The organism is Nostoc sp., from assembly GCF_036919595.1.
GTDB lineage: Bacteria > Cyanobacteriota > Cyanobacteriia > Cyanobacteriales > Nostocaceae > Nostoc.
This window is the reverse complement of the sequence record NZ_JBALCO010000121.1, coordinates 1-57671: the sequence shown is the minus strand read 5'-3', so window position 1 is coordinate 57671 and position 57671 is coordinate 1. Positions and strand designations below refer to the sequence as shown.

The 57671-nt window shown below is 43.2% G+C and carries 45 protein-coding genes, 1 rRNA gene and 2 pseudogenes (1 of these 48 running past the window's edge); 28 read left to right on the top strand and 20 right to left on the bottom strand.

Translation table 11 applies throughout. The features are described from left to right. From V7K21_RS18460 to V7K21_RS18430, 7 genes are all read left to right on the top strand, one after another. Positions 1–2132: the 3' portion of a sucrose synthase gene (locus tag V7K21_RS18460; RefSeq protein ID WP_335176642.1), read on the top strand. Its footprint begins 286 nt before the window's first position; only the last 2132 of its 2418 coding nucleotides appear in the window; its start codon lies beyond the left edge, outside the window; its stop codon occupies positions 2130–2132. 17 nt (positions 2133–2149) lie between these two features. Beyond that, positions 2150–2362, top strand: coding sequence for a hypothetical protein (locus V7K21_RS18455; RefSeq protein WP_335176640.1), 213 nt, complete (start codon positions 2150–2152; stop codon positions 2360–2362). 70 nt (positions 2363–2432) lie between these two features. Continuing rightward, positions 2433–5489 (top strand): beta-phosphoglucomutase, encoded by a 3057-nt coding sequence (gene pgmB, locus V7K21_RS18450; RefSeq protein WP_335176637.1) that lies wholly within the window; start codon positions 2433–2435, stop codon positions 5487–5489. Positions 5490–6041: 552 nt separating this feature from the next. Beyond that, positions 6042–6479 (top strand): RrF2 family transcriptional regulator, encoded by a 438-nt coding sequence (locus V7K21_RS18445; RefSeq protein WP_334958130.1) that lies wholly within the window; start codon positions 6042–6044, stop codon positions 6477–6479. Positions 6480–6776: 297 nt separating this feature from the next. After that, positions 6777–7169 (top strand): pentapeptide repeat-containing protein, encoded by a 393-nt coding sequence (locus V7K21_RS18440; protein ID WP_335176635.1) that lies wholly within the window; start codon positions 6777–6779, stop codon positions 7167–7169. Positions 7170–7267: 98 nt separating this feature from the next. Continuing rightward, positions 7268–7756 (top strand): DUF2243 domain-containing protein, encoded by a 489-nt coding sequence (locus V7K21_RS18435; protein ID WP_273762221.1) that lies wholly within the window; start codon positions 7268–7270, stop codon positions 7754–7756. Between the two features lie 116 nt (positions 7757–7872). Continuing rightward, positions 7873–8481, top strand: coding sequence for a DUF4129 domain-containing protein (locus V7K21_RS18430; protein ID WP_335176633.1), 609 nt, complete (start codon positions 7873–7875; stop codon positions 8479–8481). A 145-nt stretch (positions 8482–8626) separates the two neighbouring features. Here V7K21_RS18430 and V7K21_RS18425 read toward each other — a convergent pair whose 3' ends face one another. Further along, positions 8627–9907 carry an aspartate aminotransferase family protein gene (locus tag V7K21_RS18425; protein ID WP_335176631.1) on the bottom strand — a complete coding sequence of 427 codons (1281 nt, stop codon included), beginning with the start codon at positions 9905–9907 and terminating at the stop codon, positions 8627–8629. A gap of 292 nt (positions 9908–10199) precedes the next feature. After that, on the bottom strand, positions 10200–10409 hold the full coding sequence (locus V7K21_RS18420) for a hypothetical protein (RefSeq protein ID WP_335176629.1): 210 nt from the start codon (positions 10407–10409) through the stop codon (positions 10200–10202). Between the two features lie 377 nt (positions 10410–10786). Here V7K21_RS18420 and V7K21_RS18415 point away from each other — a divergent pair, with 377 nt between their 5' ends. Continuing rightward, positions 10787–11806: a potassium channel family protein gene (locus V7K21_RS18415; RefSeq protein ID WP_335176627.1), complete on the top strand. Its 1020-nt coding sequence runs from the start codon at positions 10787–10789 to the stop codon at positions 11804–11806. A 21-nt stretch (positions 11807–11827) separates the two neighbouring features. Here V7K21_RS18415 and V7K21_RS18410 read toward each other — a convergent pair. The 5 genes and pseudogenes from V7K21_RS18410 to V7K21_RS18390 all read right to left on the bottom strand — a co-directional run bounded on the left by V7K21_RS18410 (position 11828) and on the right by V7K21_RS18390 (position 15896). Continuing rightward, a pseudogene (locus V7K21_RS18410) lies at positions 11828–12172 on the bottom strand (heme-dependent oxidative N-demethylase subunit alpha family protein). An 83-nt stretch (positions 12173–12255) separates the two neighbouring features. Continuing rightward, positions 12256–12813, bottom strand: a complete 558-nt coding sequence (locus tag V7K21_RS18405; protein ID WP_335176625.1) for a methylmalonic aciduria and homocystinuria type D protein — start codon at positions 12811–12813, stop codon at positions 12256–12258. 167 nt (positions 12814–12980) lie between these two features. Beyond that, positions 12981–13112, bottom strand: a complete 132-nt coding sequence (locus tag V7K21_RS18400; RefSeq protein WP_335176623.1) for a hypothetical protein — start codon at positions 13110–13112, stop codon at positions 12981–12983. A gap of 176 nt (positions 13113–13288) precedes the next feature. Beyond that, positions 13289–13495, bottom strand: a complete 207-nt coding sequence (locus tag V7K21_RS18395; protein ID WP_335176621.1) for a glycogen debranching protein — start codon at positions 13493–13495, stop codon at positions 13289–13291. 622 nt (positions 13496–14117) lie between these two features. After that, positions 14118–15896 carry an alpha/beta hydrolase gene (locus V7K21_RS18390; protein WP_335176619.1) on the bottom strand — a complete coding sequence of 593 codons (1779 nt, stop codon included), beginning with the start codon at positions 15894–15896 and terminating at the stop codon, positions 14118–14120. Positions 15897–16262: 366 nt separating this feature from the next. On the opposite strand from V7K21_RS18390, the gene V7K21_RS18385 reads away from it, so the two are divergent. Beyond that, positions 16263–16487: a DUF6887 family protein gene (locus V7K21_RS18385; protein WP_335176617.1), complete on the top strand. Its 225-nt coding sequence runs from the start codon at positions 16263–16265 to the stop codon at positions 16485–16487. Positions 16488–16500: 13 nt separating this feature from the next. Here the strand turns inward: V7K21_RS18385 and rsmH are convergent, their stop codons facing one another. Next, positions 16501–17388, bottom strand: coding sequence for a 16S rRNA (cytosine(1402)-N(4))-methyltransferase RsmH (gene rsmH / locus V7K21_RS18380; protein ID WP_335176615.1), 888 nt, complete (start codon positions 17386–17388; stop codon positions 16501–16503). A gap of 253 nt (positions 17389–17641) precedes the next feature. Between rsmH and V7K21_RS18375 the strand changes: the two genes are divergently transcribed. Beyond that, entirely contained in the window at positions 17642–18826 is a 1185-nt protein-coding gene (locus tag V7K21_RS18375) for an NAD(P)H-quinone oxidoreductase subunit H (protein WP_334813256.1), read from the top strand. A gap of 178 nt (positions 18827–19004) precedes the next feature. Here the strand turns inward: V7K21_RS18375 and V7K21_RS18370 are convergent, their stop codons facing one another. Continuing rightward, positions 19005–19328 carry a hypothetical protein gene (locus V7K21_RS18370; RefSeq protein ID WP_335176613.1) on the bottom strand — a complete coding sequence of 108 codons (324 nt, stop codon included), beginning with the start codon at positions 19326–19328 and terminating at the stop codon, positions 19005–19007. 101 nt (positions 19329–19429) lie between these two features. Between V7K21_RS18370 and V7K21_RS18365 the strand changes: the two genes are divergently transcribed. The 3 genes from V7K21_RS18365 (at position 19430) to V7K21_RS18355 (ending at position 22258) form a co-directional block, all read left to right on the top strand. Beyond that, the gene (locus V7K21_RS18365; RefSeq protein WP_335176656.1) at positions 19430–19693 is read left to right on the top strand and encodes a VOC family protein; all 264 of its coding nucleotides are present in this window, start codon (positions 19430–19432) and stop codon (positions 19691–19693) included. A 138-nt stretch (positions 19694–19831) separates the two neighbouring features. Beyond that, positions 19832–21019, top strand: coding sequence for a class I SAM-dependent methyltransferase (locus tag V7K21_RS18360; RefSeq protein ID WP_335176611.1), 1188 nt, complete (start codon positions 19832–19834; stop codon positions 21017–21019). A 360-nt stretch (positions 21020–21379) separates the two neighbouring features. Beyond that, on the top strand, positions 21380–22258 hold the full coding sequence (locus V7K21_RS18355) for an NAD(P)-dependent oxidoreductase (protein WP_335176609.1): 879 nt from the start codon (positions 21380–21382) through the stop codon (positions 22256–22258). A gap of 174 nt (positions 22259–22432) precedes the next feature. On the opposite strand, the gene V7K21_RS18350 is transcribed toward V7K21_RS18355, so the two are convergent. Together V7K21_RS18350 and hslO are read right to left on the bottom strand one after the other, a co-directional pair. After that, a complete protein-coding gene (locus V7K21_RS18350) occupies positions 22433–24463 on the bottom strand; it encodes a chromosome segregation ATPase (RefSeq protein WP_335176607.1) in 2031 nt (676 codons plus the stop codon). Positions 24464–24616: 153 nt separating this feature from the next. Continuing rightward, on the bottom strand, positions 24617–25522 hold the full coding sequence (hslO, locus tag V7K21_RS18345; RefSeq protein WP_334957569.1) for an Hsp33 family molecular chaperone HslO: 906 nt from the start codon (positions 25520–25522) through the stop codon (positions 24617–24619). Between the two features lie 139 nt (positions 25523–25661). Here hslO and V7K21_RS18340 point away from each other — a divergent pair, with 139 nt between their 5' ends. Next, on the top strand, positions 25662–26048 hold the full coding sequence (locus tag V7K21_RS18340) for a hypothetical protein (protein ID WP_335176605.1): 387 nt from the start codon (positions 25662–25664) through the stop codon (positions 26046–26048). A gap of 335 nt (positions 26049–26383) precedes the next feature. On the opposite strand, the gene V7K21_RS18335 is transcribed toward V7K21_RS18340, so the two are convergent. After that, positions 26384–27718, bottom strand: a complete 1335-nt coding sequence (locus V7K21_RS18335) for an HlyD family efflux transporter periplasmic adaptor subunit (RefSeq protein WP_335176604.1) — start codon at positions 27716–27718, stop codon at positions 26384–26386. Positions 27719–28632: 914 nt separating this feature from the next. On the opposite strand from V7K21_RS18335, the gene V7K21_RS18330 reads away from it, so the two are divergent. The 3 genes from V7K21_RS18330 (at position 28633) to V7K21_RS18320 (ending at position 31883) form a co-directional block, all read left to right on the top strand. Further along, on the top strand, positions 28633–28932 hold the full coding sequence (locus V7K21_RS18330; RefSeq protein WP_335176602.1) for a hypothetical protein: 300 nt from the start codon (positions 28633–28635) through the stop codon (positions 28930–28932). A 418-nt stretch (positions 28933–29350) separates the two neighbouring features. Next, complete coding sequence (locus tag V7K21_RS18325; RefSeq protein WP_335176600.1) at positions 29351–29626, top strand: hypothetical protein; 276 nt, start codon at positions 29351–29353, stop codon at positions 29624–29626. 112 nt (positions 29627–29738) lie between these two features. Further along, entirely contained in the window at positions 29739–31883 is a 2145-nt protein-coding gene (locus V7K21_RS18320) for a peptidase domain-containing ABC transporter (protein WP_335176598.1), read from the top strand. Between the two features lie 7 nt (positions 31884–31890). Here V7K21_RS18320 and V7K21_RS18315 read toward each other — a convergent pair. The 3 genes and pseudogenes from V7K21_RS18315 to hisD form a co-directional block, all read right to left on the bottom strand. Further along, a pseudogene (locus V7K21_RS18315) lies at positions 31891–32478 on the bottom strand (Uma2 family endonuclease). A 19-nt stretch (positions 32479–32497) separates the two neighbouring features. Then, entirely contained in the window at positions 32498–32923 is a 426-nt protein-coding gene (locus V7K21_RS18310) for a universal stress protein (protein ID WP_335176596.1), read from the bottom strand. A gap of 608 nt (positions 32924–33531) precedes the next feature. Further along, a complete protein-coding gene (gene hisD, locus V7K21_RS18305) occupies positions 33532–34830 on the bottom strand; it encodes a histidinol dehydrogenase (RefSeq protein ID WP_335176594.1) in 1299 nt (432 codons plus the stop codon). 738 nt (positions 34831–35568) lie between these two features. On the opposite strand from hisD, the gene rpsT reads away from it, so the two are divergent. The 7 genes from rpsT (at position 35569) to V7K21_RS18270 (ending at position 49868) form a co-directional block, all read left to right on the top strand. Beyond that, entirely contained in the window at positions 35569–35865 is a 297-nt protein-coding gene (rpsT, locus tag V7K21_RS18300) for a 30S ribosomal protein S20 (RefSeq protein WP_273762258.1), read from the top strand. Between the two features lie 192 nt (positions 35866–36057). After that, positions 36058–36843, top strand: coding sequence for a TatD family hydrolase (locus tag V7K21_RS18295; protein ID WP_335176592.1), 786 nt, complete (start codon positions 36058–36060; stop codon positions 36841–36843). A gap of 738 nt (positions 36844–37581) precedes the next feature. Next, a complete protein-coding gene (rpoB, locus tag V7K21_RS18290; RefSeq protein ID WP_334692254.1) occupies positions 37582–40881 on the top strand; it encodes a DNA-directed RNA polymerase subunit beta in 3300 nt (1099 codons plus the stop codon). 97 nt (positions 40882–40978) lie between these two features. Continuing rightward, complete coding sequence (locus V7K21_RS18285) at positions 40979–42856, top strand: DNA-directed RNA polymerase subunit gamma (protein WP_335176590.1); 1878 nt, start codon at positions 40979–40981, stop codon at positions 42854–42856. A 123-nt stretch (positions 42857–42979) separates the two neighbouring features. Next, positions 42980–47023: a DNA-directed RNA polymerase subunit beta'' gene (locus tag V7K21_RS18280; protein WP_335176588.1), complete on the top strand. Its 4044-nt coding sequence runs from the start codon at positions 42980–42982 to the stop codon at positions 47021–47023. A 407-nt stretch (positions 47024–47430) separates the two neighbouring features. After that, the gene (locus V7K21_RS18275) at positions 47431–48756 is read left to right on the top strand and encodes a hypothetical protein (RefSeq protein WP_335176586.1); all 1326 of its coding nucleotides are present in this window, start codon (positions 47431–47433) and stop codon (positions 48754–48756) included. A 158-nt stretch (positions 48757–48914) separates the two neighbouring features. Beyond that, the gene (locus V7K21_RS18270) at positions 48915–49868 is read left to right on the top strand and encodes a putative 2-dehydropantoate 2-reductase (RefSeq protein WP_335176584.1); all 954 of its coding nucleotides are present in this window, start codon (positions 48915–48917) and stop codon (positions 49866–49868) included. Between the two features lie 700 nt (positions 49869–50568). On the opposite strand, the gene V7K21_RS18265 is transcribed toward V7K21_RS18270, so the two are convergent. From V7K21_RS18265 to V7K21_RS30805, 3 genes are all read right to left on the bottom strand, one after another. Continuing rightward, the gene (locus V7K21_RS18265) at positions 50569–51006 is read right to left on the bottom strand and encodes a response regulator (RefSeq protein WP_335176582.1); all 438 of its coding nucleotides are present in this window, start codon (positions 51004–51006) and stop codon (positions 50569–50571) included. Positions 51007–51268: 262 nt separating this feature from the next. Next, positions 51269–52636: a DUF3370 domain-containing protein gene (locus V7K21_RS18260; RefSeq protein ID WP_335176580.1), complete on the bottom strand. Its 1368-nt coding sequence runs from the start codon at positions 52634–52636 to the stop codon at positions 51269–51271. A gap of 553 nt (positions 52637–53189) precedes the next feature. After that, entirely contained in the window at positions 53190–53357 is a 168-nt protein-coding gene (locus V7K21_RS30805) for a hypothetical protein (RefSeq protein ID WP_442948900.1), read from the bottom strand. Between the two features lie 111 nt (positions 53358–53468). On the opposite strand from V7K21_RS30805, the gene hisH reads away from it, so the two are divergent. Further along, the gene (gene hisH / locus V7K21_RS18250; RefSeq protein WP_335176578.1) at positions 53469–54104 is read left to right on the top strand and encodes an imidazole glycerol phosphate synthase subunit HisH; all 636 of its coding nucleotides are present in this window, start codon (positions 53469–53471) and stop codon (positions 54102–54104) included. Positions 54105–54198: 94 nt separating this feature from the next. Next, positions 54199–54744: a 16S rRNA (guanine(966)-N(2))-methyltransferase RsmD gene (rsmD, locus tag V7K21_RS18245; protein ID WP_335176576.1), complete on the top strand. Its 546-nt coding sequence runs from the start codon at positions 54199–54201 to the stop codon at positions 54742–54744. 104 nt (positions 54745–54848) lie between these two features. Here the strand turns inward: rsmD and petG are convergent, their stop codons facing one another. Continuing rightward, complete coding sequence (gene petG, locus V7K21_RS18240) at positions 54849–54962, bottom strand: cytochrome b6-f complex subunit V (protein WP_273762277.1); 114 nt, start codon at positions 54960–54962, stop codon at positions 54849–54851. Between the two features lie 210 nt (positions 54963–55172). On the opposite strand from petG, the gene V7K21_RS18235 reads away from it, so the two are divergent. Together V7K21_RS18235 and V7K21_RS18230 are read left to right on the top strand one after the other, a co-directional pair. Then, positions 55173–55547, top strand: a complete 375-nt coding sequence (locus tag V7K21_RS18235; RefSeq protein ID WP_273762279.1) for a c-type cytochrome — start codon at positions 55173–55175, stop codon at positions 55545–55547. A gap of 422 nt (positions 55548–55969) precedes the next feature. Further along, complete coding sequence (locus V7K21_RS18230; RefSeq protein WP_335176574.1) at positions 55970–56764, top strand: peptidylprolyl isomerase; 795 nt, start codon at positions 55970–55972, stop codon at positions 56762–56764. A gap of 811 nt (positions 56765–57575) precedes the next feature. Here the strand turns inward: V7K21_RS18230 and rrf are convergent. Continuing rightward, a 5S ribosomal RNA gene (gene rrf, locus V7K21_RS30800) occupies positions 57576–57671 on the bottom strand; the annotation flags it as partial.

Here is a 57671-nt window from a genome sequence, read left to right as displayed (position 1 = left end):
ATTTTAATAGTTTCGAGCAGATGACACCTCAAGCCCTGCTAGATGTAAGAGATCGCTTAGTTAACCGTTACCAACGCCACATTCTCGAAATTGACCTCCACCCCTTTTATGAGGGTTCCCCAAGAATCGACGACCCCAGAAATATTGGTCAAGGTTTAGCCTTCCTGAACCGTTACCTGTGCAGTCAATTGTTGACTGACCCCGAATATTGGTTAGAAATGTTATTTCAAGCTTTACATCGGCTGGAATACGACGGTATTCGCCTACTATTGAACGATCGCATTCCCTCCGGTATTCAGCTAGCTAAACAAATTAAGCAAGCGCTCAAATTCCTGAGTCAGCTTGAGCCTCATGAACCCTATGAAAAATTCCGCTTTGACCTCCAAGAACTCGGCTTTGAGCCTGGTTGGGGTAACACTGCGGTACGAGTCTCCCAAACCCTAGAACTTCTCGACCGACTCATTTTCTCTCCAGAACCTGGCATCTTAGAAACATTTGTCGCCCGTGTCCCCGCCGTCTTTCGCGTCGTCCTCATTTCCATCCACGGCTGGGTTGGACAGGAAGATGTTTTAGGAAGAGATGAAACACTCGGTCAAGTTATCTACGTCCTTGAACAAGCTCGCAGCTTAGAAAACAAACTGCGTGAAGAAATCAAACTCGCTGGACTGGACCTGCTGGGCATTAAGCCACATGTGATTATTCTTACGCGGCTAATCCCTAACTGTGAAGGGACATTTTGCAACCTGCGTTTAGAAAAAGTCCAAGATACTGAAAATGCTTGGATCTTGCGCGTTCCTTTTGGTGAATTCAATCCAGAAGTTACTAACAATTGGATTTCTAAATTTGAGATTTGGCCCTATTTAGAAACATTTGCTCTAGATGCAGAAAAAGAATTATTAACTCAATTCAAAGGCAAACCTAATCTGATTGTTGGCAACTACAGCGATGGGAACTTAGTCGCCTTTCTTTTATCTCGCCGGATGAAAGTTACCCAGTGCAACATTGCCCATTCTTTGGACAAACCTAAATATCTATTTAGTAATTTGTATTGGCAAGATTTAGAAGACCAATATCACTTCTCGGCTCAATTCACCGCCGATTTAATCAGCATGAATGCAGCTGACTTCATCATCACATCGTCCTACCAAGAAATTGTCGGCACACCCGACACCATAGGTCAATACGAGTCGTACAAGTGGTTTACGATGCCACAGTTGTATCATGTGGTTGATGGGATTGATTTGTTTAGTCCTAAATTCAACTTGGTGCCGCCGGGAGTAAATGAGAATATTTTCTTTCCCTATAGCCAAAAAGAAGACCGAGATATTAACCTTGGCACCCAAATTCACGACTTACTCTTTACCCGCGAAGATCCCCAAATATTAGGTCACTTAAAGAACTCTAATAAGCGACCAATTTTTGCTGCTGCTTCGGTCACTTCAATCAAAAATCTCACTGGGTTAGTTGAATGCTTTGGTCAAAGTCAGGCGTTGCAAAAGCATTGTAACCTGATCCTCTTAAGTGGTAAACTGCATCCGCATGAAGCTACCAACCCAGAAGAAGCAGAAGAAATCCAAAAACTTCACGACATCATTGATCAATATCATCTCTATGGTAATATTCGCTGGATAGGGATGCGTATCCCGACCCGCGACCTCGGCGAAGCTTACCGGGTAGTTGCAGACTCTCAGGGAATTTATGTCCATTTTGCTCTCTTTGAATCCTTCGGGCGGAGTATTTTGGAAGCGATGATTTCCGGCTTGCCAACTTTCGCCACTCAATTTGGTGGCTCTTTAGAAATAATCGAGAACCAAGAGAATGGATTTAATGTTAATCCTACAGACTTAGAAGGAACAGCAAAGAAAATTTTAGACTTCGTTGAGCAATGCGATACTCATCCTGAACATTGGCACGAAGTCTCAGAACGGATGAGTCAGCGAATTCATAATAGATATAATTGGCATTTACATAGTAATCAATTACTATTGTTAGCTAAAATGTTTAGTTTCTGGAACTTTGTTGCTCCAGAAAATAACGAAGCCAGAGATCGCTATATGGAAGCCTTATTTCATCTCATTTATAAACCTAGAGCCGAAAAGATTTTGGAAAAGCACATGGGGCATGGTGCTTAGGGAATGGGGAGTAGGGGATGAGAGGACAAGGGGATAAGGGGACAGGGGAACGAGGAGAATTAGAGACTGATTCATCCACCTTTGATACTCGTTCATTCACCTTTGATACTCGTTCATCCACCTTTGATACTCGTTCATCCACCTTTGATACTCGTTCATCCACCTTTGATACTCGTTCATCCACCTTTGATAGTCGTTCATCCGCCTTAGAACTCCGTTCATCTCTCTGAAAGACTCGTTCATCCACCTCGGAACTCCGTTCATCTCCCTGAAAGACTCAAAATCCCCACTCCCTACTTTATGCAAACAAAAGCTCGTTCTCGCCATTTTATCTACACAGACTGGATATTAATCGAAACCCAGTTTGACCCTGAGCAATTGCAATCCAAAGAAACCGTCTTTACAATCGGTAATGGATACTTGGGAACAAGGGGCAGTTTTGAGGAAGGGCATCCTCATGCATTGCCAGCTACTTTCATCAACGGTGTCTATGACGATGTGCCAGTGGTGTACACTGAACTGGTAAATTGCCCGGATTGGCTACCGTTGGTAGTGATTGTGAATGGCGATCGCTTCCGTCTCGATCAAGGTGAGATATTAAACTACGATCGCCAACTTGACCTGCGTCAAGGACTAGTAATCCGTGCCTTGCGTTGGCGTTCTCCGAGTGGGAACACCATAGATATCCATTTTGAACGCTTTGCTAGTCTTGCAGATCCGCACGTGTTGGCGCTACGCTGCAAAATAACGCCAGTAGATTTTGATGGGGTAATTGAAGTTCAAGCTAGCATTAACGGCTATCCAGAAAATCAGGGTTTCAATCACTGGGAAGGACTGGATCAGGGCAAGACAAACCAAGGAATCTGGTTGCAACGCCGCACCCGCAACTCCCGCATTGAACTCGGTATGGCAGCTAAGGTAACAATATCAGGCACTGAAGCATCTTTGCAAGTCAGTACCGCACCTGGTTATCCTACCTTGAGTACAACCTACCAGGCGAAAGCGCAACAGACCGTAACAGTAGAAAAAATCGTCACAGTTTTTACCTCGCGGGAGATTGAAACACCAGTCCCAGCAGCTCAAGAAAAACTTGCACACCTGCCAGACTATACAACATTACAAAAAGCCAATCTACAGGCATGGGATGAGGTTTGGCAGCAAAGTGACATTCTCATTGAAGGGGATAGCACAGCTACTTTTGCAGTTCGCTACAATCTGTTTCAGCTGCTGATTGCTGGCCCACAGCATGATGATCGGGTGAGTATTCCTGCTAAAACCCTTTCGGGGTTTGGTTATCGCGGTCATATCTTTTGGGATACAGAAATTTTTATGCTGCCCCTGTTTCTGTTTACCCAACCAGCGATCGCCCACAACTTACTCAGTTACCGCTGGCACACCTTACCAGGAGCGCAACGTAAGGCAGCCCATTACGGGTATAAAGGGGCAATGTATGCCTGGGAAAGTGCAGATACCGGAGATGAAGTGACACCACGTTGGGCACTCGAAAGTGATTTTTATGGTGAAGACGTGCGGATTTGGTGCCGCGATCGCGAAATTCATATCAATGCAGATATCCCCTACGGCATCTGGAACTACTGGGAAGCCACTGGTGACGATGAGTGGATGCAAAAGTGCGGCGCAGAGGTGATCTTGGATGCCGCCATTTTTTGGGGTAGCCGGGTAGAATTCAATCCTGAGCAGGAAAAGTATGAAATTCGGGGAGTGATCGGAGCGGATGAATACCATGAATTGGTTCACAACAATGCCTTTACAAACCGGATGGCGCAATGGCATTTAGAGAAAGCGATCGCAGTTTATGATTGGTTGGTTGACAAATTCCCCGAACGAGCCACCGAACTAGAACAGAAATTAAAACTTACCCCCCAAGAGCGATCGCACTGGCAAGATATCATCGCCAAAATATTGTTTTTCTATGACCCATCAACAGAACTAATTGAGCAGATCGAGGGATTTTTCCAATTGGAAGATATTAACTTAGCAGAATATGAACCACGCGATCGCTCCATGCAACCGATCTTGGGTATGGAAAAAACCAACAAATCTCAAGTACTCAAGCAGCCAGACGTATTAATGCTGCTTTATTTAATGCGGGAATCAGCAGATTTTCCCTATAACAAAAAAGCATTGCAGACAAACTGGGACTACTACGCACCCCGTACAGACATTACCTATGGTTCGTCCCTTGGGCCAGCAGTTCACGCCATCTTAGCTTCCGATTTGGGCAAATCAACGGAAGCTTACGAACAGTTTATGCACGCGTCAATGGTGGATCTTGAAGATAACCGAGGTAACACCAAAGATGGAATTCATGGCGCTACTGCTGGTGGCGTTTGGCAAGCTGTAATTTTTGGATTCGGTGGCATCCAACTAACCGAAAACGGCCCCGTAGCCAATCCCCATCTGCCCCCTGGCTGGACACGCCTGAAGTTTAAACTACACTGGCGCGGGAAATGGCACGAGTTCGATCTCCGTCCGGGACAAGTTGCCCAGGATATAACTAATCAACTAAAATCTCTCCAACTTTCCCTTTCTGCAAATCCCCCAAATCTCCGCTCAGAAGCTTCTGAACACCAAACTGCTTCCCCTACCTCCCCTGCTCCCTCATCCCCGCCAGTCGCCAATCCTCAATCCCAAAGCGAAGCAACCCATAACCTCAACATCCAAGGATTCATCTTTGACTTAGATGGTGTGCTAACAGATACAGCAGAACTTCACTATCTAGGTTGGCAAAAGCTAGCAGATGAAGAGGGTATACCGTTTAATCGGGAGGCTAACGAAGCGTTGCGGGGTGTATCCCGTCGTGCTTCCCTGATGCTGATTCTTAAGGATAGACCGTATTCGGAAGCACAAATCGAGGAGATGATGGAGCGCAAGAATCGCTATTATGTGGAATTGATGCAAAAGATGACGCCCCAGGATTTGTTGCCAGGTGCGATCGCCTTCTTGGATGAACTGCGGCAAGCTGGGATTAAAATCGGTATTGGTTCAGGCAGTAAAAATGCCCGTACAGTGATCGAGCGACTGGGCATTGCTGATAAAATAGATGCGATCGCTGACGGTTATAGTGTACAAGAACCCAAACCAGCACCCGACCTGTTTCTGTATGCAGCCAAGCAACTAGGACTCGAACCAGAGCAATCTGTAGTTGTAGAAGATGCCGCAGCAGGCGTTGAAGCGGCTCTAGCCGCTGGTATGTGGGCAGTAGGACTCGGCCCCGCTGAACGAGTTGGAGCCGCTCATGTTGTTTTGCCCAGCCTAGCAGGGGTCAAATGGGCAGATTTAAGAGCCAAATTAAGCAACATTGCCAGACAAAAGGATTTAGGAACTTCCAAATAAAATTTGTTGAAAGTCCATAAACAAGTCAACAAAGAGGCAGAGGAGTGGAGTTAAGTAGTAGTGCAAAATTAAATATACATTTGTCATTCCCAAAGTAAAGCGAAATGTTCGCCCTACAGCCTCTCTCAAGACAGGAGACGCTCTTGCGTTCCGGCATCCTACGGCAGGCGTTCTTGCAGGGTAGCAATTCACTTGCGGTTTGGGATTGCTTTGCTACATTTCATTTCGCTCGCAATGACATAAATAATTTTGCGTAACCACTTATGATCTGCGTCCTTTAAGTATCAAAGAACTTGTTAACGGAGTTCTTTGCCTGATTAATGAGTATTAAAGACTAGTTAAACTCTTAAACCCAAAAGACGGTACAATAATCAATCACTTTTATTTATCGAATTAAAAGCAAAAAATAGTTGCTTCTATCCTTAAAGGTCTTTAAAGTAGAGTTAGACTGTCAACAATAAGTTAATTGTAAAGTTTTTCTTAACAGTAAGGTTAGGGAAACCAACTAAAGGACTTTGTATCTTTAAAATATGACTTTAAAATATTACGCCTGTGGTAATCTCTAACAAATCAGAATACGCACTTCTAGCTCTGTTAGAGTTGGCAACCTGCTATCCTAACGGTGAAGCCCTACAAATTCGAGAGATAGCGGCATTGCAAGACATACCGAACCGCTATTTGGAACAACTCCTGGCAACATTAAGGCGTGGAGGTTTAATTAAGAGTATACGCGGAGCTAAGGGTGGCTATGTTCTGGCACGAGAACCTGGTAAGATTACAGTGTTCGATGCTTTTAGCTGCATGGAAGGGTCAGATATTGTTGTCTCTGATTGTGAGCCGACTCCCAACACGGTAGAAGGTGAGCTAATTCAGGAAGTCTGGCAGGAAGCACGTCAGGCTGCTAACTCCGTTTTGGAAAAATATACACTCCAAGACCTTTGTGAGCGAAGATCAATCCGCAAGCAGAAGGAACTCATGTATTACATTTAGGAAGGATGAAGTGGGAGAATTTTCATCCTTAGGAAAGTGGATTAAATAAAATGCAAAACTTCATCCTTTATCTTGCTTCCCTCTCTTTTATAAGGAGAGGGATTAAGGGTGAGGTAAGTCAGGGACATAAATTGTATATTATTTAATTCTTATTCTTTAATTAGTACTTACGCAAAATATCTCTCAAACTCTCATTTCTCCGTGTCCTCTGCGCCTCTGCGGTTTGTTATTCCATAACTCGTGCGTAAGTCCTATTTAATATCAAAGTAATAACGAGATAACCCGTGAGGCTGTTATATGCCTGAAGTCAATTCTCAACAGCCGATAAATAGTGCCGCTACTCTTGTGGAGAGTTATGCAGCCGGAAAACGAGATTTTAGTAAAGCAGAACTGAGTGATGCTGATTTGCAAAACATTAACTTGAAAGGATCTGATCTCAGTTATGCTGACTTGAGTGAAGCTAACCTGAGTGGCGCTAATTTGAGAGGAACTGACCTCAGCTTTGCCGATCTAAGTCAAGCTAATCTGAAGGATACTGATCTTAGGGGAACATTGTTGATGTCAGCGAATCTGTGCCAAGCTGACCTCAAAGGAGCGAACCTGGAAAAAGCAGACTATGATCGCAACACCCATTTTCCTCAAGATTTCGACCCAGTGAAAACGGGTATGCAGATTAAATTTGAAAATTGATTAATTTAAGTTGAATAATCGTATATACCTCAAGATAGAAGATTTTTTTTCTAAAAGATGTTGTATTTTGGTAAGAAAGCCTATCTATGAGGTTGACAATGGAGGCAAAAAGTGAAACCTTCTACCGACGCGCACCATTAATTAGTGCTGGAATTTGTCTTGGTGTGGGTCTTGGAGGATTTCTTGATGGAATTTTACTGCATCAGCTCCTCCAGTGGCATCATATGCTCAGTAGCATTCGACCTCTGACAAACACGGCGAATATAGATTTGAACATGGTATGGGATGGGTTATTTCATGCCTTGGATTGGGTATTCACCGTGGTAGGACTAGTGTTGCTATGGCGTGCAGGAGGGCGTGATGATGTTCCTTGGTCATCACAAACCTTTATTGGGTCAATAGTGATTGGAACTGGGTTGTTTGACTTTGTTGAAGGTTTAATTGACCACCAAATTCTCGGTATCCATCATGTGAAACCAGGCCCAAATCAGTTAGTTTGGGATCTAGGATTTCTTGCATTCGGTGCGCTACTTATTGTTATCGGCTCGATAGTGATAAAAAAAGAGTCAGTAGTCAATAGTCAATAGTCATGGGCATGGGGCATGGGGCATTGGGCATTGGTCAATAATCAATAGTTCTTCTTCCCCTGCCTCCCCTACCTCCCCTGCCTCCCCTGCCTCCCCTGCTTCCCCTGCTTTCCCCTATGCCTACAGATACTTTTGAAAAAACTAGCTGGAGTTGGCAGCTTTCTCAATTCCAACACCAAGTGGGAGAATGGTGGGAATACCAGTTTTACCGCTTTCTACAGGCTTTGCCCGAATTGCCTACTGGATGGTCGATTAACCCAAAGCTTGGCGAGTTGTTGAAATTCCTCTTTTGGCTGGTAATAGGCTTATTTATAGCTTGGGTGAGTTGGCGATTATGGCGAGAATTCAGTCCTTATGTATATTCTTGGCTGAATAGAAGTGGCAATCTCACTGATTTTCGCGTAAAAAATCCCTCTAGTGAGTCATCCATAGCCCTTTTGTTGAAGCGATCGCAAGAATTCTACCGTCAGGGTAACTACCGTGAAGCTTGCCGTTGTATCTATTTAGCGATGTTGCAGCAGTTGGATCAAAACACCATCGCACCCCACAAACTCAGCCGTACAGATGGAGAATATCTGCAATTGCTGCGATCGTCTGTGACTCCCATACAGCCTTATGAAACTTTAATTACCACTCACGAGCAATTATGTTTTGGTAATGCCGAAATTTTGCCAGACAATTATGAACAGTGTCGGCAAGCTTATCGGGAAATTTCCCCAGAATGAAGAGGGACGCAGGGACGTAAAGATTAAACTCTGTTCCCATGCTCTGTATGGGAATGCCTATTTAGAGGCTCTGCCGCCAAAGACTAGAGGCATAGCCTCCCTAAACACATTCTTTGGCAGAGCCAAGGAACGAGAGGTTGATATTTTATTTTGTGGCGATCGCGATCGCCTTTTCTACAGCTTCCAAGGCAGTGTTTACTTCCGCCTCTGTGACAATCAACGGTGGCACAAATCGGACTACTTTTGGCCCAGCTGGTACGAGCAATACGCCCTCGTTGATGGCAGCATTGACGACATCGGCTGCGGTTAGCTCAATGTTGGCTCGCAACTCGAAACCGTTGATTAAACCCCATCCCCGAACTTCCCCAACCTGCTGAGGATATTTTGCTGCGATCGCCCTCAATCCAGATCGCAATTGTTCACCCCTGTCTTGCACATTCTGCAAAATATTTTCCCGCTCTAATGTCTGGCAAACACTGAGTGCTACACCACACACAAAAGGATTTCCGCCAAAAGTACTGGCGTGTTCCCCTGGTTGAAAAACATCGCAGAATTTCTTGCTCATCATTGCGCCGATGGGGATACCGCCACCTAAGCCTTTGGCACTGGTGAAGATATCTGGTTCAACGCCGAGATGTTCATAACTCCATAATTTACCGCTGCGCCCCATACCAACTTGCACTTCATCAAAAATCAATAAAATGCCAGTTTCGTCGCAAATCTGCCGCAGCTTTTTGAAATAGGCAACATCTCCTGGACGCACACCGCCTTCTCCCTGCAATGGCTCAATCAGAATTGCTGCTACCCGATAATCACCTTCATCTAACTCGCTAATTGCCACTTCCACAGCGTTAATATCGTTGTAATTTACGTAGTGGAAACCAGGAACCAAAGGATCAAAATATTTTTGATACTTCGGTTGTGCAGTGGCGGTAATCGTTGCCAAAGTCCGCCCGTGGAAACTGGCATTGGCGGTTAAAATAATCGGTTTTTCAATGTCTAATACTGTATGGGCATATTTCCGCGCCAGTTTAATTGCGGCTTCGTTAGCTTCAGCTCCAGAGTTGCAGAAAAATACGCGATCGGCACAGGAATGATCAACGATCCATTTTGCCAATTCACCTTGCTCAGGAATGTAGTACAAATTAGACACATGGTGCAGCTTCTGAATTTGGCGTGTCACCGCTTCTACCATAGCTGGGTGGGCGTGTCCTAAAGTACAAGTGGCAATTCCAGCTACAAAGTCCAGATATTCTCGCCCCTGTGTATCCCAAACCCGGCATCCAGCACCCCGTTCTAGGGCTAAAGGAAACCGAGCGTAGGTAGACATAACAGCTTCATTAAAGCTATCTGCATCAAAGGGACTGGATGCTGACCCTGAATCTGGGGGGATGGTGGCTTGGTCAACGAGAGTTTCTAGGCTCACTACCGCTCCTCCTGAAAGTTTTTCATTATATAGTTATTTACTAGTTTCCTAGAAATCCCTAAAAATTACTTTTTATTTAGTACAACTTGTACTTCCTTTTAGGCTAACGCTTATATAACCTCAAACGCTTGGCGGTGGTGAAAAAAAACTTTGTACTCAACACTTGAACAATAGGCAGTTTGCGTAGGTGTAGCCCGTCGTAGGTATCGCAAGTCTTGGGTAGAGTCCAGTCTAGGGATTTTCTCACTGATGTCCAAGCCTGACTCGTCGCTAGTCTGCGGTTTTAATGGCGTTAAGACACATGAGGAAATTCCCCTTGCTGTGTGCGGGAAAACTCCAAGCGAGCTAAGTACAGCATTTCATTAATTCGTAGCAAATTAAATTTGGCAATCCCTTGCAATGTCAATGCATCAAGATGCATTGTTAATGCGTCCCTCTGCAATGCCAATGCATCCCGATACAATGCCAATATATCCCGATACAATGTTAATGCATCGGCCACATTGTTAATGCGTCTCCCTGCAATGCCAATGCATCAGGATGCATTAAAAACGCTACGCTTTTATGCAAAAAGGAATAATCATTAAGTACAAGTTTACGGAGAATTGGTATTAGAAGTATTGAGTTTGGACTATTACAGGACTTACGCAAAATCATGAAAAAACGAACCGCAAAGAACGCAAAGGACACAAAGGAATAAGACTTTTAGAAGGTTATTGCGTAAGTCCTATATTAGTTTAGATAACTTATAGTTTAAATGTACTAAAAAGGACGAATGCTATAAAGTTAGTAGAAAACTAAAAAAAGTAGGCTAAAAGTACTATTGTTACGTCATTCTCAACACTTGAGCAAAAATATCAACGGATCCAAAAGGAGTTAATGGCTGGGGCGATCGCTCTCGGCGGTGTTTTCGTCATTGGCACTTTGTGGTACTGGTTAGTGGAGGGCTGGTCATGGGAAGACGCGGCTTACATGACAGTCATCACTTTAGCGACTGTGGGATATGGAGAGATCCACCCGCTGGGTAGCCGAGGACGATTGTTTACAATTGCCCTGATTTTGTTGGGTGTAGTGAATATCGGTTACATTGTCAACAGATTTACAGAAGCGATTATTCAAGGCTACTTTCAAGAAGGAATTCGGCTACAGCAGCAGAGGCGGTTAATGGAATCCCTGTCAGAACATTACATCATCTGTGGATTTAGTCGGACTGGTCGTCAAATTGCCAAGGAATTTCGGGCAGAAGGTGTACTTTTTGTCGTGATTGATTCGGAGATAGAATCTATACAAAGGGCGCAGTTGGAAGGTTACACGGCATACCAAGGTGACGCTACCCTAGATGACACACTTTTGAAAGTTGGTATTGAAAGAGCGACTTGTATCGTTGCAGCACTTCCTTCAGATGCCGAAAATTTATATATTGTGTTATCAGCAAAAACACTAAATACAGGAATTCGAGCGATCGCCCGCGCAAGTACAGAAGAAGCTTTACAGAAGTTACAACGCGGTGGTGCAGATGAAGTGATATCCCCCTATATTACTGGTGGTAAGCGCATGGCTGCTGCGGCTCTCAGACCGCAAGTATTGGACTTTGTAGACGGGATTTTGACAGGTGCAGACCGCCAATTGTATATGGAAGAATTTTTACTCGACCCGGTTTTTTGTCCCTTCGTCGGTCAAACTTTACAAAAAGCGAGATTGCGATCGCAAACTGGGGCATTAGTTCTGGCAATCCGCCGCCTTGATGGGACTTTAATTGGTGGCCCTACTGGTGATACAGTTTTAATGTCAGGAGATCGGCTAATTGGCATGGGTACAGCCGAACAGTTGCGTGACCTTAACCAAATTCTCGGCCCAATTGGTTCTCATAAATTGCGTAAACCTAAGAATAATAACTGATAAGTACTTAGGCAGAATTAATTACCAAAACACTTGATCTTTTTTAACTACACCACAATCTCTAAAGTAAGTACGAACAGTAAACAGGGCTGCTTCATACTCTGGTAGTCCCCAAATTACTTGTCGCTCAATTCGCAGATAAAGCTGGGGACACTGCGGATCAAAGTTTCTACCTTGCTATTAGCTAACTGACACACCAGGCGGTGATTCGGGATGATGGTTGAGGCGGGTGTCAGTACTCAAACCCCAAGCAAAGCGCACCATCGGTTTGTGGGTAATCATTGTATGAGCGATCGCATCCCCTCGCCGATTAATTTTTTCCATACCTGCCACAGGTGCATGTATCCTAGCAAAGTCTTTACCAATTTTCTCCTCATTTCCAATATATATGAAGGGATGAGGGAGATTAGAAAAAAATAACCAATGACCAATTGACTAATCACTAATGACTAATAATCAATTTCTTTCCACCCATGCATGGCTGCTATGCCTTTTGTAACCCATTCGATCGCAATTGGGGGAGCTTCTGATATCAAAATGCTAGGATAAACTGCTGCACCCCAGTCGGGATGCACTAGAATACGGCATTGATTTTTAATCACTGGATAGTTGAGCAAAGCTTTGACAACTGCTGTGTCATCATGTGGAATTGCTCCGGGATGAGACAGTAAAGGATAGCCTGTACGAGGGTCGATTAGGTCTGTTAAATAGCCGCGATCGCGCAGATTAAATGATAAATCGCAGCCAAATCTCATAAACTTTTCTCGCAAGCGTTCTTTCTCTGTCTCTACTTCTGCTGTCTTTTCGACTAGTTGATAACGCGATTGCTGTAAGACAATCACTACTCGTAAAAATGGCTGTCGTTTCCAATCTGGTAATATCCGTTCGCAGTTGGCACAGATATATTGACTGGGAGCATGAGTTGAAATTTGAACCGCTTGTCCCCTTTCGTCAACTAAATTAATGGGACAGGCTTGCTCCGAAGTGTAAACTCTGGGATAGTTCACTAAATTGGTTCGGTTTTGGCAAATTTTTTAATTTAATCTACGGTATAGATAATAACTCTTAAAAGTTCCAAAAAATTATCAATTTTCTCTAATATATTACTTTTTTTGGAAGCAGTTGTTAATAATTTGATAATTTTAATCCGAATTTTATCCTTCATTAACCTGTTCTAATGGGATTTGCTGCGATCGCTGTAAGTATTGGCATAAGTGCAGCGTGTGGTAGACAAGCGATGCCTATGACGGGCTACGCCTACCCACCTGAAATATGTTCGAGCAAAATCCCCAAAAATGACCTCCATCTCAGACGATTTGCATCTCAAACCAAAATGGTTTAACTGTCAGCAAAGCAGGACTAAACAGGCATCTTGTGAGGCAAAGCGCGTCGGAGTTTGCCCAAAGACAAGCTGAAAATACAAAGCTAATCTTGTCTGCTAGGAAATGGCTAACCGATGCAGCATACTTTCCATGCACCTAATTAATTGAGTTTTAAAGAATTCACCGGTACTTCATCCCAAGAATCGACTGTCCGCAATTGCGCTACCCAACCGGCTGCCTTTTGCGTCTCGGTCAAATTATTCTCAAAGGAATTATGACAATCTTTGGCTTGAGATTCATTACAAGTGGCAATACAGGCATGAATCATTCCAGACGGATCAATTTGCTCATTTACCCAAATAGTCATAGAGTATTCCCTCAAAAACTTTAGCGAAAAAAGCTATTCGTTATTTTAGAACACTATTAGAGTTGAAAATTGGAGAGCAAAATCGGTAACAAGTAGTAAACTAATCCCAATTACCGATTACTAATTTATATTACCCAGTTCCGCTTCATCTGCTAGGCACAGCACTAATTACATTATCAAGGCGATAAAGCTGTAGCACCTCTGACATATAAAGAAAAAGGTACAAGCTCACTTCGGCTAGCGAGCGGGCAAGCTCTGTGCATCGCCTAAATTTATTTATGGGGTTCAAAATGTTTGACTTTTAACCTTTGACTTTTGACTTCCCCGTTCGCGTAGCGTCTCGCAGAGAAGGGGCTGACACCACCTTGTTTTGCCGAACTATTCAAAAAATCTCTGAATAGCGACTTGGATACGTTGCAACGTTATCTAGAGGTCACACTAGACGCAGAAGCGAAAGCTGTTTCGGTGATTGGGTTTTAGTGTTAGTTATGTAACAGTATGATAGCAGGGCTGATATCTGATGCGGCGGGACTGCAATAGACCTGATGATAAATTCTCTCATGGGTTCCATCTGGAGGAAAGCCAAAGTTATACATTTTCAAGTTATGCGAATTGTTTGGATTTATCCTTTTGCGGATTCGCCTTGAGCAAACGGAGTTTTACGAGTTGCAAGCAGAACTTGGATATATTTGCTTTTACAATCTTCAGAAAATTTTGAATTAAGTAACAATTCATCAGACTGATTTGAGCCTGTCTGTTGGTGTATAGAATCTGAATATCTCTTAAGTAGTCCCTTATAACCAAGAAAAGCAAGTTCATTAATTAGGAGTTGACAAAATTCGCCCTCCAAGTATCCTCCATGTACGTTGATATACCTGGGAAATCTAAAAAAGTACGCTCCACACAATTGAACATAGTCCCAAAAATTGAGAGCAGATTGTTTCTTGGAGAAACTGAGAATTCCTCTCTTTGATCTTTCTGTATCAGTGCAATCAGTATAATCAGTGCAATCAAAATATGTAAAAGAGTCTGCAATAGCCTTCTCGTGAAGTAGAACGTTATTATTCAGGCAATGTAAACTCTTACGCTCGTTTGAGGATGCTCGGATTTCCAGATATTCAGAAGGAGGAGTAGGGTTAGTAAAATCGGCATTCTGACAATTCACTATACCATAATCTTTTGGTAACGATTTTTTATTATCAACAGTTACGTTACCTAATTTATATCCTCTATCCCTAGTTTTAGTTGGAAAACTAAAGTAATTAGCAGCGGGTGAAGCCAAGCGTAATGCTAAATCAGCTTCGTTAGAAAATATATAGGCTTCTTCACAACGCGTCAACGAAGATTTAAGAAAATTAGCCCTAGAAGTTAAAATCGATTCCACAGGAATATCTGGTGCAACAAGCACCAATCTTCCTAGTTTAAATACATTACCAATTTTAGAAGAAGGTTTATGAATAAGTGCGTCAGGGTCAAATACATCAGAGAGAATACGAATCGTCTGAGTTGCTACTTCACAACCTAAGCTATGAGCAATAAATGATACTTTTATTCTAAAGTTTTCCCTATTTTTATTATTGTGAGATTTATCTAATATTTCTATTTCCTTTTGTAAATCTTGGAAGAATGCTACTAAATCTAGTACACCATAATTACTAGCCCGAAAGCGATCGCGAGGGTAAGATGTCACACGGAGGATGATTAGTGCTAAAATTATACCGACCAACAATATGAAGAAAACGATGACAAATATTAGCCACGGATAAGGATTTTTGACAAATAGACTGAAAATTGCACCAAACAACCAAGCAAAAAAAACCAATAATAATCCATTCGGGATGATGCGTAAAGAATCTGTTGCTTTTGCTATGTGTGTTATCCAAAGTCCAAGCCCAGATGCAAGGATAATAATTAACAGAGATGTTAAAATAAAATTCGATGCAGTATTTGTCCAGAGTGTTAATATAATAGCTATTAAACTAAATACAAGGGAAGTAATTAATATTCCCACAATTAAACTTGGTAGTGATTCTAAGGAATTTCCAGTTTGAACTAAAGGATTTTCAGTAGGCCAGCGATAGCCAATAAATACACAATTGCGATTGTCAGGTGTCAGTCCTGAATCTTGTGAATTGGCATATTTGCAGGCTTTATTATAGCGGTTTTTAGCATCTTCTTCAGAATTAGCATAGCCATGTATATGGAAGACTAATTCCGGTTGATCGCTATTAATGAGATACTCAGCAATTTTCTTTATATCTACACTATAATTATGCTGTTGAGGTTCAGGTGGATCTTCAACATTAATAGTTGCAGTACTTTTTACATAATAGCCAGGTACTTTAGAATAACTACCTTTTTCAAGAACCTCAATGGTATATGCTGATTCTGGATTTGACATATATTTGAATATCTTGTTATGAAGACGAAAACAGTTCTTTAGTGATAATTAGCAGCTATAAATTGCTTAGATATTACATTAAGTCGAATTAATTATAAAATAAAATTTAAAAAAGTTAATTTATCTGAAGAAAAAATATTTTTTTAATCGTATTTTTCCCTAGAGTATTGCTGGATTGGTAAAATTAATTGATAAAACTTCTTGGCATATGAGGAAAATATTATAGAGATATACCCTAATGGTAAATGGAGATATAGGACTCCGATTTGATTTCTGAAAACATACTGAGACTGAAAAGCCCCTTTGTTTGATCGCGGTTTGATCTGAAATCTTATTCAAAAATCAGATATGAGTCCTATATATAGGATGAGCAAGCCTAACTTTCATGCAATGAGTCAGAAAGAGTTACATGATTACGTTCTTGTTCATCGGGAAGATCAGGAAGCCTTCTACGCTTATGTGGATAAGCTGCATGTTGAAAGTAATTGGATTGAAATGCCACCATTACAGTCAGAACAAGATTTAGAAAATTATCCTAAGTTCATTGAGCGTATTCGCAGCAGTTCTGAGCCAGGAGATGGAGCAGTTTAACGCTGCATTGCAGTTACACCAGCTTTTGGGCTATCCTCATTTTGGCCGATCGCGATCGCATATTCCTCTCAATTTCCTCTTCTTGGGCAATAATCGGCTTTTTTGTCAGGACTTTTAACAAAGGTGAATTTCTTAAACTATGCTTCACCGGGCGGTCTTCTAAGCTGTGAAAACTGATAATCGCAATTCTGCCACCAGGGACAAGGGCATTTGGTGCTTTATCCAAAAAGGTTTCTAGGGATTTTAACTCGTCGTTGACGACAATTCGCAGAGCTTGAAAAACACGGGTAGCGGGGTGAATTCTCCCATAACGGTATTTCGGGGGAACTGAAGAAGCGATCGCAAGAGCCAATTCAACAGTCGTGTGCAGCGGCCGGCGTTCGACAATGCGTCTCGCAATGCGCCGCGATAATCTTTCCTCACCGTACTTAAAGAAAATATCTGCTAAATCCGCTTCATCCCAATTATTGATCACATCAGCAGCAGTTAGCGATCGCCCTCGATCCATTCGCATATCCAAGTTCGCGGCGTGGCGAAAGCTGAAACCCCGTTCCGGCTGATCTAAATGGTAAGAACTCACCCCCAAATCGGCTAAGATACCATCGAAAGTGTTAGGGGTAAACTCGTAGTCAGCAAAATTGCTATAAATAAATTGTACGCGATCGCCATATTCAGCTAAATTCTTCTTTGCGGCTGCTAAAGCCTCCTCATCTTGGTCAACTGCCGTTAACCGCACATCCGCAGCAGATTCTAATATCAGGCGACTGTGACCACCACCGCCTACCGTCACATCTAAATAATGCCCGCCCGGACGCACCGCCAAACCCTCAATTACCTGCCCACCCAAAACTGGCACATGAAAAAATTCCTGCGCCTCAACTCCCTGAAATCGAGCTTCCATATAATAATTGAAGAAGTGCAACAAAATTAAACATCAAGTAAAATCCCTCCTCTGTCACCCCTTCTCCAACATACCCCTGTATGAGCAATACATCTAGACGCCCCAAAGGCAGTTTTCCTGAGAGTATTGCTCCTGCAAGCTCGATTTTGGCTTGGCAGACTAAATAAATCGGGTCTGGTTGGCATTTTGGCGGTTCAATTCAAAATTTTGGCTTTGGCACGCTACACGAACACAACGGGAGAACACGAAATCTATGACCAGACTAGAAACCCGCACTGAACCGATGGTGCTAAACATGGGGCCACACCACCCCTCAATGCACGGGGTTCTGCGGCTAATCATGACTCTGGATGGCGAGGATGTCGTTGACTGTGAACCAGTCATCGGCTACCTGCACCGGGGAATGGAAAAAATTGCAGAGAACCGCACTAATGTAATGTATGTCCCCTACGTCAGTCGCTGGGACTACGCTGCGGGAATGTTCAACGAAGCCGTCACTGTCAACGCCCCAGAAAAGCTTGCAGGTGTCGCTGTCCCCAAACGTGCTAGCTACATCCGCGTCATCATGCTGGAGTTGAACCGCATCGCTAACCACTTACTGTGGTTTGGCCCCTTCCTAGCTGACGTGGGCGCTCAAACTCCCTTCTTCTACCAGTTTCGGGAACGGGAGATGATTTATGATTTGTGGGAAGCCGCCACAGGCTATCGGATGGTGAATAACAACTACTTCCGCGTTGGTGGAGTAGCAGCCGATTTGCCCTATGGTTGGGTAGATAAGTGTCTGGAATTCTGCGACTACTTAATACCCAAAGTTGATGAGTACGAACGCTTAGTAACCGATAACCCTATCTTCCGGCGACGTGTTGAGGGTCTTGGCACTATCACCCGTGAAGAAGCAATTAACTGGGGACTTTCTGGCCCAATGTTACGCGCATCTGGCGTGCAATGGGATCTGCGGAAAGTTGACCATTACGAATGCTACGACGATTTTGACTGGGACGTACAGTGGGAAACTGCCGGTGATTGCTTTGCCCGTTACGTGGTGCGGATGCGGGAAATGCGCGAATCTGTGAAGATTATTCGTCAAGCAATTAAAGGACTTCCTGGCGGCCCTTACGAAAATCTGGAAGCCAAGCGTTTAGCCGCAGGTAAAAAATCAGAGTGGGACGCATTTGATTACCAATTCATCGGCAAAAAAGTTTCCCCCACTTTCAAGATTCCTAAGGGTGAAATCTACTCCCGTGTAGAAAGTGGCAAAGGTGAATTGGGAATTTATTTAGTTGGGGAGGATAATGTCTTTCCTGCACGGTGGAAAATTCGCGCAGCGGACTTCAACAACCTCCAAATTGTCCCACATTTACTGCGCGGAATGAAGGTTGCAGATATCGTGGTGATTCTCGGCAGTGTTGACGTAATCATGGGATCTGTAGATAGGTAGAAAATATCCATCCAAGTAGTTTTTTAGAGCAGTTGCATTGTAATGCAACTGCTCTTTTTTTTATAATTTTTGAAGACGCGATAAATCGCCGTCTCTACGAAGGACTGATTATTGTACAGACGGCGATTTATCGCGTCTCTTGTCTTGCACTATTCACTAATCTGGCTGGAAAAATTTTTTACTCATATAACACCAACAAAGCCTTGATATTGTTGGGTTTCGTTCCTAAACCCAACCTACGCCTTGCGTAAAATACTGAAATGAGAAAGCAAACTTGGGTTTGAATAAGTAAAAGCTTGTTTTGCTTACGGAAAACACCAAAATGAGAAAGCAAAACAAGTTTTTGCTTGCGGAAAACACTGAAATGAGAAAGTAAAAGCTTGTTTTGAGAAAACAAATGCTTGTTTTGCTTGCGGAAAACACCAAAATGAGAAAGTAAAAGCTTGTTTTGAGGAAGCAAATGCTTGTTTTGAAAAAGCATTTCAGTATTTTGAGAAAGCAATCAGGTATTTCGATAAATAAATTAGGCATTTTGATAAAGAAATCCGCAAATATACCTGACAATTAAAAATCCCAGATGCACAGAACTAAGTCGGCATTTAGATAACTCAGGTAACCACACTAGCTTTCTCCTCCAGTAGCGAGGCACATAAATTATTTCCTAACGGCTTCCATGCCAACGACGCCACACAACCACCGACATTAATCCAGATATCATTTATCACACCTGATGTTGGCAGCGCTTATATGAGAGCGATCGGGGCAGGCGCAAAAACACTAGATGCCCCTAGAACTCAGCCTGGGGGACACACTATTGTTCGTGTCCGCGATCCTAATGGCGTACTTGTATCGTTGGTGAGTGGGTGAATTCTTACAATTGAATTTAGTCAAGATAGCTTTCCCATGCTTGTGATTCAGTCAATATAGAGAAAGTCACGGGTAAAACTGTCTGTTGAAGACTTAGAAGTTAAATTGAATTCATAACTCTTAACTCTTGACCTTCCTATGGATTCCAATCCAGCGCTGTGTGCAGCGATCGCAAATCACATTACCACCAGTCGCCAGCAGCGAATTACTTTTGCCCAATTCATGGAGATGGTATTATACCACGCTGAACATGGCTACTATTCCAGCGATGCAGTCAAAATTGGCTTTCAAGGTGGTGATTTTTTCACCTCTGGTAACCTCTGTGCTGACTTTGGCGAGTTACTAGCAGAACAATTTTTGCAGATGTGGGAGATTCTAGGAAAACCTGTACCCTTTTCTCTGGTAGAAATGGGAGCAGGTCAAGGACTGCTAGCATTGCATATCCTCAAATATCATCAGCTACGCTATCCAGATTTTTTTACTGCACTGGAATACATCATTATTGAGAAGTCCCCAACTTTAAGACAAGAACAGCAGCAACGCTTGCAAGATTTCCCCGTGCGTTGGTGCAATCTAGAGGATATACCATCTAATGCGATCGCTGGCTGCTTTTTTTCTAATGAGTTAGTAGATGCGTTCCCCGTGCATCAATTCATCCTAGAAACAGGAGAACTCCGAGAAATTTATGTGACAACAGACAAGAATGAGAAAGAAACCAATGCCCCATACCCATCATTTGTGGAAGTCACAGGAGAACTTTCAGTGCCCCAACTGGCTAAATATTTGGATTTAGTGGAAATCGACTTTGCCCAAAGTGTATACCCAGATTGTTACCGCAGTGAAATTAATTTAGCTGCTCTAGACTGGTTGAGTATAGTAGCAGACCGCTTGCAGCGCGGATATGTGTTAACAATTGATTATGGCTACCCCGCCAGTCGTTACTATAATCCCAGGCGATCGCAAGGAACGCTACAGTGCTATTACCATCACCGTTTCCATGACAACCCCTATATTAATATTGGGCGACAAGATATCACTGCCCATGTTGACTTTACGGCTTTGGAACGCTGGGGTGAGAAGTGCAATTTAAAGAATGTTGGTTTTATCCAGCAAGGATTATTTTTGATGGCGTTGGGGTTAGGCGATCGCATTGCTGCCGTTTCTGATCAACAGCAACCCCTCTCACAGTTACTACAGCGCCGGGACGCACTACACCAACTTGTAGATCCCACAGGACTGGGCGGTTTTGGAGTCTTAGTTCAGAGCAAAGGTCTAAACAAGACAGAAATTTTTCAACCACTAAAAGGATTGACCTTGCCACAGTAAACGTAAAGAAAGAAAAGTTAAAACTCTATTTAAGAATGCATTGTCAGTCTGATTTAGACTAGCATAACAGTGATTACTGTAAAGTTAAACACTATCAAAGTAATAATTATGTCCACTCATGACCTGCTAATGTTAGCAACACTACTTACCCCTGGTATTTTACTTTCAGTGATAATTATGGTGACTTTTGCCGCTGGTGGTTGATTGCCAGAGTTAGAGAATAGAAAGTGAGGAGTAGGAAACTGGGATTTGAGATTGTATCTTAAGTCTTAAGTAACTACTTCCCAACTAATTTGAATCAAACAATGCAAAGGCGATGTCCACGATGGGCTGTGACGCTGTATTAAAGGAACGTGAAAAATGAAGGTGGCATTTCTGGGAACTGGACTAATGGGACTACCAATGGCTCAAAGGTTATTAGCCGCAGATATACAGCTACTTGCCTACAATCGCACCCCAGAAAAATTAGCGCCACTGCAAGCAGCTGGGGCTGAAATTGTCACACATCCCCGCCACGCCATTCGTGCTGCTGAGTGCATAATCCTCATGCTTACTAATGCCCCGGCCATTTATAATGTGCTGCTTTCAGATACTGCTTGGCAAACTTTGAAAGGGCGCACTATCATCCAAATGGGAACAATTACTCCCACAGAAAGCCAGGAAATTAGAGATGCAGTTGTTGGGGGTGGTGGTGAATATTTAGAAGCACCCGTATTAGGGAGTATCCCGGAAGCAAAAGCTGGCAAGTTGAGTGTTATGGTAGGGGCAGAGGTAGAACAATATCAACGCCATTTAAAGTTACTCCAAAATTTTGGGACAGAACCTTTACTTATAGGCCCTGTGGGATCTGCGGCGGCGCTCAAATTGGCACTAAATCAACTAATAGCTTCCCTAACAGCTAGCTTTGCTCTGAGTTTAGCTTTTGTCCAGCGTCAGGGTGTCGATGTGGATGTGTTTATGCAAATATTGCGCGACAGTTCACTCTACGCACCTACTTTTGATAAGAAGCTACAACGGATGTTGGATGGCAATTATGCTGATCCGAATTTTCCCACAAAACACTTGCTTAAAGATACAGAATTGTTTATCTCTGAAGCAAAATTTCAGAGTTTGGATCTCAGCAGTATTAAAGGTGTGCGGCAAATCTTGCAAACAGCCGTGAAAATGTCATTTGCTGATGATGATTACTCATCACTATTTTCTGTAATTAAGGAATGGGGCGAAGCGATCGGGGAATAAATTTTTGTAGGATAGCACAGCTAACTGTGCTATCCTAAGCCGTGGTTTATTTGCTTAAAAAAAGTTGTAAATTGAGACACATTGAGAGAAGTTTCTCCCTACACCCCAGTATCCCTGACATACACTTTGAAAATGCTGAATTAAAAGGTTTTAACTGAATGGTTAATAAGGATATTACTGCCCATTAGTAGTAGTTGATGGTGGAAATGGTTGAGATTCAGGCTGAGGCTGAGGTTGAGGTGACGGTTGAGGATTGAGAAATTCCTGCCAAGTCTTAATTTGCTCTTGCGCTGCACTGTAAGCAGCACTACCACGGGGAATAGATTTGGCAATCTCAATGCCTTTGGCAATATCAGACTGACCTTGAGAGCGTGCTATTTCTAATAATTGTTGACTCCACTGGTCAATAGCCAGATTTGCATCCATTCGTAAGATGCTATTGTTTGAAACCCGATCTGCCAACCGTATTGCTTCAACCAAGTCTTCTGGCGTGCCAGAAGCCCCCACTTCCTGGGCTTTTTTCCAATTTTCTTTGGTGCGGATTTGCCCTTCCCAGTCATTTATCGCAGCTTGTGCTTCCCTAGAAAGCGCCCTTCCCGACGAGGCAATTTGTTGAGCGGCGCTAATGGCGGCAGTGAGATTTCCACTCTGAGCCAGTTCTTGGGCTTGATCCAAGTAGGGTTGGTCTTGAATTCGCTGAATCTTTCCTACCCAAGTACGAATTTTTTTCTGTGCTTCTGGATATAATGCACGACCTCTACGAATTTCGCTGGCTTGGGCGATCGCTGCTTGCAAGGAGTTGATATCGTCGAATACTGCTATTTGGTCGGCCCGTTCCAAATAAGGTTGGTCTTCAATTGTCTCAACTTCGGCACTCCAGCGACCTATCTCTTGCCTGGCTTCTGTGGCGCGGGGGTTACTAGCAGGGATCAGCTGCACTTGGGCGATCGCTGCTGTTAAATTAGGGACTGTTCCCTGGCTAGCTAATATTCTCGCTTTGTCTAGATGGGCAACATCTTCAATTTCCAACTGCCAACGAGCAATCAGTTGCTGTGCTTCGTTATACACTGGCCTGGAAGGATCAATTTGTTGTGCTTGGGCGATCGCAGCCTCTAAACCAGAAACATTACCGATCCAAGCACTCCTTTTCGCGTCAGCCAAGGCAATAAAGTCATCTGTTTCGCCCTGGAGTTTCGCACTCTCTGGAATTTGTCTAGCAATATTCAGTGCTTCATCCGCATCCCGCTTGTCTAGTTTTGCCTGTGCCAACTCCAGCATTTTGCGTCCAAATGCCGGAATCGCTTCCTGAGCTTTTTGGTAAAGGTAACTTTCCTGCCCAATCGATTCAGCTAGCTTGATCGCTTCTAGTAAATTATCAACTACTTTACTAGAAGCTAAGTTTTCAGCTTTTCCTAACTTATCGCCATCTTCTCGCGCTGTGGCAATCAGGCGATTCAATTGGTCGTATTTAGTAGTTGCCCAGTATTGATTATCTACGCGCAGCATTTTGGCGGACAGCATGAATGCCGATTGCCAGCGCCGTTCCCGGACTTCGGCGATCGCACCGTTGTATGTGGCTTCTGCTTTTGACCAAATTGACTGCCATTTGCCAATTTGCTCATCGACTAATTTATAAGCTGCTACGTCTTCGGGTATTTTCTCAGCAGTAGCGATCGCTTCCTCTAAATTCCCTGTTTGAAAACTTTGATCAGCTAGCTTCAAAATATCTCGCGACCATTCTTGGATGAAACGATCAATTTCTCCATGCAACGGGTGATTTTGTGGTAGTTGCTTCACCAGAGCGATCGCTTGCAGTAGGTCATTCACTGTCTGTTTAGAAGCCGCCAACTGAGCGCAGTGTATCCGCACAGAAGCACTAGCTAGGGGCCAAAAAATCGATGGGCAATTAGGGGCAGCTGGCAACTTCAGCAGCATTGCCATTGCCAAGAATCCTACACCGCCGGTAATTAACATTAGTAGTACTGGCCACCACACCCAGCTTTTCATCCAGCGTGGCCATTTCCCAGGACTTCTGCTGAGTTGGGCAGTTTTTCGCCGCTTCACTGACTTGGAGCTAGAATCAGTAGCTGGGGCATCAAATGGTTGAGTTTCACCGAATTGTTCTGTTCGGGATAATCTTGCGTTTTGATCTGGCTCTCTTGCTTTGCCTGTTGACCAACTGTCTGGAATATCCCGCTCTGTCATCTCTCACACCAAAATAATTGAATAGCGCTCTGTTTTAGGTCGATAATTCCATTGTTGCCATAGTAACTTTCTCGTGATTAAAAAGCTACTTTTTGATTATCTCTCTCCACAGAATACCATTAACAACCTGATAAATTAGTGCTGTTTTATACTTTATCCTGAAACAGTAGATTCAGCTTGCAAATCGGCAATTAGTTGAGCTAACTGATCGCTACTTGCCTGGTAAACGTTGCCGCAAAAGTCGCAAGTTGCTTCAGCACCATTATCTTTAATAATCATATCTTGCAGTTCAGCTTCTCCCAAAATTTTCAGTGCCCCCAAAACGCGATCAAAAGAACAACCACAGTGGAAGCGCAACATTTGTCTTTCAGGAAAGATTGCCAGCCCCATGTCTCCTAGCAGGTCGCTGAAGATTTCAGTCAAAGTCTTCCCAGCTTGCAACAATGGTGTAAATCCTGCCAGACTAGCCACCCGTGATTCCAAGGTTTTTACTAAGGCTTCGTCTCTGGCAGCTTTGGGTAACACTTGTAGCAGTAATCCTCCAGCAGCCGTTACTCCACTTGCTCCCACGAAGACACCTAAAACTAAAGCTGAAGGTGTTTGTTCGGAATTCACCAGATAATGAGCCACATCATCGCCAATTTCGCCAGAAACTAGTTCTACAGTACTAGAGTAAGGGTAACCATAACCAATATCCCGCACAACGTAGAGGTAGCCGCCACCCACCGCACCACCAACGTCTAGCTTACCTTTGGCATTAGGAGGTAATTCCACAGATGGATTCCCCACATACCCGCGTACTGTTCCATCTAAACGTGCATCTACCAAGATGCCACCCAAAGGGCCATCGCCCTTCACCCGAACATTCACCCTCGACCCAGTTCGCTTCATGCTAGAAGCCATCAACAAGCCAGCCGCCATAGTCCGACCCAGTGCTGCCGTTGCCACATAAGAAAGCTTGTGGCGTCCCCGTGCTTCTTCTGTTAAACGTGTGGTAACCACACCTACGGCACGAATCCCACCTTCGGCTGCTGTTGCACGAATTAACTGATCCGCCATGAAAAACCTTACATTTCTTAACAGTTCACTTTTTCTATTCTAAGTTCTCTGCTGGTAGAAAAGTGACACCATAATAACTAGTGATTGTATTTGCAATATTAGAAATAGCGATGTCTCACCTTTAGGTAATTCGATAAAAATGCTGGGTAATTTTCAACAAAGCCAACTGCGGATCGAAATAGAAGCATCAACAGATGCAATTCGTGACAGTCTGCTGCATCCGGTGCAACTAGAAAAATGGCTCTTAGGGCAACGCTTTGCGCCAGGAATGCCAGAAAAACTGCTTCCCGGATTCCAGTTTACTACTTGGACTGGGCCAGTCTCGATTCATCATCAAGTAGACGTTGTAAAATCCAACTGTCTCCGTTTGCTACTGAGTGGAGGCATTGACGGGTTTCACGAATGGTACTGGGGAGAAGGTTGGGTACAATCCCGCTTGGAAGGAATTTCAATCTTGCCCTTAAATTTAGGTCAAACTCTGAGTTTGTTAAGCTTGCGTCAGTTTTTGGCAACTCAAGGGCGTTGAATTGACAGGGCGTGAAGGGATTGGGCATAGGGCAATTCAATTTTGGATTAAAGAATTGATGATTTTAGATTAAATTTCAATTCTTTAATCCAAAATCGTTCGACTAAGCGTAGCCGAAGTCTAAAATCTAAAATTCTTACTCCCCAACCCCCAGTTTTCTCATTGCGTACAATCCCGCTTAAAAGTAATTTCAATTTTGCCCTTGAATTTGGGTCAAACCCTAAGTTTATTAAGCTTGTTTCAGTTTTTGGCAACTCAAAGACGTTGAATCGATTGAACGTGGGGACAAAGAGGATTCTTCCTTGTCTGTGTCTCTATACCTATTCTCAATCAGCCTACAAATCTGTCAGCAGCCTTGCTTTTCTCAAAATAAATGTCAGAACAGTCTCTTCTTTAGAAATAATGTCGGCTGTAACTTCCATACCAGGTTGAATGGCATAAGATTGATTGCCCTTAATCAGATTAAATCTATCGGGCTGAATTGTGATCTCGTAGTAAGGTGCAGCAGGAATATTACTGTTAGATTGAGGTATAATCACATCGGCAGTAATACCTCTAACAGCACCATTGAGTATGCCATAATCGGGGTACGGATAGGCAGAAAGCCGCATTTGGACTTTCCCTTGGGTACATTTTGTGACTTGTACAACTTTACATACTTTTACCTTGGTAATATCAGAAGCGGCAACACGGGCTTTGATCACCAGAGGAGCACTACTAGGGGCAATTTGAGCGATCACATCCCCAGCCTTCACAACTTGCCCAGTATTTCTTAATTCCAGTCTCAGAATAGTACCTGCCTCTGAGGTTCGAATTACAGTTTTTTGCAGTTCCGTGAAGACTCGTTTAAGTTCTTGTTGAGCGTTGCTAGTTTGGTTTTGGATTTCTATTTGACGCCTGATGATTTCTTGTCTGTCTTTGTTCAATGCCGCCAGTGTAGATTTACCCTTTGTCAATTCTTGGGCAATGCGTTCTTGAGCGATCGCCACAGTCGCATCACTGGGATTGAGTCCAATTTTGCTACGTTCCAATCTAGCAAGTGCAGCTTTAAAATCTTGTTCTTTTTCCTTAATTTCGGCAGCAGGGATCGCTCCAGTGTTAGCTAGCCCCTTGTATCGGTTCAGTTTATCCCTAGCTAATGCCACAGAGGCTTCTGCTTCGTCCACTTCTGTCTGACTTGTAATTCCCCTGTCTCGATAGTCTCGTTGGTTGCGACTCAGGTCTGCTTTTGCAGATGTGATCGCCTGTTGCATTGCATTGGACTCAGCAGTGACTTGAGTTTCTAGGGCTTTTAGTTGTCCATTGATCTGCGATCGCTGTAACTGATTTTGCTGAATATTTCCGAGTATTTCGTCTTTTCTACTTTCTAATTGGAAGTTATCGATCACTGCGATCGCATCTCCCTTTTTTACAACCTGATTTTCCTTCACCTTGATGCTTCTGATTGTTCCCTCAGCTGATGCTTGCACTACCCGTATTTCTCCCGTTGGGCGGACGGTAGCATCAGCTTTCACTATTATGTTGTATTTAAAGACACTAGCAAGGCTGAAGGCAGCACCAATACTTCCAATTAAAAATATCCCTCCTAACCTTGTCCATATGCTGATTGGCGGAAGATATTCGTCATTTTCGACTAGGCGGATAAAGTCTGGTTGGGGGTCAATAAACATGGATGCTAAAAAACATTTTGGTTGTGTAAATAATCTAGCAAAAAAATCTACTTAGCCTTAGTGTGACGACCAAGATTTAGGGATATCCAAAAAATAAAAGCTCTCTTCCGTTTCAATCACCTTTTTGGCAAAATTACCATAATTTTGGCGTTTTTCCGCTGGAGGACGAAAGCAACGGCTTTTACTTTTATTACTGATAAGTGCCTTGCTTATATATAGTTAGTATGTAAATACAAGGTTTGTATACAGTTAAGTCTAAATAATAATTAGCGCATTTTAATCAGAACACTAAATCTTTATAAATTTCCTCTGAATTTTTATCATTTCTTTATTTATTTAGTTACGATGTATATTAAGAAAGCTTTTTCCCATTAATCAATAATTAAGCAAACTGAAGCATATTTGTATTAAAAGAATTTATATTTATTAAAATTAGCTATGTATAGAATGATTCGATAATAAATATTTTTAAATAAAAATACTTATTCAAAGGTGCAAATCCCAGTTTTTTAGTTTTATATTTTTATTTAAGTATAGTTTGTATAAAATTATTATTCATCTGCTTTATTACGCCTTTGATATATATATTTTCGTAATTCGTTAAGTATTAATACGTAATAAAATTAACTTATATTCTTTATGAAAAGATTAAGTTTTTAGAGTGCTATATTATGAACATATATATGATGTTTACCTTATTTAAGTCTGCGGTTTTTTGATAGATAATTAAAAGCTTTTTTTTATTATCTATTTATGTATCAAAATATCTATGTAGTCTTTGTCTGAAGAGGTGTAATAGATATTTATTACAAAATTAGTTGCTTGACCTTTTGAGCAAGAGTCGTATAAGATACTTCTAACGACATGAAACAGTAACTAAATATACTTTTTCCGTTTATATTTGTTACTTTGAAGTGACGTTAATCCCAACAATCAAGCGAGAAGTTAAGATTATGGAAAGCATGTTGTTCACTACATTAAGCGCCAAGGAAGAAGCGAGTTTGTCTGGTGGTAATTGGAAGAAGAAGAAGCCCGTTCCTGCTAAACCCACCACCCCTGCTACCCCTGCTAAACCCACTATCCCCACCATAGGTACTCTTACTATTACACTTGCTCCGATCATTACACAAGTCGCCATTAATACTAACACTGGTGCGGTAAAGGGCGATCTCACCCAAGTAGCTGCGAACGCAATCACATTAGGCAAACCGTAGAAGGGAAAGAATAAACGTAAAGACACGATTAACCGCGTTTTTACAAAGGTAAAGTGTCTAAAAGAAACTAACCTGCTCCATCTGGGTAGTTTCCTTTTCGGCAAACCATTAGCTTTGTTGCTGATCGCAGTTATTTTAGTATCACGTTTATTCTTACCAGCTCCTTTTGTAGAACAAAGTTAACAAAGTCTATCAACAGTTGCCTAGTAGCAACTGTTGATGCGCTTTGTTAAAGATACTGCTAATCTTTAAGTAGTCAAGTAGGAAAACAAACGCTACTACTTGATGAATCTACCATATGCATGTTTAATCACTCTCGCCAAAGTAAAATTTAAAACACTTTAATGTTTAGAATTTTGCCTATCTGGCTCATTCTTAGGGCTTTTATCAATATTAGCAGCTTAGGTTAACTAGAATTATGAAAAGTATTCAAATCTTCCCAATGTTTATGTCCCTAACTAAAACTCAAGAAGCAAGCCTGTGTGGTGGTAAAACTTCGATAGTTTTTAAGCAGGTTTCTCATAATCATAATGTTATTAAAGTTAAGAAAGCAACTGGGAAACCAGGAGTAAAGAAACAAACAGTTCAATCAACATTAAATACAAAAGTTGTGAAAATTACTAATGAAGTAGAAATTCCAAAGGGAATATCATTTGACTTCCTATCCTCCCTACTAAATTTTGATTTGTTTTGATTAGTAGTGATAGTAAAACTAAACTATTGGTCAAATTTTTAACCACGCAGGGACGAAACCCTGCTATTTTTTTTGAGTTTTTTCACAATGTTATTGGGTATTAGAGTATAAAATGAAATACCAAGTTGTTACACAACATAGTGAAGAAGATTGTGGAGCTGCTTGTCTTGCTTCCATAGCCAAACATTATCGGCGTAACTTTACACTAAATCGCATCCGGGAAGCGGTAGGCACCGGGCAACTTGGAACAACATTGTTGGGATTGAGGCGGGGAGCCGAGGCACTTGGTTTCAATGCGCGTTCGGTCAGGGCATCAAAAGAAATATTAGACCGAATGAACCAAGCACCACTGCCAGCAATCATTCACTGGAAAGGCTACCACTGGGTTGTTTTGTATGGTCAGAAAGGCAAAAAATATATAATTGCTGACCCAGCTTATAACATCCGTTATGTCTCTAGAAAAGAATTAACGGAGGCCTGGTCAGATCAAGTGATGCTTTTACTAGAGCCAGATTCGGTTCGCTTTTATGCTCAACCGGATGAGAAAGTCAAGGGTCTTTGGCGCTTTATGCAGCGTGCATTGCCTTATGGAGACATAATATTCGAGGCTTTTCTCTGCTCTATAGTTATCGGTCTGCTTTCATTAACGTCTCCTTTCCTGCTTCAAATTCTAACGGATGATGTACTAGTTCGAGGTGATACCAAGCTTCTTGGTGGTGTGATTATTGCGGTTATAGTAATGAATTTGGTGTCAAGTAGTCTGCAACTAGTTCAATCTAACCTGATTGCCCATTTTGCCCAACGGATTGAGTTAGGGCTAGTTCTGGAATTTGCTAGGAAAATTCTGCGGTTACCTCTGGCTTACTATGAATCACGTCGCAGTGGCGAGATTGTTAGCAGATTGCAAGATATTGAACAAATTAATCAGCTAATTTCTCAAACAGTTATTAGTCTGCCTACCCAATTGTTTATCGGAACGATTTCTTTGGGTTTCATGGTGTTCTATAGCTGGAAACTCACCTTTGTTGCCTTCGTTATTGCGATTGTCATGAGTTCATCTACGGTTGTCTTCCTACCCACACTTCAACAAAAAATCAGAAGTATATTGGTCTTAGACGCAGAAAACCAGGGCATTCTCGTTGAAAGCTTTAAAGGCGCGCTGACACTCAAAACTACTACTGCTGCTCCTCAATTTTGGGAAGAATTTCAGAACAGATTTGGTCGGCTAGCCAACCAAACATTTAGTACAATTCAGATTGGAATTATTAACAATATCTTTTCTGGGTTAGTTTATGCTATTGGCAGCGTTAGTTTAATTGGTTTCGGCAGCATCCTAGTTATTAGTAAGGAACTCAGCATTGGTCAACTGCTGGCATTTAACGGGATGAATGGGAATTTTTTGGCATTCATCGGTGCCGTGCTTGGATTTATAGATGAATTCATGCGTGCCAAAACTGCCACCCAACGCTTAACAGAAGTTATCGATTCCACATCTGAAACTCAAAGTGATACTGACAAACCCTTTGCTAAAATTTCTAGTGATGCAAATATTATTTGCACAAATCTAAACTTTCACTACGCCGGCAGGCTAGAGCTACTGGAAGATTTTTCCCTTTTAATTCCTGGCGGTAAAGTTGTTGCCCTCATTGGTACATCCGGCTGTGGAAAAAGTTCTCTCGCTAAACTGATTGCTGGATTATATACACCCAATTCTGGCAACATTCGCATTGGGATTTATAATCAGCAAGACCTAGCCCTTGATTGTTTGCGGCAACAAGTTGTTCTCGTTCCTCAAGATGCTCATTTTTGGAGTCGCTCAATTATTGAAAACTTCCGCTTAGGTTCTCCTCACCTCACCTTTGAGCAAATTGTCGCCGCTTGCCAAATTGCTGAGGCAGACGATTTTATTAGTAAACTACCTGAAAAATATCAAACTGTATTAGGTGAATTTGGGTCAAATATTTCTGGGGGACAACGGCAAAGACTGGCTCTAGCAAGAGCCATCGTTAACGATCCACCAATCCTGATTTTAGATGAATCAACTGCTGGACTCGATCCAGTTAGTGAAGCTCAAGTTTTAGACCAACTATTGTTGCAGCGCCAAGGTAAAACCACGATATTGATTAGCCACCGTCCTAGAGTAATCAACCGTGCTGATTGGATCGTGGTACTAAATCAAGGCAAGTTACAAATTCAGGGGACTGTGGAAGATTTGCGATCGCAACCCGGTGACCATTTATATTTTCTCAACCCTTAAATTATTTTTAATCTTCGGCAGATAGCACTTGCTCTACTGTTAATTCTAACTTTAGAAAAATTTGAGATTGAATGCGATTAGTAGTAAAAAACTCTACTGGTTCGTATAATTCTTCAATCAATGTAAAGACAGTCACTTTGTTCGTTAATGGATCGACAATCCAATATTCTGGAATATTTAGAACGTTATACTCAACTCGCTTGGCTCGATAGTCTACGGTCTTTGTTGATTCGCTGACGACTTCTACCAGCAACAAAGGAGGTGATTCGTTGAGTTCAATAACTGCTTCTCAGTTTCTTAACTCCCGCCACTAAGGCAATGGAATCACAACGACATCTGAAATTCTCGATGTATCCCATCTGCCAGCACGGGGGGAACGAACACCGATAACCATTTGTTTAGAAGTCCAATCCAACTTTAGCCGGAGAATTTCTGATCGAAAGCAAACATTAATAAATTCTGTTACCGCCCCATGTTGTCCACTTCCTAGACTCATGGGAATTAGTTCTCCATTCATCAGTTCGTAGCGGGTATCAGTGCCATCATCATATTTCAGGTATTCTTCAAAGGTTAGTTTTGAGGTGGTTATAGTCATTGCTTCCCTTTGCAAATTTTTACCTTGGCTTTACCACCAACACTGAACAATTAGCCTCTTCCACAACTTGACTGCTAACAGAACCTTGGACAATTCGCTTCATCCCAATTAACCCACGACTGCCAATTATAATCAAGTCAGTTTTGTGAATATTGGCAAGACGAATAATCTCTTCGGCAGGATCACCAGTTACCAGTTCTAACTCACAAATGACTGATAACTTTTCCTGATACGATTGCAATTGTTTTTCAACATGAAAATAAGAAAATGTTGGGGACTCTGGCTGAGGACGATCAGCGGGTAGTTCCATCTCTGACTCTGGCGTGGGAAACACATGACACAGAATAACCTTGGCATCTTTTGACAACGCCAAATTATCTAAAGTCTGAATTACTCGTTCTGCAATTTCCGAACCGTCCAGAGCTACCAAAATATTGTTTAGCACCGCTCTCGTCTCCTAAAAAGTAGACCCCATACATAAGTATCTAGCAAAACTTGTTGCCAGCTACACTAAATTAATTTCTCATCTGCCTACTTAGTTTATATATTCGAGGCTGCGTCATAGGTCGGTTTAACCCACTTTGACGTTAGTGCATTGTAGCAACAAGGGGATGGTAACTCTTCTCTGAACTGTTCACTGGCTTACTATGCACGTAACTCGTTCCTTAATAAGCCACTGGATTAGGTGGGCAATGCCCAACTTGTGGACGCCCGCCAAAAGGCTTAAAGCAAGGTAACAAGTGGCGTGCGTAGACGCGTAGCGGTAAGCCAGCGCTCTTACAGGGGGTTTCCACGCCACTTGCTTCACTTGGGGTCTCCCCAAGACCGCAGTGGCTCCCCATAAGCGACTGCCGTTAGCGCAGCGTTAGCGATAGCGCAGCGTTAGCGATAGCGCAGCGTCGGAACGAGCGTCGGAACGAGCGTCGGAACGAGCGTCGGAACGAGCGTCACCCGGAGGGCTTGTCGTCAGACATTGCTGTCCAAACTTTTATTTGGAACCTATCGAGTGACTTTTGCCAACAGGATTAGGAAAAAATTAACCATTCCTAATCACTATTCTTGCTGAATTCGGCGTCGGACTGAATCAGCATGGGAAGGTAAGCCCTCTGCCGTTGCTAGCACATCAATGGCACTAGCCACATTTTGCAGCGCGGCTTGGGAGTATTGAATAATACTGGAGTGTTTCAGGAAAGTTTCAACCCCTAATGCTGAGGCATAGCGGGCAGCGCCAGAAGTTGGCAAGGTGTGGTTAGGGCCTGCCAAATAGTCTCCTACAGCTTCTGGTGTGGAGTAACCTAAAAAGATTGCCCCAGCGTGGCGAATTTGTGGTAGTAATGCCCAAGGGTCTTTAACTTCTAATTCTAGATGTTCGGGGGCAAATTCATTTGAGAGTTCTGCTGCTGCTTGGAGCGATTCCACAAGAATAATCAACCCATAATGAGCGATCGCCTTTTCTGTGTCTATTCGCCGTGGGTGATCCACTAGCTGTCTTTCCAAGGCTAATTGCACGTTTTTTGCCAAAGCAGCATCTGTGGTTAGCAAAATTGCTGCCGCCATTGGATCGTGTTCGGCTTGGGCCAGCAAGTCAGCAGCTACATGCACCGGATTTGCCGTTTCATCGGCAATTACCAGCACTTCACTAGGACCTGCCAAAGAATCAATGCCGACGATGCCGTAGACAAGTTTTTTCGCTAAGGTGACATAAATGTTACCAGGCCCAGTAATTACATTCACTTTCGGAATCGTTTCTGTGCCATAGGCTAAAGCAGCGATCGCTTGTGCGCCTCCAATACGATAAATTTCTTGTACTCCTGCTTCTTGGGCAGCTACCAAGACTGCTGGGTTAATAGCACCCCCTGAACCTGGTGGTGTTACCATCACCACGTGCGGTACAGCAGCAACATGAGCCGGAATTGCATTCATCAGCACTGTACTGGGATAGGCGGCGCGACCACCAGGCACATACAACCCGGCTCGGTCTACGGGGGTGTAGCGTTTGCCCAGCACTATTTCATCCTCGCCGAAGTGTACCCAGCTTTTGGGTACTCGCTGACGATGAAACGCTTCAATTTGGCGGTAAGCTAGCCGAATTGCATCAAGCAACTCCTTTGACACCTGCTGATAGGCTGCATCTAGTTCTGAGCCTGTAACTCGGAGTTCTTCTGCTTTGAGGGTTTGTTTGTCGAATTCGGCTGTGTAATGCAATACAGCTTTGTCGCCTTGGCGCTTCACTGCTTGCAAAACTTCCCGCACCGTTGCTTCTTTGTGAAGCACCTGTTCGTCATGGGTGCGATCGCAGATCCGTTGTAGTTCTGCTCTGACGTCTGCCTGCTGAGTAATGATTCGCAGCATGGAGTAAGGACAATGCCAAAATTATAATATTGCCACCTGAGATTTAGTATTGCTCTTGACCCACTGGGGTGTGCAAGCTGACTCTAATTCTCTTCTCTAGCTTAACCTGGATTTTTTTGATACTCTCAAGGCTGCCAGCACTTGGTTTGCTTGAAAAGGCGATTCAATTGCTCAGTCCGACAAACCTTGGCAGGCTTGCGGCAGGAAGCAGGTGTGCCATTTCCCTTTACCTTTATGCCCTTCACCTCACTCCTTGCGGGGTGCAGGTGGTGTGTTTGCACATCTAAGCCCCGGATTTACAAAGGGTAGGGTCTGAGTATAATTTTTACTTATTTTCCTAACTTTTTAGTAGTTAACATGTGTACAAACACCATATGTCGGTTCTATACTTGGAAATCCCTGGAATTTAGCTCTTTACAATTCTTTGCCTCTAACAATACATCCGCTTTATGGACAGATTATATCTATTGGCAATCACATTGCTTAACCAGGTTGTGGTGAGTTAGGGTGACTATTTAATTTTATGTACCTTATTTTAACGCATTTACTAAATTGACGACACACTGAGTTGGGGACTGGGGAGATAAGGAAGCAGGGGAAGAACTATTGATTATTGATCCATGCCCCATGATCCAATAGCATAATTTTTTTAGGAAATTATAACATTGGCAATTTGGATGCTATATTAGTAAGTCTAGTAGTATGTGTACATAAATAATAGTATTTTTGGAATTGACTGTGGCGAATACAAAGTCTGCTCTCAAGCGTGCCGAAATCGCAGAACGTAACCGACTGCGTAATAAAGCTTACAAATCAGCAGTAAAGACACTGATGAAGAAATATTTAAATGCTGTAGCTGCGTATACAGCTAATCCTACCCCAGAATTAAAACAAGAAGCACAGGATCGGTTATCGGAGGCTTACGGTAAAATCGATAAAGCAATCAAACGGGGTGTCCTTCACCCTAACAATGGGGCAAGGAAAAAGTCAAGATTGGCTCACAGACTAAAACCCCTCACACAAATAGTTGAGTAGTCATTGGTCATTTGTCCTTAGTCATTGGTCAGAAAACAAAGAGACAAGTCTGAGCGTCGGCTGACGAGGATAGCGCCGCCTGTTCTCTACCAGAGGCGGCGCCAATAAATCCGCGAGCATATGGCTTTGGCATCCAGAAGGGTATAGAACTTCTCTTACAAATGACCAAGGACAAACAACAAAGGACAAAGAATGCAACTGATAGACACGCACGTTCATCTCAACTTTGATAGTTTCCAGCCCGATTTAGCAACAGTGCGATCACGGTGGCAAGAAGCAGGTGTAGTGCGTTTAGTACATTCCTGTGTTCACCCGGAGGAGTTTTCCAGTATTCAATCCATAGCCCAAGAGTTTCCCGAAATCAGCTTTGCCGTGGGATTACATCCTTTAGATGCTGATAAATGGAATAACGAGACAGCTGAAAAAATCAAAAATTTAGCAAGTTCTGACTCGAATGTGGTAGCAATTGGAGAAATGGGGCTGGATTTTTACAAAGCTGATAACTATGAGCTGATGCTCATGGTATTTGAATCGCAGTTAGCGATCGCATCTGAACTCAACTTACCAGTGATTATCCACTGCCGTGACGCTGCGGCCCAAACCAGAGAAGTGCTACAAAAGTGGCAGAAACTTAAGGGAGAAAAAGTGCGGGGCGTTATGCATTGCTGGGGAGGAACGCCAGAAGAAACTCAATGGTTTCTAGATTTAGGCTTCTACATCAGCTTTAGCGGAACGGTAACGTTCAAAAACGCCAAAGCGATCCAATCCTCAGCTGCGATGGTGAGTAGCGATCGCCTACTGATTGAAACAGACTGCCCATTTCTCGCCCCAGTTCCCAAACGGGGCGAGAGGCGCAACGAGCCTGCCTACGTGCTTTATGTAGCCGAGCAAGTAGCTAAACTGCGTCAGGAAACAGTAGAGGCGATCGCCCATCAAACCACCCAGAATGCCTGTGAATTATTCGGTCTGTCAATATAAAGTGGGCTTTAATCTCTTTTATTCATTTGTGCTAAAAAAAATAAAACTCTAGGGGGACAAAAATATGATAATATTATTGCCTCAAAAACATTTTGCTTGCGCCATAATGATAAAGGAAGGAAGCTGAAATTTCTGATCCTAATTTTCCGTGCTGTTATCGGCTTGGCCATGCTCCATATCTCTACAAGCGGATGCTCTCCACACATGACTAACCGTGCCAACCCAGGTTGAGCTATTTTGCACAACATCAGCTTGTGTATTGAACATATTCAAAATCGTTAAACAAAATTGCCTTGTGAGTACAATTCAGCAAAATGAAGTGATTCTGATTCAAAGCCGACAAGGTACGGATCATTCCCTCAGTCTTAGGATATCTAGGATATCACTGAGAGTATAAGTAGCGAGGTGATTTAAGACACACCGTATAGAGTTGCGTCAGCAAATTAACGCGCTTTTTGGAGGGGAAATGAAGAAAGTAGATAAAACTCAGGAATATCTCAACTGTATATTCTTCTTAAATCAAGACTATAGTGAGTTTTTGGCGTCTGAGTACCCGATTAAGGTACCCCCTTGTCCAAATTGCTCATTCCAGCTTTAATCGCTGCGTTTGCCCACACCTGTAAATAGCAAGTGTGTAAGAAGAAATTCCCAAACTAGCTAAGGACACTGGCTAGCAATGGGAAGCGTCAAACAGCAGTGTCCAAGGGAAAATTTTACCAGGTTGACAAAGGAAGAGGCATGACTAAAGAAACATATATGGAACCCGCCTTTCTGTTGCCCGACTTGATTGAAATCCAGCGGTCAAGCTTTCGCTGGTTTTTGGAAGAAGGGCTGATAGAAGAACTTAACTCCTTTAGTCCTATTACAGATTATACGGGCAAACTAGAACTGCACTTTTTGGGTCATAACTATAAACTCAAGGAGCCAAAGTACAGCGTCGAAGAAGCCAAACGGCGGGACAGTACCTATGCCGTTCAAATGTATGTCCCCACACGCCTGATTAATAAAGAAACAGGGGAAATTAAAGAGCAAGAGGTATTTATTGGGGATTTGCCTTTGATGACCGATCGTGGCACGTTTATTATTAACGGAGCCGAACGGGTAATTGTCAACCAAATAGTGCGATCGCCAGGAGTATACTACAAATCAGAAATCGATAAAAACGGGCGACGCACTTATTCAGCTAGCTTAATTCCCAACCGGGGAGCATGGCTGAAATTTGAAACAGACCGTAACGATTTGGTGTGGGTACGCATCGACAAAACCCGCAAACTCTCAGCGCAGGTACTCCTCAAAGCTTTAGGGTTATCAGATAACGAAATCTTTGACGCCTTACGTCATCCAGAATATTTCCAAAAAACCATCGAAAAAGAAGGGCAATTCTCTGAAGAAGAAGCCCTGATGGAGTTATATCGCAAACTGCGTCCTGGTGAACCACCCACAGTCTTAGGTGGACAACAGCTCTTAGACTCTCGTTTCTTTGACCCAAAACGTTATGACCTTGGTCGCGTCGGACGGTACAAACTCAACAAAAAATTGCGCCTTTCTGTCCCCGACACAATGCGTGTATTGACTGCTGGGGATATCTTGGCAGCGGTGGATTACTTGATCAACCTAGAATATGATATTGGTAATATCGATGACATTGATCATTTAGGTAATCGTCGCGTCAGAAGCGTCGGGGAATTGCTGCAAAACCAAGTGCGGGTAGGCTTAAACCGCCTAGAGAGAATCATTCGCGAACGGATGACCGTATCCGATGCCGAAGTATTAACCCCCGCTTCCTTGGTGAACCCCAAACCATTGGTAGCAGCAATTAAAGAATTCTTTGGTTCCAGCCAGTTAAGTCAGTTCATGGATCAAACCAATCCTCTGGCAGAACTGACCCACAAACGCCGTCTGAGTGCCCTTGGCCCTGGTGGTTTAACCCGCGAACGGGCTGGGTTTGCCGTGCGGGATATTCATCCTAGTCACTATGGACGTATTTGCCCGATTGAGACACCAGAAGGCCCCAACGCCGGATTGATTGGCTCTTTGGCAACCCATGCACGGGTAAACCTGTACGGCTTCTTAGAAACGCCATTTAGACCTGTGGAAAACGGGCGAGTCAGATTTGATCTGCCTCCAGCCTACATGACAGCCGATGAAGAAGATGATCTGCGGGTTGCTCCAGGAGATATTCCTGTAGATGAAACTGGACACATTATTGGGCCGCAAGTGCCAGTCCGCTACCGCCAGGAATTTTCCACCACAACACCAGAGCAGGTAGACTACGTAGCGGTATCTCCCGTACAAATTGTGTCGGTAGCGACCAGCATGATTCCCTTCTTGGAGCATGATGACGCTAACCGAGCGCTGATGGGGTCGAACATGCAACGGCAAGCAGTACCTCTGCTCAAGCCAGAACGTCCTCTGGTGGGTACAGGTTTGGAAGCGCAAGGAGCAAGAGACTCCGGGATGGTGGTTGTATCGCGCACCGATGGCGATGTCACCTACGTAGATGCCACAGAAATTCGTGTGCGTCCGAAACCAGCAACCTCCGAAATTAAATACACCCTTTCCAAGTACCAACGTTCCAACCAAGACACCTGTTTAAATCAGAAACCTCTCGTCCGCATTGGTGAACGTGTTGTTGCTGGTCAGGTGCTGGCAGATGGCTCCTCCACTGAAGGCGGTGAATTGGCGTTAGGACAAAATATCGTAGTTGCCTATATGCCTTGGGAAGGCTACAACTACGAAGACGCAATATTAATTTCTGAAAGACTGGTGCAGGATGATGTCTACACCTCAATTCACATTGAAAAATATGAAATTGAAGCTAGACAGACGAAACTGGGGCCAGAAGAAATCACCAGAGAAATTCCCAACGTCGGGGAAGATGCCTTGCGTCAATTGGATGAACAGGGAATCATTCGCATTGGGGCATGGGTAGAAGCTGGAGATATCTTGGTAGGAAAAGTCACACCCAAAGGAGAATCTGACCAACCGCCAGAAGAAAAACTGTTGCGGGCCATCTTCGGTGAAAAGGCGCGGGATGTGCGGGACAATTCCCTGCGAGTCCCTAACGGTGAAAAAGGGCGGGTAGTTGACGTGCGCTTATTTACCCGTGAACAAGGCGATGAACTGCCACCGGGAGCCAATATGGTAGTCCGGGTATATGTCGCCCAAAAGCGCAAGATCCAAGTTGGTGACAAAATGGCAGGACGCCACGGTAATAAAGGGATTATTTCTCGGATATTGCCAGCGGAAGATATGCCTTATTTGCCCGATGGTTCACCAGTAGACATTGTACTTAACCCGTTGGGTGTACCCAGTCGGATGAACGTTGGACAAGTATTTGAGTGCCTCTTGGGTTGGGCTGGTCAGACCTTGGGAGTCCGATTTAAGATTACTCCCTTTGACGAAATGTACGGTGAAGAGTCATCTCGCCGAATCGTGCATGGCAAATTGCAAGAAGCACGAGACGAAACAGGCAAAGACTGGGTATATAACCCAGATGATCCGGGCAAAATCATGGTGTTTGATGGTCGTACAGGCGAACCCTTTGACCGACCAATCACTATCGGTGTAGCTTACATGCTGAAGCTGGTGCATTTGGTAGACGATAAAATTCACGCCCGTTCCACAGGTCCATACTCACTGGTGACTCAGCAACCCTTGGGTGGAAAAGCACAACAAGGTGGTCAACGATTTGGGGAAATGGAAGTGTGGGCATTGGAAGCCTTTGGTGCAGCTTACACCTTACAGGAATTGCTCACAGTTAAATCTGACGATATGCAAGGACGGAATGAAGCGTTAAATGCGATCGTTAAAGGTAAGGCAATTCCTCGACCTGGAACCCCAGAATCCTTTAAGGTGCTAATGCGCGAGTTGCAGTCATTGGGGTTAGACATTGCCGTACACAAAGTAGAAACCCAAGCAGACGGCAGTTCCCTAGATGTGGAAGTCGATTTGATGGCAGACCAATCAGCCCGTCGCACACCTCCTCGACCCACCTATGAATCTCTTTCCCGCGAATCGCTGGAAGATGATGAATAGAGAGTGAGGAGTGAGAAGTTAGGAGTTAACAATTTCTAACTCCTAACTTAAAACTAAATATACTCAAAACTCATAACTCGGAACTCAGTATTTAAGTATGAGACCTGCCCAAACTAATCAGTTTGACTACGTAAAAATCGGCTTGGCTTCCCCTGAACGCATTCGGCAGTGGGGCGAAAGAACATTGCCCAACGGTCAGGTAGTCGGTGAAGTTACCAAGCCGGAGACGATTAACTACCGAACTCTCAAGCCAGAGATGGATGGCTTATTTTGTGAGCGCATCTTTGGCCCCGCGAAAGATTGGGAATGCCATTGTGGCAAGTATAAAAGAGTTCGTCACAGAGGTATTGTCTGTGAGCGCTGTGGGGTAGAAGTCACCGAGTCACGGGTGCGTCGCCACCGCATGGGCTATATTAAACTCGCTGCACCAGTAGCTCACGTCTGGTATCTCAAAGGCATTCCTAGCTATATTTCCATCCTGTTGGATATGCCCTTACGGGATGTCGAGCAGATTGTCTATTTCAACTCTTATGTTGTCCTGAGTCCAGGTAATGCCGAAACTTTAACTTACAAACAGCTACTGAGTGAAGACCAGTGGTTGGAAATAGAAGACCAAATTTATAGCGAAGATTCTGTGCTGCAAGGCGTAGAGGTGGGTATTGGTGCTGAAGCACTGTTGCGCTTGCTTGCCGATATTAATTTAGAGCAAGAAGCCGAAAGCCTACGCGAAGAAATTGGCAACGCCAAGGGACAAAAGCGGGCCAAGCTAATTAAGCGATTGCGGGTGATTGACAACTTTATCGCTACTGGTTCTAAACCAGAGTGGATGGTAATGGCAGTTATTCCTGTGATTCCCCCCGACTTGCGCCCAATGGTGCAGCTAGATGGCGGACGGTTTGCCACGAGCGATTTAAATGATTTGTATCGGCGGGTAATTAATCGCAACAATCGTTTGGCACGCTTGCAGGAAATTTTGGCACCAGAGATTATTGTACGGAACGAAAAGCGGATGCTGCAAGAAGCAGTGGATGCTTTGATTGACAATGGTCGTCGGGGACGCACTGTGGTAGGGGCAAATAACCGACCCCTCAAATCTTTGTCCGACATTATTGAGGGTAAACAAGGACGTTTCCGACAAAACTTGTTAGGTAAACGGGTTGACTACTCTGGACGTTCTGTAATTGTAGTCGGGCCAAAGCTGAAAATTCACCAGTGCGGTTTGCCTAGAGAAATGGCAATTGAGCTATTTCAACCATTCGTGATTAACCGCCTGATTCGTAGCGGTATGGTGAATAACATCAAAGCTGCGAAAAAGCTGATATCGCGTAATGACCCCAGTGTTTGGGATGTCCTGGAAGAGGTGATTGAAGGACACCCGGTGATGCTAAATCGGGCACCAACGTTGCACCGCTTGGGTATTCAGTCTTTTGAACCGATTTTGGTAGAAGGTAGAGCGATTCAACTGCATCCTCTGGTGTGTCCGGCATTTAACGCCGACTTTGACGGCGACCAAATGGCGGTACATGTCCCGCTGTCGTTAGAAAGTCAGGCTGAAGCGCGGTTGTTGATGTTGGCTTCTAACAATATTTTATCACCAGCCACGGGTAAACCCATCATCACGCCTAGCCAAGATATGGTGTTGGGAGCGTATTACTTAACAGCAGAAAATCCCGGTGCGACAAAAGGTGCAGGAAATTACTTTTCTTCGCTAGAGGATGTAATTATGGCTTTCCAGCAAGAGCAAATAGACTTGCACACCTATATCTATGTACGGTTTGACGGTGAAATAGAATCAGACCAACCAGATACAGAACCCCTGAAAGTGACGGAAAACGAGGATGGTAGCCGGACATTACTCTATAAGTTCCGCCGAGTCAGACAAGACGCTAAAGGCAATGTCCTTTCGCAGTATATATACACAACTCCTGGTCGCGTTATTTACAATAATGCCATTCAGGAAGCACTAGCAAGTTAATTCATAATTTCTAATTAGTAATTCGTAATTCTTCAATTACGAATTACGTAGCTTGCTTCTCGCCTCTGGCGAGTATTACGAATTATGAATTATTGATTATTGATGACTCAGGACTAATGATCAATGACTGAAAAAATGATTTTTCGCAATCGCGTAGTTAACAAAAGTCAACTGCAAAAATTAATTTCTTGGGCCTTTACGCATTATGGTACGGCGCGAACCGCAGTGATGGCGGACAAACTCAAAGATTTGGGATTTCGCTACGCTACCAAAGCAGGGGTTTCCATCAGTGTCGATGACTTAATGGTGCCACCAACTAAACGATTGCTCTTAGAAGCAGCTGAAGAAGAAATTCGCGCCACTGAAACCCGTTACCAACGGGGAGAAATCACTGAAGTAGAACGCTTCCAAAAGGTAATCGATACGTGGAATGGTACCAGTGAAGCCTTGAAAGATGAAGTCGTCGTCCACTTCAAGAAGACTAATCCCCTAAACTCCGTATACATGATGGCATTTTCTGGGGCACGGGGTAACATATCACAAGTCCGGCAATTGGTGGGGATGCGGGGACTGATGGCAGATCCTCAAGGGGAAATTATCGATTTGCCCATCAAAACCAACTTCCGTGAAGGACTCACTGTGACGGAATACATTATTTCGTCTTACGGTGCCAGAAAAGGATTGGTGGATACTGCTTTGCGGACGGCTGACTCTGGTTATCTCACCCGCCGATTGGTGGATGTATCACAGGATGTAATTATTCGGGAATTTGACTGCGGCACCACTAGGGGTCTTAGCATTCAACCAATGACAGAAGGGGCCAAAACCTTGATTCCTCTAGCAACCCGCTTAATGGGACGGGTAATTGGTGAAGATGTAGTGCATCCGGTGACAAAAGAAGTAATTGCACCACGCAATACCCCAATTTCTGAGGATTTGGCGAAGAAAATTGAAAAATCTGGGGTGGGAGAAGTTGTGGTGCGATCCCCCCTAACTTGTGAAGCTGCACGTTCAGTGTGTCAACACTGCTACGGTTGGAGTTTAGCCCACGCCAAAATGGTGGATTTGGGCGAAGCAGTGGGGATTATTGCCGCCCAAAGTATCGGCGAACCTGGTACCCAGTTAACCATGCGGACATTCCACACAGGTGGTGTGTTTACTGGGGAAGTGGCGCAACAAGTTCGTTCTAAAATTGATGGGACTGTCAAGCTTCCCCGCAAACTGAAAACCAGAACATATCGTACCCGCCACGGGGAAGATGCCCTATATGTTGAGGCTAATGGCATCCTGCTTTTGGAGCCAACAAAAGTAGGTGATGTTACCCCAGACAACCAAGAGGTTCATCTTACTCAAGGTTCAACACTATATGTATTTGATGGAAATAAGGTAAAACAAGGACAGTTGTTGGCAGAGGTTGCTCTCGGTGGACGCACAACTAGGACTAATACAGAAAAAGCAGTTAAAGATGTAGCCTCTGACTTGGCAGGGGAAGTGCAATTTGCCGAAGTAGTTCCAGAACAAAAAACCGACCGTCAAGGTAATACCACAACCACAGCCGCACGGGGTGGTTTGATTTGGATTTTGTCTGGGGAAGTTTACAACTTGCCACCTGGGGCAGAATTGGTGGTGAAAAATGGTGATGCGATCGCCTCTAATGGAGTTTTAGCAGAAACAAAGTTAACCACTTTACACGGCGGTGTGGTGCGCTTGCCGGAAGCTACCCCAGGTAAAAGTACTAGGGAAATTGAGATTATTACCGCTTCTGTAGTCTTAGACCAGGCAACGGTAACAGTTCAAAGTTCCCAAGGTCGCAATAATTACTTAGTCTCCACTGGCAATAACCAGATATTTAACCTCCGGGCTACACCAAGCACAAAAGTGCAAAATGGTCAAGTGGTAGCTGAGTTAATTGATGACCGCTATCGCACAACCACTGGTGGATTCCTGAAATTCGCGGGTGTAGAAGTCCAGAAAAAAGGCAAAGCCAAGCTGGGTTATGAAGTTGTGCAGGGCGGTACCCTTTTGTGGATTCCCGAAGAAAGTCACGAAGTTAATAAAGACATCTCCTTGCTGTTGGTAGAAGACGGTCAATTTGTGGAAGCTGGCACCGAAGTAGTAAAAGATATTTTCTGTCAAAACAGCGGTGTGGTAGAAGTCACCCAGAAAAATGACATCCTGCGGGAAGTGGTGGTTAAGCCAGGGGAACTGCTAATGGTAGATGATCCAGAAGCAGTCATCGGGCGAGATAATACCTTCATCCAACCTGGCGAGGAATTTCAAGGCAGTGTCGCCACAGAATTACGCTATATCCAGTATGTAGAGACACCAGAAGGTCCTGCCCTGTTAAGTCGTCCGGTAGTTGAGTTTGCCGTACCTGATAATCCAGACGTGCCATCAACTACATCGGTAAGTCAAAAAACTGGGCGTTCGATTCAGTTGCGGGCTGTGCAGCGACTACCTTACAAAGATTCGGAACGCGTCAAGTCTGTTGAAGGTGTGGAACTGCTGCGAACCCAGTTAGTGCTGGAAATTGAGCAAGAAGGGGAACAAGACCATAATGCTTCGCCCCTAGCAGCAGATATTGAATTGGTACAGGATACTGAAGACCCAGAAGTTCAGCGCTTACAACTGGTGATTTTGGAGTCCTTGGTAATTCGTCGAGATATTACCGCTGATGCCACCCAAGGTAGCACTGAGACAACACTTGAAGTACAAGATGGGCTTACTATCGCCCCTGGATCTGTGGTAGCACGAACCCAAATCTTGTGTAAAGAAGGGGGAATAGTGCGGGGTGTGCAAAAAGGAACCGAAAACGTGCGTCGCTGTTTGGTGTTGCGCCACACCGATATGCTCACAACCAATACTATTACTCAGCCCAAGGTAAAAGTGGGTGACTTGCTAGTAGAAGGTACAGAAGTTGCTGCGGGAGTTTTTGCCCCAGAATCAGGGCAAGTAGTGGATATTAAAAGTGTCGCTGCTGCATCTGGTGAGGAATCAGCTCTGAGTACCAAAAACTACGTTATTACTACCCGCATCGGTCGCCCTTATCGAGTCAGCCCTGGTGCTGTGTTGCAGATAGAAGACGGTGATTTAGTACAACGGGGTGATAACTTGGTGTTGTTGGTGTTTGAACGCGCTAAAACCGGAGATATCATTCAAGGTTTGCCCCGGATTGAGGAACTGCTTGAAGCTCGTAAACCTAAAGAAGCGTGCATTTTATGTCGGCGGGCGGGTGAAGTTAAGGTAGTTTACGGAGATGGTGATGAAGCGATCGCCATCAAGGTTGTAGAATCAAATGGCGTGGTCACTGATTATCCTCTAGGACCAGGACAAAATTTGATTGTGCCAGATGGAGCAACTGTGTTAGCGGGACAACCGTTGACAGATGGTCCATCCAACCCCCACGAAATTTTGGAAATTTTCTTTAGCCTGGGTTCCGAAGACGGAGTTTATGCTTGTGCTAGCCATGCTTTGCAGAAAGTACAGACATTCTTGGTGAATGAAGTGCAAATGGTATATCAGTCTCAGGGGATTGATATTTCCGATAAGCACATTGAAGTGATTGTTCGCCAGATGACCAATAAGGTTCGGATTGATGATGGTGGTGATACCACAATGCTTCCTGGCGAATTGGTGGAACTGCGCCAAGTCGAGCAGGTGAACGAAGCTATGGCAATTACAGGCGGTGCTAGGGCACAGTATACCCCAGTATTATTGGGTATCACCAAAGCATCCTTGAACACTGACAGCTTTATTTCTGCTGCATCCTTCCAAGAGACAACACGGGTACTCACCGAAGCAGCCATCGAAGGTAAATCTGACTGGCTACGTGGATTAAAGGAAAACGTGATTATCGGGCGATTGATTCCGGCTGGTACTGGGTACAATACCTATGATGAACCCGGTGCGATCGATGATTATGCTGCTGAGATTAGCAATGGTGTCTTGGATGAAGTTGATGACCCCCTCGATATGGTCTTAGATGACCGTACGGCTCGCACCTATAATTTAGATTCTCCTACTCTTGGGGAATCTGGTTTTGGTAGCAGACGTGCAGAAAGGTCAATTTTAGATGACGACGATGAATTAATCGCCGATGAAGTAGCAGATGAAGACGATTTTGAGGAAGAAGACGAAGACGAGGAAGATGATTTCGACGATGAATAGAGACGCAAAATTTCAAGTCTCTATTAAAAGGTAAAAAGTAAAAAGGCAAAAGAAGATTTTCTTTTGCCTTTTTATTTTGCTCTCTAAAAACACATTTTTAAATTCTCAAGATTCTGGTTTTTGGCTTTCTACTTAGTAGTGATTTGTCAAACTAGTTTTAATGGTTTGTAGTCAGCACTAAAGTCTTGTCTACTGATCAATTTAAACTTGATACAGTAGACATCTCCCAAAGGAACTTTGCAGGCTACGAGCCAGCAGCGTCAGCTCATCTAATTTGGGATATAAATGTGCTTATTGAAAACTTTTAGAGGAGATATGGCAGTTTCCATAAGGAAGTTGCTAAATTATCAAACAAGCAATTCTCTCAAAAGCTATAATTTACATCTGTTGCACTGAGAGATGAACTTGTGGATGTCATATTAGAACGATCGCACGAATTAAAACAAGCCTTAGTTGATTTTGTTCTTGATGCAGAAGGCGAACTGGCACAAGCACTCGAAACCTATGCAGCAGCACAGTTGCGTCGTGGAAGTGGGGATAGTACACAGCAGGACTTAATCATTGATAGCTTTCTGACAGTAGGGAAAGTCGGTGAGAAGTCACCATTAGAGTTGTTTATCGAAAGCCATCCAGATTTAGAAGGGAGCGATCGCAACCTGATCAAAAGCTGGCATCATAGTTTTATTGGCTTATTTGCCATTACTAACATCCTACCTGATGGCTTTGAGTTGACGAACTGGTTGACAGATAAACGCTACATCGTTAAGCCAAACAATACCCAAACACTACAGGCAATATCTAGGTTGAAAGTAGGAGAAATTTTACTAACTCGCATTTCTCCCGTTACCGACAGCTACTGGATGTTTTCTGGCCCCTACACAATGATGGGTAAATTGGGTAAACCAAAACTTGCTGTAGCAATTGGTAATTTCAAAGAAAACTATAAAAGTAATCTTTACAGCGATGCTCCAGACTTGCTAGAAGAGGCTTGGGAGTCAGTAGCACAATATCATCAGCAGTTTGTGGACTTTTTTGGCACTGATGAAATCACACTGCCGGGATACCAGCTTAACAAAAAAATAGCCCAATTCCAAGAATTAATCACTGAAAAAAGCTTTGCAGCAGCAGGAATTGATACTTCCAAGTCCTTAGCTGAAGTTGCAGAAGCAGCTGGCATTACAGATGAGGAAATCAAAGCAGCAGCACAAGAATTTGGTGCTGACTCAAACGCAGTTTCTCAGATGTTTAACAGCAAAAGTGGCAATAGCAAAATGGTTATGCCCAAAGTTGATTTACCTGCGGAACTCAAAAAAGCAGAACAGGTAACGGCTCTTTCTGATCCTCATTGGGGACAAATATTTTTACCAACATATAGTAAAATACAAGCAATTTTATCAGCAGAGGACTGGGAAAGTATTGAAGGGGCTGAAAAATTAATTCGGTATTACCTCGAAGATAAAAGTATTAACGCCTTTATCTGGCATCGGTTAGCGCAACAGTATCCAACTCAGTTAGAAAAGGTGTTGCAGAAATATCTGCAACGTCCATTTAGCCTTGAAAGTGAGTTAGACGCACTTTTGCAAGAATTCAATAAACCTATTGAGCCAGAGTTACCAGAAATTGCTAGCGTTCCTATACATCTACACAACTTATTTCAAGAAGCTTTAGGAGAAGTTAATAAATCTAAGCCCAAGGGTAAGGGGCAAAAAAAGCCAGCAAAGGGTTTTCAATAAAGTTAACAAATATATCCAACATCTCACCCTATTCACTTAGGGTTATATGGTTTCCAAGGCAGAGTCGTTTGTAGGAGGGTACTACCAGCAGTTTTTGGCTGTATGTGTGCGACGTATTCGCCTTATGATCATCATAGAAAAATCTCATTGTTACCAAAATGTCCGAGCGTAGTTATGCCATTTTAGGAACTGGTGCATTAGGTGGCTTTTATGGTGCCAAACTGCAAAAAGCTGGTTTCGATGTCCACTTTCTGCTGAAGAGTGATTATGAATATGTCAGTAAATCTGGTTTGGTTATTGAGTCAAAAGATGGTGATTTCACTCTGACTCAAGTCAATGCCTACAATGATGTAGAAAAAATGCCACAATGCGATGTGGCGGTAGTAGCACTAAAGACTACACAAAACCATTTATTGCCGCAGATGTTACCGCCACTCGTCAAGGATGATGGGGTAGTGTTGGTATTCCAAAATGGATTGGCGGTGGAAGAAGAAGTTGCCAAAATAGTTGGCAATGTCAGCATTATTGGTGGGTTGTGTTTTCTCTGTTCCAATAAAATCGAAGCAGGACATATCCGCCACCTCGACTATGGACAAATTACACTAGGAGGATATGCTTCTGGCTATGATCCTACTGGGATTACAGATAAGATGCGGCAAATTGCCGATGACTTGAAGAGTGCTGGTATCTCAATGGAATTAACTGAAGACTTATTACTAGGGCGATGGAAAAAATTGGTGTGGAATATTCCCTATAATGGACTGTCTGTAATTCTCAACGCTAGAACAGATGAATTAATGTCCTATGTGCACACCCGCAAATTAGTTGAACAGTTGATGTATGAAGTTGCAGCAGGTTCAAAAAGTTGCGGACGCATCATTCCTGATAGCTTCATTCAAACAATGCTAGATTACACCGTGAAGATGAAGCCTTATCGTACCAGCATGAAAATTGACTACGACGAAAGACGGCCTTTGGAAGTAGAAGCAATTTTTGGGAACCCATTACGGAAAGCGCATTCTAGGGGTGTGGATTTACCGCAGATTAGCTGTATATACCAGCAGCTAAAGTTTTTGGATGAGATTAGAAGAGTGGAACGCCAAAATGCTTAATTCCTTCTGCTACTCTGCACTTTGTCCAACGCCAAGACTCAACAATTATCGCCGTTGTCATTAAACACAACAGGATAAACTTCAAAGGCACAAAGAAGTGTTTTAGTAATGTTCATCATTTCGCATCCAAAAAACCACTACTAATAAAGTAGTCAAAATAGGTATTCAGCAATTTAGTATCTACTGGAGGACAGATAATCGAACTTTCTGCCAGTGCGGTCTGCGTTGCTTGACAGCTAATTTTAGGTTCTCTAGCTTGTTGATGCTCTGGAGAATTTTTGAGAAAAAAGGTAAAAGAGGATATAAAAGATTTAATTGCGAGCGAGCTTGGTTACTAAGCTGTGACTGCCAATTTTGATAAGAAATATACTTAATGGGATAGCCTATATGAAGAAAATATTCGGTTGACAAACCTAACTTAAATTTTGATAAATCTTTTTATACCTTCTTCAACCCGTCGAGCTCACGTTAATTTAATATCCCATTTATCAACACATTTTAAATAAGTAGATAGGCACAATTAAACCAAACTACGTAAACTTGTATAAAGCACCAAAAACGCTTTTAATATAAGATTTTAAGCAATTTACATTTCTTAATCTAGTTGTATTTTTTAACGCCCACCTACTTATAGTTACTAATTGACAAAAGTAATCTTGTCTTAACCTCTCACGAATGGATCAAGACCGAGTATTTATATCTAAAGATCGGTAGATAGCAGGTGAACAATCTCACCTACGATTGACTCTGGACTCTCAAGCTTGACTAGAAATCGATTAAAACCAGCATTCAAAGCCTTATCACTTGAGACTTCCCGTGTATAAGAAGTGATGGCGATCGCAGGTAACTGTCTTAGGGATAGGCAAGAATGCACTCGAATTTGCTCAATTAACCAATTTCCATCATGATCAGGCAACTTCACATTACACAGCAGAATATCGGGATGAAGCGATTCTATCAAGGCAAGGGCTTCTTCTGCATCGGTTAAAGCCATCACCTCTGCACCAGCTGCTTCTAAAATGAAGATGAGCAAATCTGCAATATCTGGCTCATCCTCTACCAGTAAAATGAGGGTTCCAATAAGGAGCTGGAGCGAATTTAACTCAGTTTCTTGATTGATTTTTTGATCGCTTGCCATGCCGTCTTTTTATTGCCTGCTATAGTCTGCTATTTATATTGCAACGCATGGAGCGAAATAAGTATTCACCCTAAATACACAAACTTGGGGTGAAAAGCCTTATCAATATGAAGAATGTTAATTCATGGAGCAATATTGACCGCCCTGTTGTGGCTTCGAGCCGCGCCAAGTTGGTAAACAGTAGGACTTTGTGAATGATCTGACTAATATTTTTTGGTAATAGGTAATTGGAGAAAAGCTCTGACCCATTACTTATCAATCATTACCGAGGTGCAGCTTGAGTTGATACTGTTAATACTTGCGGTGGTGTGGCATCCGGTGGATAGAGAAAGTCTACTTCTACTAAGGAGCGATCGCCAGCTTTCATATTTAATAAAACTAACGGTTCTCCTGGTTGACCTCTCTTTTGTACCAAATGTACAAACTCCGTTTGCAGCTGACCAAGGTCATTTTTGTAACGTACCCGAACTGTGCCTCGGAAGAATACTTCACGGGCTGGTGTACTCAAAAAGCGTAACCCTGGTTTTCCTAACTGTTCCTCTTTTAGTGGCGTTTGCATCGACACACTAACAGTTTGAAAACTTTGAGTACTATTATATAACGGCAACTTTAGATTATATTGAATTCCATAGTTGCCATGAGCGCGATATGCGGTGTCAGGATAACGCACCAGCATGGCTGCACTTTGAATTTGACCAGTTCCTAACGTACCGCCATGCAGGGTACTCAGAGCGTAAGAAAACACTTGACCAGGCTGGGGAATAGTCAGATACGTAGCTTTAGGATTATCTACTAATAAGGCTCTCCATCGTGAACCACCTGCCACTCCAGCAACACGCCCATAAATTCTTGGTTTGTCAGTTTCCTCTAAGGGAGTAGCAGTTTTATCCCGTGGCCCAGCCAAATCACCATTATCTAGTAAATTCTGCCACTCTTCTAAAGTAGGTAATCGCTCACTGCCATCGGGATTCACCCGTGCAAACATGGCTAGGCTAGCTGCATAGACAGTGCCATTACTTTGCAATCGGATCAATGTAGACCGACCATTCACGGGTGGTGTCAGTCCTTGCACAGGAATTGGCAGATTGAGTAACATTCGACTTTGCCCTGATGGAATCTCAATTTGGGCAGGAAAAATCTCTTGTCGCCGTCCCCTTAAAACATCAGACATGACGCGATCGCCTGGTCCTGCAAAAATTGTACCTAAAAGATTTTGGGTAAAGGATGGTAACTGAATAAATGGTGCATCTGGTTGACTCAAATAACTCGCCGCCTGCAAAATATTTATCTTCACTAGTTCAGAACCAGGGTTATGCAAAATTATTCCTAGATACAGCGAACGCAAATTCTCTGATGGTTCAGCCTTAGCAACATGATGGGCAAAAATATCAAATCGTCCCTGAAAGGGAAAATTCAGATGCGCTGTTGGCACTTTTTTGCTATCTGGTGGAAAAGTGGAGAGTAAAATTCCTTCTTTCAAGACCAATTCTGGACTATTGCTGTTAAACGTTGGCACTGTATCCAACTTGCCTGGTAAAGGACGCACTTCTTGTGGTTGCAGGACTTCTTCAAGTGGTGGTGTAGCAGGAATTGATTGAGCAATTGGTAAAATCAGTAGCAATGGTAACATCCACTTAAATATTTTTTCAGTATCACAGACACTAATAAGTTTATAAAAGTGCCAGTTTGTTAATAATTAATAATAAATCTGCAAGAATTTCCATCAAATTTTCTTGATTGAGAACCGGAACGTGGACAAAGATACAATGCGCCGTGAGTTGGCTTTGACCGTGCCAATTTTAGATAATAGATATTTTTTGGTTCATGCCCCGTCCAACCGTGGGCAAAACAAATCCAATTATACGCTCGCGGACTCGCTCTAAGCGTTGGTGCAGCCTCTTGTAGAGAAGCCACGCCGCAGGCTTGACGCTACGCTATCGTCAATTCCATTATCCAAAATTGATTGACTTAAGTAGTCCAATACTGAATAATAAACACCTTCTAGTGCATCCGCACTCGTGTTTACAAACAAATTTACCGCAATCATAGCTAATCTGAATTGCCAATGCTCCCATCACTAATTTCTCTAAATCGACTTCTGTCTGCAAAATAATTTCTTTACAGCTAGCACCGGCTTGCACACTTAATTATGTACGGCTTGCAGCCATGCCACAACAGATGATCTAATCAGGTTGGATTGCATTGATTTTTTCAATTACCTGATGACTGGCAAGTTGCACATCTACCGGTAACTGGCGCAAAAAAGTTAAGTCATCAGGTATCACAACTAAACTTTTGTAACTTCTAGTAATAAATTCATCAGAAGAATTTGACAGTTGATCGTTTAGCAAGTGTCAAAGGAAGTTAATAGAATTATTTTATTCATAACAAATATTATTTAGAATAGAAATATTATTTAGAATAGAAAAACCCTCCATAATAAATTTACAAGGAGCAGGTAAATGCCAGTTATTGCAGTCGTAGACTATGAGATGGGAAATTTGCACTCAGTCTGCAAAGGCTTGGAAAAAGCTGGGGCAACTCCTAATGTTACTTATTCTCCAAAGGAATTAGAGCAGGCAGATGCAATAGTCCTACCGGGAGTGGGAGCATTTGATCCAGCAGTGCAACACTTGCGATCGCGTGGTTTGGAACAACCTATTAAAGAAGCGATCGCATCTGGTAAACCTTTTTTGGGAATTTGTTTAGGATTGCAAATTCTCTTTGAATCAAGTGCAGAAGGTACCCAACCAGGACTAGGAATTATTAAAGGAAAAGTGCGGCGGTTTCGTCTTGAACCTGATATCACTATTCCTCACATGGGTTGGAATCAACTGGAAGTGACTCAGCCAAAAAGTATTTTGTGGGAGCATTTACCGTCCGATCCTTGGGTATATTTTGTCCATTCCTACTATGTTGACCCCATAGAAGAGCAAATCCGTGCAGCAACCGTCACCCACGGGACTCAAACCGTCACAGCTGCCATCGCTCACGAAAACCTGATTGCAGTCCAATTTCACCCCGAAAAATCCTCTAATATCGGATTGCAGATCCTGTCTAATTTTGTTGCTCAAGTCCGCGAAAAAATTCCTGCCTAATACTATTTTTGTCATTTGTCTTTTGTTATTTGTCCTTTTTCATTTGTTAATAAATGAAAATGGCTAATGACCAATGACTAACGACTAATCCATTATGAGTCTGAGAATTTACGGCAATCGCCAGCTAAAAACTTTACCAGGAAAAGAAACTAGACCCACCAGTGCGCGAGTCAGAGAAGCAGTTTTTAATATTTGGCAGGGAGAAATAGTAGGTTGTCGCTGGCTGGATTTGTGCGCCGGTACTGGTTCAATGGGTGCAGAGGCTTTGTGTAGAGGAGCCAGCTTAGTAGTGGGAATTGAACAATCGAGCCGAGCCTGTGCCACTATTCAACGAAATTGGCAGCAAGTAGCTAATGTCGAGCAAGAATTTTGGGTATTGTGGGGAGATATTATCCAGCAGTTAAAGACCTTATCAGGCAAGCAATTTGACAGAATCTACTTTGATCCACCTTATGCCAGTGGATTGTACCAGCCAGTTTTAGAAGCGCTCGCTCACTATCAGCTTTTAGATCCTAGCGGCGAAATCGCAGTTGAACACGGCTCACAAGATTGGACACCGCCAAAGATTTCCGCTTGGGAAATTTGCCGCAACAAAGTTTATGGCAACACATCACTTACTTTCTACAGAATTTTAGAATGATAGAAGAGGGTGAGTGGGGAAGCAGGAGGAGAAAATTGTATCTTGTCCTCCTTGTCCCCCTTATCTCCCCCACTCATAACTCAGCATTCATAACTCAACACTTCTCACCCCCCCAACCGATTGGGTCGCTTGTATTGCTTATAGGCAGCGTAAAACAGTCCGGCAAGAGTGACGAAAACTAGACCAAGGACAATACCTGATAGCAGGGGTTCAACCACCGTAAATCTCCTCTTCGTAATTATTAAATATTCGTTTCCTGTTTTTGATTTTACCAAATTTGGTATGAATCCTGCGCTCTACACCCCTTTTGGAGGATGACTGCCCACAAGAAAATTATCTCCTGTGGTTGCAGACACAATCAAGAACTTTTAAGCTATGTGTAGGAAATGAAAACTTTTTAGCACACCTAAACTTTCACCGCAAACCTTTTGGATAACCAGATTACCAAACCTGAAATTTTGATTCAGCGCATCGTTTTATTGACGCTGGCCATACTGCTAGCAGTCCCTTTGGGCTTTTTTGGTGTTCAGTTGGTTCAAGCTTCCGATCCATACGTCAAGAGTGTTCTGTCCCTGACAGGAAACCCAGTTCAAGGACACGCTATTTTTCAAATTAACTGTGCTGGTTGTCATGGCTTGGAAGCAGACGGGCGAGTAGGCCCCAGTTTGCAAGCTGTTTCAAAGCACAAGTCTCAATATGGACTGATTCACCAAGTAATCAGTGGTGAAACACCGCCAATGCCCAAATTCCAGCCTAGTGCACAAGAAATGGCGGATCTTTTGAACTATTTAAAGTTGTTGTAGAGGTTAGAATTTTTGGTTACAGGATACATAAATCTCTCATGGAAAAAGGCAGCACACCCAATGCTGCCTTTTTCTATCTCTGATAACTATTAACAGACGACGAGAATTTCTAGATGTGCAAGGCAAGTGTGGCTTGTCACCAAACATCGTCTTTGAGCATTCTTTGGAGTATCTACAAAACCGTCATTCAGACGTTCTCATGCAAGTTGAACGTCTTCACATCTGGCTGAATGTACGTAGAATCTTTGATAAAAACCTATATAAACTGTATATTTTAAAATATGTTAGCAAATCACTATTTAATTATTGCGAAAGTAAGGTTAACATACCTGACTCGGTGGGACTAAGACAAAAGCTCCCAGTGAATGGGCTATGTATAGCTTCTTTGACAAACCAGATATTCTTAAGATGCCCGAAAGCTAATGACTGAAGCGATCCAAATCGGTAATCGTACAATCACAGCTAGTGAACTGATTTCCTTACTGGCAAGTTACCAAATGCTGCCACAGTTGCAGCGGGAATTGATCCTTGATGAAGCGATAGATCAAAGCTCACGCTCCGCGAGCGTAGCGATATGTACACCTGAGGAAGTAGCCCAAACTAAACAGCAGTTTTACGCCGAAAAACAATTCAAAAATGAAGAAGACATCCAGGCTTGGATGGCACATCAAGGTCTGACTCCCGAACAACTAGAAGTTATTATCACTCGTAAGCTTAAAATTGAAAAATTCAAGCAAGCCACTTGGGGTAATAAACTGGAATCTTACTTTTTTCAGTCCAAGGCAAAACTAGATAAAGTAATTTATTCTCTACTGCGAACCCAGGATGTGGGAATTGCCCAAGAACTTTACTTCCGGATTCAAGCAAAAGAAAACTCTTTTGCTGACTTGGCGCGTGAATATTCACTCGGGCCAGAAGCCCAAACTGGAGGCTTAGTAGGCCCGATTGAACTGAATGCACTACATCCGGTAATGGTGCAAATGCTATCTAGCAGTCAACCAGGTCAAATATTGCCCCCTACCCGCATTGCCGACTGGTTCGTGATTTTACGGCTGGAAAAATTTATCCCCGCACAACTAGATGAATTCATGAAAGTGCGCCTGTTAAATGAACTCTTTGAAATCTGGCTACAAGAACAGCAAAAGCAAATCATGTCTGCACCACGAGGGGAGGGGGGCACGGAACAACAGGGAGAGGGTGATAACCCTTTAACCTAAGCATGAAAGTCATATCCCAAAGTTGGCTTCAAAACCGAAGGTAGCGATTAGAGATAGTCAAAAAATCAGGAATGTCATTCTGAGCGGAACGCAGTAAACAGAAGAATCTCACTACTCTGTTTCGCTTGGCTCAACATGACAATTTAAGCATTTATGCAATAGGTCTATTCTTCAAGATGAAGCTGAAGATGAGTAAGCGCAATTGCTTGACAGTTTTCTGTGTCTTGGATAATAGTGGGTAATGTCATAAATTTACTACAAATCCCTCACATAATCAATTTTACTTACCTTCTTCCCACTCTTTCCCACCAGGTAAATTAGACCTCTTGCAAAAAAGTTTTGTGGTATTGTTAGGGATTGACTAAATATAAGATTTATTACCTGTGTGAAGTTCGTGATTATAAATCTTAGCGATTAAGTGACAGCGCTCTTCCATTACGTTTCCTACGATTACGGTAGCGCTGACTGAAAATCCGAAACACCTTTAAACGTCGATTGATATGTTCAATAATTACTCGACGACGAGCTAAAGTACGGTTAAGTTACTTGTGTTCCTTGGCTAACTTACCTTCTCTAGGTTTCTTTAAAGGCAATTTACTATTTGCGTATAACTTGGAAATTCCCTGGTAGTCACTATCTTCTAGGCTTTCTGTTCAGGGGTGAAAATGTACTTTGCTTTCCATAAAAAGCTTGTAGTCATGTTTACGTCCTTCCCCATTTACAACACAGGGATTTATGCAATACTAAATTCAGCATAAACAAAAACCCACTAGCAGTGATGTGAGCTAACGGGTTTCGTTTGTATTAAAATCCCTGGCATCGAGCTATTTTTGCGTAGGGCTACCCCTAAACTATCGTGGCCGCAGCAGCGTTTCACCTCTGAGTTCGGGAAGGGTTCAGTGTGGTT

What these genes read in the sequence shown, in the direction of transcription:
- V7K21_RS18455 (WP_335176640.1), top strand. Translation starts at nt 2,150, where the DNA reads ATGAGAGGACAAGGGGATAAGGGGACAGGGGAACGAGGAGAATTAGAG.
- V7K21_RS18415 (WP_335176627.1), top strand. Translation starts at nt 10,787, where the DNA reads ATGGCTGGGGCGATCGCTCTCGGCGGTGTTTTCGTCATTGGCACTTTG.
- V7K21_RS18350 (WP_335176607.1), bottom strand. Translation starts at nt 24,463, where the DNA reads ATGACAGAGCGGGATATTCCAGACAGTTGGTCAACAGGCAAAGCAAGA.
- V7K21_RS18340 (WP_335176605.1), top strand. Translation starts at nt 25,662, where the DNA reads ATGCTGGGTAATTTTCAACAAAGCCAACTGCGGATCGAAATAGAAGCA.
- V7K21_RS18335 (WP_335176604.1), bottom strand. Translation starts at nt 27,718, where the DNA reads ATGTTTATTGACCCCCAACCAGACTTTATCCGCCTAGTCGAAAATGAC.
- V7K21_RS18360 (WP_335176611.1), top strand. Translation starts at nt 19,832, where the DNA reads ATGGATTCCAATCCAGCGCTGTGTGCAGCGATCGCAAATCACATTACC.
- pgmB (WP_335176637.1), top strand. Translation starts at nt 2,433, where the DNA reads ATGCAAACAAAAGCTCGTTCTCGCCATTTTATCTACACAGACTGGATA.
- V7K21_RS18280 (WP_335176588.1), top strand. Translation starts at nt 42,980, where the DNA reads ATGACTGAAAAAATGATTTTTCGCAATCGCGTAGTTAACAAAAGTCAA.
- V7K21_RS18230 (WP_335176574.1), top strand. Translation starts at nt 55,970, where the DNA reads ATGACTGAAGCGATCCAAATCGGTAATCGTACAATCACAGCTAGTGAA.
- V7K21_RS18265 (WP_335176582.1), bottom strand. Translation starts at nt 51,006, where the DNA reads ATGGCAAGCGATCAAAAAATCAATCAAGAAACTGAGTTAAATTCGCTC.
- V7K21_RS18440 (WP_335176635.1), top strand. Translation starts at nt 6,777, where the DNA reads ATGCCTGAAGTCAATTCTCAACAGCCGATAAATAGTGCCGCTACTCTT.
- V7K21_RS18355 (WP_335176609.1), top strand. Translation starts at nt 21,380, where the DNA reads ATGAAGGTGGCATTTCTGGGAACTGGACTAATGGGACTACCAATGGCT.
- V7K21_RS18320 (WP_335176598.1), top strand. Translation starts at nt 29,739, where the DNA reads ATGAAATACCAAGTTGTTACACAACATAGTGAAGAAGATTGTGGAGCT.
- V7K21_RS18395 (WP_335176621.1), bottom strand. Translation starts at nt 13,495, where the DNA reads ATGACTATTTGGGTAAATGAGCAAATTGATCCGTCTGGAATGATTCAT.
- V7K21_RS18390 (WP_335176619.1), bottom strand. Translation starts at nt 15,896, where the DNA reads ATGTCAAATCCAGAATCAGCATATACCATTGAGGTTCTTGAAAAAGGT.
- V7K21_RS18435 (WP_273762221.1), top strand. Translation starts at nt 7,268, where the DNA reads ATGGAGGCAAAAAGTGAAACCTTCTACCGACGCGCACCATTAATTAGT.
- hslO (WP_334957569.1), bottom strand. Translation starts at nt 25,522, where the DNA reads ATGGCGGATCAGTTAATTCGTGCAACAGCAGCCGAAGGTGGGATTCGT.
- V7K21_RS18400 (WP_335176623.1), bottom strand. Translation starts at nt 13,112, where the DNA reads ATGGAGGTCATTTTTGGGGATTTTGCTCGAACATATTTCAGGTGGGTA.
- hisD (WP_335176594.1), bottom strand. Translation starts at nt 34,830, where the DNA reads ATGCTGCGAATCATTACTCAGCAGGCAGACGTCAGAGCAGAACTACAA.
- rsmH (WP_335176615.1), bottom strand. Translation starts at nt 17,388, where the DNA reads ATGGAAGCTCGATTTCAGGGAGTTGAGGCGCAGGAATTTTTTCATGTG.
- rpoB (WP_334692254.1), top strand. Translation starts at nt 37,582, where the DNA reads ATGACTAAAGAAACATATATGGAACCCGCCTTTCTGTTGCCCGACTTG.
- V7K21_RS18270 (WP_335176584.1), top strand. Translation starts at nt 48,915, where the DNA reads ATGTCCGAGCGTAGTTATGCCATTTTAGGAACTGGTGCATTAGGTGGC.
- V7K21_RS18430 (WP_335176633.1), top strand. Translation starts at nt 7,873, where the DNA reads ATGCCTACAGATACTTTTGAAAAAACTAGCTGGAGTTGGCAGCTTTCT.
- V7K21_RS18325 (WP_335176600.1), top strand. Translation starts at nt 29,351, where the DNA reads ATGAAAAGTATTCAAATCTTCCCAATGTTTATGTCCCTAACTAAAACT.
- rsmD (WP_335176576.1), top strand. Translation starts at nt 54,199, where the DNA reads ATGAGTCTGAGAATTTACGGCAATCGCCAGCTAAAAACTTTACCAGGA.
- V7K21_RS18295 (WP_335176592.1), top strand. Translation starts at nt 36,058, where the DNA reads ATGCAACTGATAGACACGCACGTTCATCTCAACTTTGATAGTTTCCAG.
- V7K21_RS18260 (WP_335176580.1), bottom strand. Translation starts at nt 52,636, where the DNA reads ATGTTACCATTGCTACTGATTTTACCAATTGCTCAATCAATTCCTGCT.
- V7K21_RS18375 (WP_334813256.1), top strand. Translation starts at nt 17,642, where the DNA reads ATGACCAGACTAGAAACCCGCACTGAACCGATGGTGCTAAACATGGGG.
- V7K21_RS18285 (WP_335176590.1), top strand. Translation starts at nt 40,979, where the DNA reads ATGAGACCTGCCCAAACTAATCAGTTTGACTACGTAAAAATCGGCTTG.
- V7K21_RS18385 (WP_335176617.1), top strand. Translation starts at nt 16,263, where the DNA reads ATGAGCAAGCCTAACTTTCATGCAATGAGTCAGAAAGAGTTACATGAT.
- hisH (WP_335176578.1), top strand. Translation starts at nt 53,469, where the DNA reads ATGCCAGTTATTGCAGTCGTAGACTATGAGATGGGAAATTTGCACTCA.